This is a genomic window from Pontibacter coccineus, assembly GCF_030546575.1.
Lineage (GTDB): Bacteria > Bacteroidota > Bacteroidia > Cytophagales > Hymenobacteraceae > Pontibacter > Pontibacter coccineus.
In genome coordinates this window covers 173014-230684 of the sequence record NZ_JAUOTN010000005.1, presented here as the reverse complement: position 1 = coordinate 230684, position 57671 = coordinate 173014, and the positions used below count along the sequence as shown (strand labels likewise).

Genomic DNA, 57671 nt, shown 5'->3' with positions numbered 1-57671 from the left:
CCATTTTCAGCCCAAAACCATCTTTGACCTGGGCACTTCGCTGGGTATTACTTCCTCATACCTGGCCATGGCGAACAAGCAGGCCAGTGTCTATACCTTTGAAGGTTGTCCGTTTATTGCCGCAGAAGCGAAAGCAACTTTTAAGAAATTGGAACTGAAGCACGTACACCAGGTTATCGGCAACCTGGATGATACACTGGCACGGCAACTGCAGCAAGTAGAGCAGCTCGACTTTGTGTTCTTCGATGGGAACCACCGCTACGAACCCACCATGCGCTATTTCGAGTCCTGCCTCAGTAAGCACCACGAGCACAGTGTGTTTGTGGTGGACGATCTGTATTGGTCATATGAAATGAAGCGGGCCTGGCAGCACATCAAGCAGCACCCACAGGTATGCCAGACCGTTGACTTGTTTTACATCGGCTTGGTGTTCTTCCGAAAAACGCAGCCGAAAGAGCATTTTACACTGCTGTATTAATCGTTTTCTTTTACTACCTGCGCCTGCCAGCCGCCATACACACCCTTAAACTCTTCGGCTAACTGCCACAAACCCAGGGTAGTGGCATGGATCTCTTCTTCGGTAACGGCCTGCACTTTCGCTATCACGATGCTGAAGGGAACATCCGTCTCGTTTTGATTCTCACCTTCCTGCACCACGGTATAGCCGGTATCTTCTGCCTCACTTTTAAAGGCCGCGCGGTCGGTTTCCGATGCGAAACTCACAAAATGCGACACGGGGCGGGGAATGTGGTGTTCATCTCCCTGCTCGGCCATCATGCGCAGAATGCGATTGTTTTTGATACTTTGCATATCAACTGGCTCCGGAAAAAGGAAATCCAGGTATAGGCCCCAATCAGGGTCGTGGAGGGTGTTGGAGGCGAAGGTATAGTCCGGAAACTGTTGCATGATGTTAGTGGCAATCACTTCCGGCAGGGCCTCCTGGCCACTGTAGAAGTAAAAGCTGCGCTTGCCGTCGTGCAGCAGTTTGCCCACAAATGCTGCCTGCAGTGAGTTTTGAAACTCCTCCACCAGCGCTTCTTCTATCGCCTCCAGCTGCTCCCACTCCGCTTCATCGGCAGGAAAGCCGTCTGCATCGGGTTGCTGCAGGGCCACGACTAGCTCAAAAGCCCGGTGCTTCTCAGGTATAGGCGCCTCGTGTTCAAAAGCCAGATCGACGCTCACGCAAGCCGGGCGCTCGTTGATGTCGCAGAAATAAACTTCCCACTCTGGGGTATGGGCAGGTACGGTCATAGGTATAATCTGAAAGAAATAAGGAGAGCATCAACACCAGTCAATGCTCTCCTTTCATACGTGAATGAGTTACTTAGCGAATCGCCTGACGGATGCGGACCAGCTTCTGGAGCAGGCCTTCGAGCTGGTCGAGTGGCAGCATGTTGGCGCCGTCTGACTTGGCAACGGAGGGCTGCGGGTGTGTTTCGATGAAGAGTCCGTCGGCACCCACCGCAATGGCTGCTTTGGCAATCGTCTCGATCAGGGCAGGCTTACCACCTGTTACGCCTGAGCTCTGGTTCGGCTGTTGCAGCGAGTGCGTAACGTCCATTACCACTGGCGCTCCGGTTGTCTGCATTTCAGGCAGGTTACGGAAGTCCACGACCATATCCGAATAGCCGAAGCTGTTGCCACGATCCGTCAGGATCACCTTGTCGTTACCGGACTCGCGTACCTTGTCCACTGCAAAGCGCATGGCCTCACCGGAGAGGAATTGCCCTTTTTTGATGTTCACTACCTTGCCGGTGTTGGCGGCAGCTACCAGCAGGTCCGTTTGGCGGCAAAGGAAAGCCGGAATTTGAAGCACATCCACATATTCAGCCGCCATAGCCGCCTCAGGGCTTTCGTGGATGTCCGTTACGGTAGGGATATCGAATGTCTGGCTCACCTTCTGCAGGATGCGCAGTGCTTTCTCGTCGCCTATACCTGTAAAGGAATCCAGGCGGGAGCGGTTGGCTTTGCGGTAAGAGCCTTTAAAAATCAGCGGAATTTCCAGTTTATCAGTAATGGAAACGAGTCGCTCGGCTATCTGCAGGGCCATTTCCTCGCCCTCGATGGCACAAGGACCGGCCATCAGGAAGAAATTGCCGGAGCCGGTATGTTTTAATTTCGGTATTTCGAACATGATCAGTATCTAAGTTAAGCCTTCCGGCCTGCAAATTTAGTCAGATGCGGGGGGAAAAAGAAATGAGTGATTGCGTGAATTAGTGATTGAGTGAATTGTAGATTATTGGAAGGTTAAATTGTTGATAGTTGAATAGTGAAGGTCATTGTAGGGACAGGTCGTGTCCTGTCCGCGCGATGGCTGTGCTTTGAAAAAGGAATGGCTTAATCCATCCCTGCCTCTCAAAAGACCAAGAAATGATCATTCGAAAGGAATAAACTCCAAACCCAATGTCATTCTGTTAAGAAACTTGTTTAAAGGGAGGTTAAGCTTAAACTACTGGCAACCAAGATCCTTACAGGATGACAAATATTGTTGTATAAAGTGGATCTGCTCCTAAAATGAAATTTCGGTGCACGATTCGGGCAGGTCGCGACCTGTCCCTACAAATCCACTAACTCCTAAACTCCCCTCTTCCTCAATTCCACAAACAGCTCTTTCCCTTGCCGTGGCTGGATGGAATTGTTAGCTGTTTCGAAGTGCAAAAAATCAAAGTAAGGCTCGAAATAGGTGCTGTATTCTTCGCGACTGCCGCCAAAGGGTGGTCCAGTGTGCTCAAATGTAGTATCGAAGAGCAGGCCAACGAGTTTTCCTCCTGGTACGAGCAGTTCGGCACATTTGCGGGCGTAGTTGGTTCGGAGCTGCGGATCGATGGCACAGAAGAAGGTTTGCTCTATGATCATGTCGAATCTGTCGTTGAGCTCAAAGAAGTCCTGCAGTAGCAATTGGTCTTTGGGGAAGTCCGGCACCCGTTCGGAAAAGCGCTGTAGGGGCGCCTCAGCAACATCGGCTACATAGGTATGCACAAAGCCTTTCCGGAAAAGATACTCCGCTTCGTAGGCATTGCCGCAGCCCGGAACCAGTATGCGTTGGCCCTTGTTAGGCATCTGATCAAAATAATCGCGGAGGGGCGGCGTTATAGCCCCAACATCCCAACCCGTCTGGCCCAGTTGGTAGCGGTTTTGCCAGTAGTCGGCATTAAATTCTTGTTTCATCTTGTATGATAATACAGCAAAAGTCTTAAATTTGAAACTTGCATACGCACCATTCCAGACAATAAAAGCTTAAAAAATGAGTACGCTGGAAAAAAAAGACACCCAAAACGAACATCAGCCCATGAACCCTTCTGAAAAAAGAAGCAACCGCAAACTCCTCATTAGTGGTCTCCTTGTCATCCTGATCAGTATCAACGGCATTCTGCTATACATGAACTATCAGAAAAAAGAGAAAAATGAGGAGCAGGCCGAGGTGATCCGTGTGAAAGATAAGGAGCTGGAGAACCAGATAAAAGTTTACGAGGCCCTGAAAGCTGATTTTGAGCGCCAGAGCCAGGAGCTGCAGGCCATGGGTCTTGAGAATGACTCGCTGGAAGCACAGATCGCTTCTATTTCATCTGACCTGAACGAGCTGCGCGGCTTCCGCAAGAGCAGCTACAGCCTGGCCGACCAGCGTCGTTTCCGTGACCGTGCGCAGGCCTTTGAGCAGCAACTGAAGCAGAAGGACCAGGAGATCGCCACTTTGAAAGAGGACAACGAAGTGCTCTTTACGGAGAACACCTCGCTCAAAACAACCCAAAACCGCCTCAGCGACAGCCTGACCACCATGAAGTCGACAAACGATAACCTGGTGGAGAAGGTGAAAGTGGCCTCCAGACTCGAAGCCCAGCGTATGAATGTGCAGGTGGTTAATAAGCGTGGCAAAGAGCTGGATGACAAAGACAACGAGTTCAAAATCAGAAACGTGGAGAAGATTCGCGTGGCTTTCAACCTGGGCAAAAACGATGTGGCACCACGTGAGCCGAAGACGATCTACATGCGTTTGATCGAGCCGGATGGTGCAGCGCTGTACAACCTGTCTACCGGCTCAGGCTCTTTCGAGATTGATGGCCAGGACATGTACTACACGGCCAAGCGCGATATTGTATTCGACAACACGCAGCAGCAGGTGAGCTTTGTATACGCTAAAAACGCCGAGTACAAAAAAGGCCAGCATACTATTGAGCTGTATGCCGATGGCTTCCTGATCGGAACCACCAGCTTTGTGCTGAAATAGCAACATAAACCCTAAAGTCTGAAAGCCCCGGTCTGTATGGCCGGGGCTTTTTTGTGCTTGTTTATACCTACACAAGGTATAACCTGACTAATTGTTGTTGCAGGTATAGGTCTAGGTTAATTGCTTATACTTTGTTAGTATAATTGCTGCACTAGGTAGGTATAGCTGCCGGCATCAGCATACAGAAATGCCAAGACCACTTGTAGCATAGCTTTCAGGTATAAAGGATCGGTTTATCATTTCAACCGTCATCAATTTATCAGTACAACAAGTCAACCATCAAGAATAGGTATAGCCGAGTTAACAATTTAACAATACAGCCATCAACAATTTAAAAATCAACAAGTAAATCCATAAAAAAAACCCTTTCCTGGGGAAAGGGTTTTAGTCCATCGTTCACATGAAATTCTCTAATGCAGGCATTAGAATTTAATCAACAAGAAATCTTTATTCCACCAGCATACTACTGCGGTGCTGTATTACTTTAAAACTCTCCACCATCTTCACCGACTCGTGCACGTCTTCTGTGAAGATGGCTACAAAGGAGTCCGGCTCGGCGTTTTCCAGTGCATAAGCGATAGCACGCATTTCTTCCGGTATCACCTTCACCTGCTTGTGCGGCGCCACGTCCTCTATACCTTGCAACATTGGCAAAGTGATCTCCTCAGGAGTCTTGCCGCGCAGGTCGTTGTCGAGGCGGATGATGATCTCGTCGAAGATCTCCCCTGCCACACGCCCCATTTCGTAGAAATCCTGCGTTCTACGATCTCCAACGCCGGCAATGATGCCAACCTTGCGCGACACGTCCAGGTCCTCCATAAAGCCTCCTATGGCCTTCAAACCGCCCACGTTGTGCGCGTAGTCCACCAGCACCTCCAGGTTCGGGAACTTGAACAGGTTCATGCGACCCGGCGTTTTGTCCGGTGAAGGTATAAAGGTGCGCAGTGCACGCTTAATGTCTTCTATGTCAAAGTGCGATACATAGCCAGCCAACGCGGCGGCCAGTATGTTTTCAATGTTAAATTTCGCTCTTCCTCCAAAAGTCAGCGGTACATCCCCCACCCTGTCGATGCGGATCTTGTAACTGTTCTTGAAGATGGAGATATACCCGTTTTCAAAAACTGCCGCCAAACCGCCTTTGGCAATGTGCTTGAGTATGCGCGGATTGTTCTCGTCCATACTAAAGAAGGCAACCTTACACTTCAGCCCCTCCGCCATGGCGTATACCAGATCATCATCAGCATTCAGAATGGCGTATCCGTCCTTACTCACGCTTTTCGGGATCACCGACTTCACATTGGCCAGGTCCTCCAGGGTATGGATATCACGCAGACCCAAGTGATCGGAGCTCACGTTGGTCACAATGCCAATGTCGCACTGATCGAAGCCTAACCCCGAGCGCAGCAAACCGCCACGGGCGCATTCCAGCACCGCAAAGTTTACGGTTGGGTCTTTGAGCACAAATTGCGCACTGTAAGCCCCGGTTGTATCGCCTTTCTCGAGCAGTTTATCCTGTATGTAGATGCCCTCGGTGGTCGTAAACCCTACCTGATAGCCCTTGCTCTTGACCATGTGCGCGATCAGGCGCGTCGTGGTCGTCTTCCCGTTGGTGCCTGTCACGGCCACAATCGGGATGCGGGCCGGCTTAGTATGCGGAAATAGCATGTCAATAACCGGCTCAGCAACGTTGCGCGGCAGCCCGTACGTCGGCGAAATGTGCATCCGGAAACCAGGCGCCGCATTCACCTCCAAAACGGCTCCTCCGGCTTCATTCAATGGGATGGCAATGTCGGTTGTCATCACGTCGATGCCGCAGATATCCAGCCCCACCAGACCGGCAATTCGTTCGGCCATCAGGATGTTGTAAGGATCCACTAAGTCAGTAACGTCAGTTGCCGTGCCTCCAGTACTTATGTTCGCCGTACTTTTTAAGTATAGTACCTCCCCTTCGGACAGAACCGATTGAGTAGTAAGCTCTTTGGCCTTTAAAATATTTTTGGTGTGCTGATCAATATTAATGCGGGTCAGGGCCTTTTCGTGTCCCACACCCCTTCTCGGGTCTCTGTTAGCCTGATCAACCAATTGCTTAATTGTGGAAATACCGTCTCCTGTAACCATAGCCGGCGTGCGCATGGCAGCGGCCACAAACTTCTTGTTGATGACCAGTAGGCGGAAGTCGAAGCCCTGGATGTAACGCTCCACCATCACGGCCTCTGCATACTGCTTAGCGGCAGCCAGGCCTTTAAGTGCATCTTTCCAGTTGGTGATGTTGATGGTAGCGCCCTTGCCGTGGTTGCCGTCCAGCGGCTTGAGCACCAACGGGTAGCCGAGTCGGTCAACGGCGCGTTTCAGTTCTTCCTGGTCGTAGACGGTGGTGCCTTTCGGGACAGGTATACCTGCTTCGTCCAGCAGTTCCTTGGTGGCGTTCTTGTCGCCGGCTATCTCCACGGCGAAGCAGGCGGTGCCGCAGGTCATGGTGGCCTGAATGCGTTTCTGGTTCACTCCATAACCTAGTTGTATGAGCGAGTGCCGGTTGAGGCGGATGTAAGGTATACCGCGGCTCTGTGCCTCCGACACAATGGAGTAAGTGCTTGGACCGAAGTACTCATCTTCCCGAATCTGGTGAAGCCGGTCGATGTCTTCGTCGAGCTTATACTTCTCTCCTTTGATCAGCGCTTCGGTGATGCGGAGGGCAGCGTGTGCGGCATACTCGCCGGCGCGCTCCTCCTGGTACGAGAAGATGACGAAGTGCGTGCCCTGCTCGTGTGCCATGTAACAGCGGCCGTAGCCGCACTCCATACCTGCCAGTGTTTGCAGTTCCAGGGCGATGTGCTGCAGTACGTGCCCGAAGGTAGTGCCTTCTTCCACCGACTTAAAGAATCCGCCAGCCACGCCTTCGCTGGCGCGGTGATCGTACATATCGGGGAACATCCGTTTAAGTCGGGAAGCAAAGCCGGGAACTTCGTGGGTAAGGGTATCAGCCAGTTCTTCCAAATCCAGCTTGAGTACGATAATTTTGGGATGCTCAACAGACCAGTAGTTTGGTCCGCGCATGATGCGCAAGTCTGTAATCTTCATGGGAATGGGTAAGCAGCTTGTTTTGCCTGTCAGATATGTTGTAGGTATTGAGAGATACAGCAACCGTAAAATTGCCTGCTTGCAATACGTTTAACTCTGACAAAGGATATAGGCCGTTTTGAAAATTTACCGGGCTAAAGTGTGGGCAATTATGGATTAGCTACTTAGGTATAGGAAGACCTTCAGGAAGTGTTAAAAATACAGTCAGCGGATGGGGGTAGGTATAGCTTCGCCATTACTTTCAGTGACTATACCCATCACTGCTGCTCTCGAGAGGGGAGTTTCTACTGCCTTACAGGTATAGGTGTTGTAGGAAATTCACCCATCTCAACCTTTCCCTAAGAACAGGGGAAGAAGTTGTGCACGATTAAGTCATCCCCTGCCCCCTTCGAAGGGGGACTTTACCTACTCCATCTGTCATCCTGAAAGGATCTTGGTTGAAGGGAAAACAGGCAGTTGCTATGATACATCCCTGCCCCTCTCAAGAGAGGATTACTGTTATCGCCATTTCAAGGTATAAGCGCTGTATTTACTGTTTTGCTATACCGGGTCCAACCACCTCTAACCCCTCCTTATCCTTTAAGAGGGCCCCTACCCCCAGGCGGGGAATCTGTAAATACCAATCCAGAGGTATAAGTATTGTAGTAAATGAACATTGAAAGGTATAGCAAGACATACTTGCACTGAACCTACGAAGTAGAAAGCCTTGCCCGGTGCACTTTTACGATACTCCACTGTTCGAGCGTTCAGCGAGTTTGGAGGATCTTGACTTTTTTGCTTACTTTTTGTGTCAAGACAAAAAGTAAGTGCCCGCCGCACAGGCGAAGCTACAAAGCAAAATAGCTTGTGGTATAGAAAGACTGGAGCTACGCTAAGTATAGCCATACCGGCAGTTATACCTATACCTGGGCCAGAGGCCCCACCATAGTAGTCACGGGCGTGGACACTCGCGCCATAGCTTTTCAATCTAAGTAAGGTTGGGGATGAACCTGAAGGCAAAAAAAAAGCCCGGTCAGGTATACCGACCGGGCGATTAAGAAGAGGTAACGAGCGGATTCGAACCGCTGTAGCAGCTTTTGCAGAGCTGAGCCTAGCCACTCGGCCACGTTACCCTGATTGGAGTGCAAATATAAGCAGAGATGTATGCTTATCAAACTATAAGGCCATATTTTTTAAGCGCCAGCAGGTATAGCGCTAAGTATAAGCCCCTTATTTTTTAAATAGAATGCGCGAGATTATTTAGGAAGCGGTGCTCCTACCGGTACGGCGCAGTCGTGGCCCGGCTGACCGTGAGGCGGATTAGTGCCGGCTGCAACAGAACCAGATACCTGCGGCTGGAAAGCAGGCTGCGGTGCCGTCAGTCTAGGCTGCGCTGGCAGATTAAGTGGGGCACCCACTTCGATGTCGCAGCGGTGGCCCGGCTGGCCGTGCTCCGGATTCAGGGCCACCTGGCCTGCTGGCGCGGCCGTAGCAGCGTTACTGCTGGTTGGTGCAGTGGTGGACTGGCTGGCAGCTGTGCTGGTTGTCTTATTGTCTTCTGAGCAAGCGCTGAAACCGATCAGGGCAGCAGCCAGCAGTACGTTAACAGTTGTTTTCATGCAATGATTTAGAAAATTGTGCGACCTTCTGCTGCTGCCATCCATTTGGCAGATCAGGGCGCTTTTGTTACAACCGACAAGCTACCAAAAAGGTGCCGCAAAACCAAAGCCCTTCCGACATACGGTTACTTGTGCCTGTTCAAAAACTCTTTCGGCCTGCTATAACTTTATCGTCCGTTTCCGGGTATATTCAGAAAAACCATTATGCGCATCCGGCATGGTCCGAAACAGTTGCAGCCAAGCTGTCGTACCCAAGCTTGTTTAGACTGTTAGCCTTTACTATAACACATTATAAATCCTGGCCCTATCAGCCAGTCAGCGGTGCAGAAGGAACCAGGTCGCTGGCCCTATACCTTCGAGAGCCCGTAACGTTTACCTTTATGAACAGACTTCTATTCCTTGATGCATTAAGGGGCATTGCCGCACTCTCCGTGGCCCTTTTCCATTATACCTCCGTGTACCGCAGCCTGTACGGCCACAGCTTCTCCCCTGCTTTCGATTTTGACTATGGCTTGTTCGGAGTAGAGCTTTTCTTTATGATCTCCGGCTTCGTGATCTTCTTCAGTTTCGACAGGATCAAGAGCGGCGGCGAGTTCCTCTTTAACCGTGGCATTCGTCTATACCCGACCTACTGGTTCTGTATGATCACGACCTTTGTGGTGATACAGGCATTTGGCCTACCCGGCTTTGAGACCACCTTTGCAGATATGCTCGTGAACCTGACCATGTTCCAGAAGCTGGCCCGCGTGCCGGATGTGGACGGCGTATACTGGTCGCTGTTCTCTGAATGGATGTTCTATTTAATGATGCTCGGCCTGTTCATGACCAACAACCTGAAGCGCATTCTGTGGGTAGGGCCTGTTTGGGTCTTGCTGAGCCTGGTGCACAAATATGCCTTCAGCTTCGGACCGGTGGGTGCAATACTTAACTTATACCACGGCGTGTTCTTTTATGCCGGCATCCTCTTTTACCTGTTCATGAAGCAGCCTGAAAAGAAAAATGTCATCTTCGGGCACCTGCTGTTTAGCATCGCCTGCATTGTAGCCTTATACCTGCCGGAAGGACTGCCACACACGCTGGTCGTGATCTCTTTCTTCATCGTCATCTACCTTGGGCTGCTGGGCAAAATGGAGTTTCTGGTGAACAAGGTGCTGCTCTTCCTGGGGAGCATCTCCTATGCGCTCTACCTGATCCACCAGTTTATTGGCTACGTTATCATCAACGAGACCAGGCACCTGTTCGGCGACAGTCTGCTGGTAATCGTGCCGCCGCTGGCCATTACCCTCACGGCCGCCTGGCTGATCACAAAGTACATTGAAAAGCCGTCCGTGAGCCGCCTTAAAACCTGGTACAAGCAACGCTCCGGGCATGCCTTGCCACAAGAGAAGAAAGTGCCTGTCAGTGGTTTTGCCAAGCCGGAAACAGTCCCCACGAAGTAGGTATAGCGGGTCTGAAATCAGTACCCTGTCTGCGTATAGGCGACAGCCAACTCCGCTCCCAGCCGGGCATTGTGCTTGATCAGGGCAATGTTGGCGTCGAGGCTTTCGCCATGGCTGTGCTCTGCGATATACTTTAAGAGAAAAGGGGTAACGGCTTTGCCTTTGATATGCTGCTGCGCGGCGGCATGCAGGGCCTGGGTAATGTACCACTCCATTTCCGGTGCCGGCACTTCGAACTTTTCAGGTATGGGATTGGCGATCAGTACGGCCCCATCCAGACCCAGCTCCCACTTGGCGCGCAGGAGCCTGGCTATTTCCTGGGCAGAATCCAGGCGCAAGGGAGAGGCAAAGCCACTTTGGCGGGAGTAAAAACTCGGAAACGCATCCTGCCCGAAAGTAACAACCGGTATACCTTGCGTTTCCAGGTACTCCAGTGTCAGCCCGATATCCAAAATCGACTTGACACCTGCCGATACCACCGCGACGGAGGTTTTCCCCATTTCAGTCAGGTCCGCTGAAATATCCATCGTGGTTTCAGCGCCCCGGTGCACGCCACCGGTTCCGCCCGTTACGAACACCCGTACACCTGCCATGGCGGCAAGGCGCATGGTCGTGGCCACGGTCGTAGCACCGTCCAGTCGCTGGCTAATGACGTAGGGCATATCCACCAGACTCACTTTCCAGACATTCTTCGCCTGGCCCAGGTGCTCGATCTGCTGCTTCGCCAGGCCTACACAGCACTTGCCGTTCAGGATGGCGATGGTGGCAGGTATAGCGCCTGCTTCGCGCACCACGGCCTCTACCTCTAGGGCAGTCTGCACGTTCTGCGGATAGGGCATGCCATGCGCGATAATGGTTGATTCCAGTGCCACCACCGGCTTGCCTTCGGCCAATGCCTGCTGCACTTCGGGGTGAATTTCTAGGTAGGAGTTCATGGGGTTATGCTGGTTCTTTTGTTGAGGTTCTAAAAATGTCCGCCTAACTTAAGGAAGCCTATTACTATTATACCGGATTAAGTGATCAAGATGTTGGCAAACACGGCACGTGCATCCATCTAACGGTTCGGTATTTCGTCTTTACATTCGTAAATCAGCTGAACGACTCCGGACCTGAACCTGTTCACTTCGATCAGGTTAAGATTGATCCTCTCTTTCAGGTCTTGAAACAGCGGCTTGCCTGCTCCTAATACAGTTGGGTGTACGGAGATCCGGTAAATGTCTACCAGCCCGTGGTGGATGAAGGTGGTGATGAGTTTTGCTCCGCCATACATCCAAATGTCTTTGCCGTTCTGATTCTTCATTTCAGCAATTTTTTCAGGTATACCGGAGGTGACAAAAGTAGCCTTACTGTCCTGTCGCTGCTGGTTGGAGAAAACGATTTTCTCTTTAGCATGTACGGCCGCCCAAATGGCCTTTTCCGTTTCGCTTGCGTTGGCATCCGGCTCGTAATTGCCCCACATCTCGTAGCTCACCCGGCCATAGAGGATGGTGTCTATACTTGAAAGGAATCCCTGGAAGTCCATATCATCGTCCAGGATACACCAATCCACTTCGCCTTTCGGTCCTTCAATGAACCCGTCGAGGGTTACGGCCAGGTCTAAGATTACTTTTCTCATAGTTTGGGAGGGTTTTTCTATGTGGGGAGCTATTTAAATAAACGTTTGCGTTTAGCAGTTGCCCCTGAACCGTCATTTTTGGATAGATACTGTTTGTGGGCATCTTTTATTACACTCTGTTTTTTAACTAATATCGGTAAGCCTTATTATTTTATCCTTCCAGAATTCAAACACGGGTCTGCCATTGAGTTTTGCTTTATGTTTTTATTCCTTTAGTGCTTTCAGTATTATGTCATTTAAAGCGGATTCATTCAACTCTCCATGCGCTAGTACCTTTCCTTTCTTGTCCAGTACTACGATTGTCGGATAGAAACTAACACCGTATGCTTCGCCAATCCTCTGACCGTCGTAAACGGTCTTGTAAGCAGGTTTTGTTCTTTGGTTAAAGTTGTGAATCTCTTCCTTATTATCATGTAGATTCACCCCCAGCACCACCAATCCTTTCCCCTGAAATTTTTCGGACAGTGCATTGAGCCTGGGCACAGCTGCTATGCAATAGCCGCAGTTCTTGGTCCAAAACGCAAGTATCACTACTTTCCCCTTCAGCTGGCTGAGGCGCAATGACTGGCTGCTGTCAAACAAAGGCAGCTCCCACTCAGGTGCCGGCGTTTGCAACGCCGGCGGCTCAAGCGGTTTCCTGCGCTTTATTGCAAAGTCAGATGTGTAACTGGAGAAATACCAGGAAAGCTCTGCGGGTATGTCCGGACTTGTTTTAACATCACTGAACACGGACCTTGTAAAATCACTGTTTGCACTGTTACCCTGAATCATTTGAACAGGAATCAAACTGCTCTTGTCAACGATGATGTCATAGTTGATTTTTCTTTCAAGGCTCAAGTCTGAAAATCCGCCTAACCGGTCGATCACTCTCTTATTGAGTACCAGTTTTACCAGATAGAAATCCTGTTGCGCTATGCTTGTATCGGATACAGTTTTAATAATGTCTCGGTCTGCAAGAATAGCGGGTATCACCTTCCTGAGTGTGACCAATGAGTTGTGAAAAGGGGTGACACCAGAGAAATTCTCAAAGGTTGGCTTGGCATTCACAGTCAGGGACTTTTGTACCTTATCGAGCGTAAAGCTTTCTGTCCCGTTGTACACGAACTTGTTCTGCTCACTCTCGATTTGATAGGTAAACCCAATCACCGAATCAGGAGAAGAAAAATCCAGGAAAGCAATTCCTGAAATGCTTTGATGATAGCCCTCAGAAACATAATTAAGCTCCAAAGAATAATGATACTGTAGTGTTTTCAAGCTTTCCAGCTTTTTGTGCACATCCGTCAACAGCTGAATAGCCGTAGGTCGTTCCGAATTGCGATCGTTCAGCGCAAAGGCTGCTGTAACTCCGGTAAGGAAGAAGTTAAACACAATAGTGGCAATTAACCTGGTTGTGGACGAGACGTTCATGTTTGCTATCTTTAAACTAGTTCAAATAAACCTTCGGTCTGACAATACAGATACTCTATCTAGTAGTACCGATAAATACCCACAAGCAGGAGTACCTAATTCCACTAGCTGCACTATGTGTGGAGTTGGAATGCTTTAACTCGACGAATCTCCCCACCACCAGGTATAGCATTAAGCTAATATAACATTTATTTATGAACACTTTATCAGTACATGACATTTTTCAGGTATAGCTAAAAAACTGCCTCAAAAACAAAAAAGGCCCCGGATTGCTCCGGGGCCTTTCATTATAAGACAAGCTTACTACTAAGCGTTGTTCTCTTCTTCAGCAGACGTGTCGTCAGAATCTTTTGCCTTTTTAGCGGCAGCAGCTTCCAATTTCTTCACGCCAGCTTCTTTCTCGTTGTCCAGCATCTTCTCTTTCAGAGCAGAAAGGGCATCCAGGTCACCAAGAGTTGACTTGTTCTCTACTTCTTTCTGAACCTTAGGAGCTTTCTCTTTCTTCTCACCAGCAGCTGCAGGTGCAGCTTTCTTAGTGGCCTTCGCGATACGTGCGTTGTCAGCCTCAGAGTAAGTAGCCGTGTGCGAAAGGATGATCTTACGGTCGTCCTTAGAGAATTCAGTTACACGGAAGTCAAGCGTTTCGCCTGCCTCTACCTGAGAACCGTCTTCTTTAGCAAGACCTTTCGGGAAAGTGAAACCTTCGATGCCGTATGGCAACTCCAGTGTAGCGCCTCTGTCTGACTTCTCAAGTACAGTAGCTTTGTGTACTGAACCTACGTTGAATACAGACTCGAACGTATCCCAAGGGTTCTCCTCCAGCTGCTTGTGACCTAGAGCGAGTCTTCTGTTAGCTACATCCAGCTCCAGAACCACTACATCCAGGTTTTCGCCAACTTTCACGAACTCAGATGGGTGCTTGATCTTCTTAGTCCAAGACAGGTCAGATACGTGTACCAGACCGTCAACACCTTCTTCCAGCTCCAGGAACAGACCAAAGTTTGTCAAGTTACGAACTACGCCAGTGTGCTTCGTGCCAACTGCATACTTCGTGATAACATCTTCTTTCGTCCAAGGATCTTCAGTAAGCTGCTTAATGCCAAGTGACATTTTGCGCTCCTCGCGGTCAAGCGTCAACACAACTGCCTCTACTTCGTCGTTCTGCTTGATGAAGTCTTGTGGGTTGCGCAGGTGCTGAGACCATGACATTTCAGAAACGTGGATCAGACCTTCAACACCTGGCATTAATTCCAGGAATGCGCCGTAATCAGCTACGTTCACGATTCTACCTTTCACGCGTGAGCCAACTTCAATTTCAGCTGGCAATGCATCCCAAGGGTGAGGAGTAAGCTGCTTCATGCCAAGAGAGATACGCTTCTTGTCATCATCGAAGTCAAGCACTACCACGTTCACCTTCTGGTCAAGGTTCAATACTTCTTCTGGGTGATTAATACGTCCCCAAGAGATATCTGTGATGTGTAGCAGACCGTCTACGCCACCAAGGTCGATGAACACACCGAAGTTTGTCATGTTCTTGATAACACCTTCCAGAACCTGACCTTTCTCCAGGTTGTTCAGGATGGCTGCACGCTGCTGCTCGAGGTCTTTCTCGATCAATACTTTGTGAGATACTACCACGTTGTCGAAAGCGGCGTTGATTTTCACAACCTTCACTTCCATCTTCTTACCAACGAACACATCGAAGTCACGGATCGGCTTCACGTCGATCTGAGAACCTGGCAAGAAGGCCTCAACACCGTAGAGGTCCATGATCAGACCACCTTTGGTTCTTCTCTTCACTACACCTTCCAGAACGTTGTCGTTCTCAAGCGCGTCATAGATCTTAGCCCAAGCGCTAACGATCTTCGCTTTCTTGCGGGAAAGGATCAACTGGCCATTCGGATCTTCCTGGTCTTCGATGAACACCTCAACCTCGTCGCCCACTTTCAGCTCAGGCAGGTCTCTGAATTCAGAAACCGGCACTAGGCCGTCAGACTTGAAACCGATGTTCAGGATCACGTCACGATCAGTGATACCAACAACGACTCCTTTAACAACCTCCTGCTCCTGTACGGTAGTCAGGGTGTCGTCATACATTTTTTCCATTTCAGCGCGCTCGTCTTTGCTGTAGCCGCCACCGAAACCTTGGGTCTCAAACTTGTCCCAATCAAAATTGTCTGGAGAATTACTCATAATGTTTTACTGCTCTGAAGAAGCCACCGACTTAGAGCAATTGGCCGGTTTGGTTTGGTTTTACATTTCCCCGGGCATGTATCCAGGGCCATTCACTCGAATGAAGGGGCAAAAGTAAGAAATACTTTAAAATAAAGCTAGTATATAGAAGAGATTTCACAAAAGATCTACCAGGTATAAGTGCCTGATTTAGAAGGCATATACCTCTAATTAGCCCTAATACCCAACAAACGGAAACAACAGGTATAGCCTTACGGTCCCTCAGCAGTGGCGCCTCATTCTCTCCTGCATATTAAACAAAACTTAGGTGTACTCTTACTGGAACACAGGTATAGCCTACCTAATAATCTGCTTCTTTAGAGGGCTTGAGCATACCTTAAACACCCGATCGCTATACCTGATTTAAGGAAATGAGCACGTTAGGCGATCCAAGCTATCAACACAATTTAGTAAGTTAAACATATCATACAGTCACCAATCGTCTATACACTGAACCTTAAACACTTACCTCAGCACAACTAAATATATTAGCAACTATATATTCCTACTTTTTCTTCATATTCAGGTAGGCCTGCCAGTCTTCGTTGGAGTCATTCAGGTGTTGCTGCAGGAAGGTATAGAGGGATGGACGGGAGGGGTTGCGGTGTAGCTTCAGACCGGCTTCTTCAGGGGTTCGGTCGCCTTTGCGGGAATTGCACCTGGAGCAGGCCGTGACGATGTTGTACCAACTGTTCTCCCCTCCCCTGGAACGGGGCAGCAGATGGTCCAGGGTCAGGTTGCGGTTAGTGCCACAGTACTGACAGAGGAAGTTATCGCGCCGCAGCACATTGTGCCTGCTGAGGGCTATACCGTAGTAAGGCACTTTGACGTAACGCTGCAGCCGGATAACAGAGGGAACAGGATAAGAAGTGCTAACTGTGCGCAAAACAGCGCCATTAGCTTTGGAGATGAGTTCTGCTTTCTCGAGGTATACAAGCAAAAAAGCCCTGGTCACCGTGCAGACGGCGATCGCGCTGAAGTCCTGGTTCAGAATCAGTACTTTGTCTCTCATGGCCTTGCTTTGAACTAATGCTATAGCTTCTACGAGAATTAACCAACTCGTTATAGCCTATGTTCAAAGAAAAACGCTGAGAATCAGGAAAAAATACGCTTGATTATGCGGAGATTATGCGAATAGCGCTTGCGCTCGGCATTGTAAATGCCATTATGGTCGAGGGTGTCGATGCGGACCTCGCCATGGGCATGCATGATCTGCTGCCCCTCCAGCATGATGCCTACGTGGGTGATGCGGCCCTCATCGTTGGCAAAATAGGCCAGATCACCGGGCTGGGTTTGGGTCGCAAAATGCACCTCGTCCCCCACCGCCACCTGCTGACTCGCGTCGCGGGGCAATTGATAGCCGCAAAGGCCGTATACCTGCTGCGTAAAGCCCGAACAATCGATCCCGAACATGGACTTGCCACCCCACAGATAAGGCGCTTTCAGGAAACCCAGGGCCAATTTGGAGAGCTGCGCCGTGGTAACGGGCGCGGCAGGGTTGGTAGCACGGCCGCTGTACTGGTAACTCTGTCCGTCGATGCGCAAGCTCATACCGTCGAAAAAGGGCAGATAAGCCCCTATACCTACCGGTAGGCGCATGTCGGCATTGCTCACCACCTGCACGATGTCCAGCGCCCTCGGGTGCTGTGCCGCCTTCCACTCCTGGTAATAACTCACCGAGACAGGCACATACTGCTTGTAGTCGATCCAGCCGGTGTAGTCATCTGAGGCTAGCTTTACCTTTACCCAGTTCCCCTGCTTGGTAAGCACCTCCAGGCACTCCCCAAAGAGCACCTGCGTCACCATTTCCGCTTTATCCGAAGGCTCAGCGCGCATCGGCACCAGACTGAGCATGCATATTCCGTAGTCCACTTTTATGAATGATTAATGGTTAATGACTAATGAATAATCAAGGTAAGCTCCCTTATTGAGCTATTAATCGTTCATCATTATAAATTATTCATTACTAATATCCGCTTCTGTCCAGTTCGCGTTTTATATCCTTTGCTTTGATGTCTTCCCGCTTGTCGTGCAGCTTCTTACCGCGTGCCAGTGCAACCTCTACTTTAGCAAAGCCGCGCTCGCTGATGAACATCCGGGTAGGGATCATGGTGACTCCCTGCTCCTGTAAGCCCTTCTCCAGTTTCCGGAGCTCGCTCTTGTTAACCAGGAGCTTGCGAACCCGCGTTGGCTCGTGGTTGAAGTGCGTGCCTTCGGTGTAGGTAGAAATATGCACGTTGTGCAGGTATAGCTCGCCGTTATGCAGCACGCAGTAGCCGTCCTGCAGGTTCACCTGGCCCTCCCGGATCGATTTGATCTCTGTGCCTTTTAGCATGATGCCTGCCGTATACTTGTCCAGGAACTGGTATTCAAAAGAAGCCCTGCGGTTCTGGATGTTGACGTGCTTCTTGATTCTGTCTTTATCTTTTGCTTTCGTCATGCTATTTTGTTGGAGCCAGCACCCTGGCCAGTTTGTCTTTCTTTAAAATCTTCTGCCCGGTCTCCCCGTCTGCCACCAGCCTGTCTCCCACCCGGGCCTCAAAGCTACAAATTACATTATTACCTTCCTGAGATTTCAGGTATGCCATTATCTCAACTATATCACCCTCAAAAGCCGGGCTCTTATGATTAATAGTCAGAAAAGTACCTATCCCCTCTTCATCTTCCTCTTTCATCTCCAGCACAAACAACCTACCCCCCCACTCGGCTGCCTGCGCCAGCGAAAAGGTAGAGCAAACGGCATGCACCAGCCCATCATCAAAACGGGCAAAGTCCGCCGCTGTTACCGTTTTGCGGTATACCCTGGTGTCGCCGATCTGGAAGGGATGTTTCATGGAGTGAATGAGTGAGTTAGTGCTTGAGCGAATGGTTAAATTGTTAAATGATCGAAGTTGCTGTCAGAATCAGGATTTACAGGATTTTACAATTTCCAGGATAGGTTTTGCTTCAATCGATTTCCATAATCTTGTAAATCCTTTAATCCTGTAATTCCTGATTCTGACAAATCTTACCTGTGCACGATTCGACCAGGTAGCGACCTGTCCCTATACCTATACCCTATTAAATCACTTCATCACTCAACAAACTAAAACTTCATCCTCGGCTCCGGGCTTACGTACTGATCAGCAAAGTCGCCTTTAAGGTATTGGTAATGAGCCGTAATAGCGATCATACCTGCATTATCAGTACAATATTGAAAAGCAGGGATGTAAACGTTCCAGCCGTACTTCTCGGCGTAATCCTGCAGGGTCTGCCGAAGCCCTGAATTGGCGGATACACCGCCGGCAATGGCCACTTCTTTTATACCCAGGTCTTTGGCCGCCTGTACCACTTTCTTGAGCAGGGTCTTGATCAAGGTATACTGCACACTGGCGCAGATATCCGCCAGGTTCTCCTGTACGAAATTTGGGTTGTTTTTCGTTTTATCTTTCAGGAAGTAGAGCACTGAGGTTTTGATGCCGCTGAATGAAAAGTCGTAGCCGGGCATGTTGCCTACCGGGAAAGCAAACGCCTTCGGGTTGCCCTGTGCTGCTGTCTTATCGAGCATCGGTCCGCCCGGGTATGGCAGACCGAGCATTTTGGCCGTCTTGTCGAAGGCCTCCCCCACGGCATCGTCGGTCGTCTGCCCGATGATCTCCATGTCCAGGTGATCTTTTACGAGCACGATCTGGGTATGGCCACCGCTCACGGTCAGGCACAGAAACGGAAAGTTGGGTTTAGGATCGTCGATAAAGTGCGCCAGGATGTGCGCCTGCATGTGGTTGACGTCGATGAGCGGGATGTTGAGGCCCAGTGCAAACGACTTGGCAAAAGAGCTGCCAACCAGCAAAGCGCCCAGCAGGCCGGGGCCGCGGGTAAAAGCCACTGCATTTAAGTCAGATTTGTTTACATTTGCTACACTCAAAGCCTGTGTCACCACTGGAATGATGTTCTGTTGGTGTGCTCTGGAAGCAAGCTCCGGCACAACGCCGCCATATTTTTCATGAACGGCCTGAGTAGCAATAACATTCGACAAAACTTTGCCGCCACGTATAACTGCAGCAGACGTTTCGTCGCACGAAGATTCAATCGCTAATATTGTAGGTTCGGTCATCTTTTGGAAAAAGAACAGTCCATAAATCTCTTCAAAGTTATAGGAAAAGCCATTCTAAAAATAGTTTTGGCGGTAATCCTGTTGCTTTTGGTGCTATTTGCGGTTGTTTTTGTGGCCATTCGCTACCCGGGCGTGCAAACCAGGGTAGCCCAGAAAGCGGCCGAGTACATTTCCCGCACCATCGACCACGAGGTCACAATTGGCAGGGTTGACGTAGAGTTCTTCAGCAATGTGATCCTGGAGCAGGTTAAGGTGCTCGACTACCGGGGCGAAGAACTTTTTTATGTGGGCCGGGCCGAGGCGGATATCAGCCTCTTCTCGATCTTCCAGCCAAATACGCTAGGTATAGCGACACTCGAGCTACAGGAGCCCCGGGCGCACTTGATTCAGTACGAGGGAACCGACACCCTCAACATGTCGACCTTCATCCGGTCACTCAGCAACCTTATCACCAAAGACACTACCAAGGTGAGCCAGCCCTTCGAGTTTTCCATCGATGAGTTGGTGATAAAGAATGGTCACTTCAGCTACGACGATTTTAATCGCCCCCGCACCGACTACGGCATCGACTACTTTCACCTGGCCATCGACAGCATCTCGGCACGCTTCACGGAGTTTGAGCCCGGCGATACGCTCAAGGTTAGGGTAACAGACCTGACTGCCCATGAACGTCTGTCAGGTATACGCCTGCACAATCTTGACGTGCTGATGACCTATGCCTCCACCTTCTGGGAATGGGACGAGCTCGACCTGCGGGTGAACGACAGCAATGTGCAGGAGTACATCCGCTTCGACTATAACCGTTTCGGCAACTTCTCCAACTTCATGGACAGTGTGACCGTCACCGGCCGGATCAAAGACACGCAGCTTTACTCCCGCGATATAGCCCTGTTTGCCCCCCCACTAAAAGACTATGACGAGAATGCCTACATTGCCTCAGCCGAGGTAGAAGGCCGCGTAGCAGAGTTCATGGCCACCAACCTGGATATCAGGTATGGGAAGAACACGCATATTGTAGGCACCATGAACGTGGACGGCCTGCCTAACTGGGGTGAGACCTTTGCCAACATCCGCCTGCGGCCCTCCACTTTAAATGCGGAGGACATCAAACAGTTCCTGCCAGCCGAGGCCTATACCATCGCCTCCCGGCTGGGTACTGTGAAGATCGACGGGCGCTTCCTTGGGTTTTACAATGACTTCGTGGCCAACGGCAGTTTTGTCACCGCACTGGGCAATGTGCAATCGGACATCAACATGAAGATCAACCGGGCCAACAACACCTCTTCTTACCGCGGCCGTCTCAAAACCCAGAACTTCCACATTGGTCGCCTGATCGGTGAACCCGATGTCATTAAAACGATCACCATGGATGGCAGGGTCGTGGGTTCTGGTTTTACGCTAAAGGATGCCCGGCTTCAGATCAACGCCGACATTGCCCAGCTCCACCTGCTCGATTACAATTATCGCAACATTCGCACCGATGGCACCTTCAGGGGGCAACGCTACGAAGGCCGCTTTGCCATTGCCGACCCGAACCTGGCCTTTACGGCCAATGGCGAGGTGAACCTGGCAAACAACAACCAGGCCTTTAACCTGCGGGCCGATCTGGGCAAAGCCGACCTGAAAGCCCTGCGCATCACTGACAAGGCCATTACCGTGCAGGCCAATGCCGATCTCAACTTCCGTGGCCTTCGCCTGGATGACTTCGAGGGCACCGCCTTCTTTGACAGCGCCTCTGTTACGTACGAGGGCCAACGCATCGCGCTGGACACCATCCGGGTGCAGTCCTATATCGGCGACGGCATCCGCAGCCTCACCCTGCGCTCCACGCCACTGGCCCTTCGGGTGAGCGGCGACTTCCGGTATTCTGCCCTGATCAACGATCTGAAACAGTTGGTAGAGGAGTATAAGCTGAATTTTGAAAGTAACGAGACAGCCACAGCAGCCTATTATAGCCGGAAGCGTCCGTCTACCCGGCCCGAGTACAGCCTGGACTATGACCTATACCTGCGGCGGGTCAATCCCCTGATTCAGCTGTTCGTGCCCAAGCTTGCCATTTCTGACTTCTCTAAAATGGAGGGCACCTTTCGGCATGGCAACACGGTCATCCTGACTTCCTATGCGCGCGTGGACACTATATTATATGATGGCGCCACCCTTTTCCACAACGATATAGAGCTTAGCACCTCTAAGCTACAGAACAGTCCGGATGTACTGGCTAGTGCCCAGTTTACGTCAGAAAAGCAGCTTCTGCCCTCTGTGGGAGAAACAGAACGCCTGCTGCTGGAAGCAATCTGGAGCGAGCGCACCATCGGGTTTTACACCAACCTGCTGCAGCCAGCCTACAACAACCAGGCAACCGTGGTGGGTGATGTGAATTTCCTGCAAGACCGGCTGCAAGTTGTATTTGGCCGGTCGAACATCACCCTCCGCGAAACCCCCTGGGCTTTTCAGCCCGGCAGCATGGTCTACATCAGCGAAAGCGGAAAACGGCTGGACTTCGAGGAACTCATTCTCTCCAACCAGAATCAGACCATCCGGGTAGACGGTGCCATCGGGCAGGATCCGGGCAGTACGCTGGTAGCCAGCATCAAGAACTTCGACCTGCGCAACCTCAACCCGCTCATGCCGGAGCAGATCCGGGGAACCCTTAATGCCGAACTCACAGCGCAGGACATTTATAATAATGCCATCCTGAATGCGGGCATGCGTGTCGATTCTTTTTACCTGGACGATGTGCTGATTGGCGACATTCAGGGCAAAGGGGATTGGATAAACGCGCAGCAGCAAATGGTGGTGGATGTAGACATAGACCGCAACAATAAGAAAGTACTGACGCTGACTGGCAACTACTACCCCCGTGCCGAAGAAGAGCAGCTGGACATGCTGGCTGTGCTGGACGAGACCCAGCTTAAGATCGTGGAGCCAATCCTGAAACCGATCATGTCTGAGATGGAAGGCACTATGGAAGGGCGTATCCGGGTGCTGGGCAGGCTGTCGGCGCCGGTGCTGACCGGGTCGGTGATGGTGACCGGGGGGCAGTTTCGCTTCGATTACCTCGGCACCACCTACCGTTTCTCCGACCGCGTCTACTTTGGCGCTAACAGCATCAGCTTCCGCAATGCGCAGCTGCGTGATTTATATGGTAATGTCGGCTACGTGACCGGTGGCATCGCCCACGATGGCTTCCAGAACATGGTGCTCGACCTGAGCGCCCGCTTCCGGAACCTGATGATCCTGAACACGACCTACGAGCAGAACGAACTCTACTACGGCACCGCCTTTGCCACAGGCACCGCTACGGTGCTGGGCCCGGTGGACAACCTGAAGATAGACGTGAACGCCCGGAGCAACGCCAACACCCGCATTGTGGTGCCGCTCGACAACCAAACTGACCTGGCCCGCAAAGACTTTATCCGCTTCGTGAACCGCAACATAAGCGACTCAACCGGTGTGGCCGTAGCGGTGGAAGAGCAAAAAGTGGATCTATCGGGCATTAACATGAATTTTGACCTTGACGTGACCGACGATGCCTATTTCGAGATCATCATCGACCGGCAGACGGGCGACGTGATTCGGGGCTCGGGCAGCGGACAAATCCAAATGACCATCGATACCCGGGGTGAGTTTAACATGTTTGGCAATTTCGTGATCGCCAACGGGGCCTATAACCTCAACTTGCTCGAAGGCGTGGTATCGCGGGAGTTCCGGGTGACGCCGGGTGGCACGCTGTCCTGGAACGGTGACCCGCTCGACGGGGTCATGGACATCCGGGCCACCTACGTCCAGAACACCCGGGTGGATAACCTGTCGAATAATGGCAGTCAGACTAATGGCAGTCAGTTAGGTAGCGTGCAGGGGACCTACCCCGTAACGGCCATTGTGGACCTGAAGGGCCCTATTTTGACGCCGGACATACGGTTGGACCTGGATTTTGAGAACCTGCCAGCCAGCGTGAGGCTAGGTCTCGAGCCAATCCTGCTAGGTATACGAAACGATGAGAACGAGCTCAACCGGCAGGTATTCAGCTTGCTGGTGCTCCGCAGGCTGGCACCGCTCGGCACGTTCTTCGGCGATAACCCGGGCGCGGCTGCAGTAGGCGGCAGCCTGGGCAGCCTGCTTACCGGGCAGCTGAGCGGCTTCCTCAACTCCATCGACAGCAACCTGGAGATCGATATCGGACTGGGTGATATCAGTCAGGACGACCTCTCTGCCCTGCAGCTGCGGCTGAGCTACTCGTTTTTCCAGGGACGTCTGCGCGTCAGCAGCCAGACCGGTTTGGGGTCTAATACGAATCCGCAGACCGGGCAGGTGGGCGGTACCTACCACAATGCCTACCAGGGCAGCTGGTCTGTCGAGTATTATATTACCAAAAGCGGCGAATTGCGTGCGCGTCTGGAATACAATACTTTGCCGACCACCTATGGCCGTATAACCAACACCCAACGACTCAGTTTGCTGCACACCAAGCACTTCGATAATCTGCGGGAGCTCTTTGGCCGGGATCGGGAACGTCGCCGCGAACGCCGACGGGAGGAGCAGGAAGTCCCTATCATCCTCGACTCTGACCCACGCATGAATCTCTAAAGCCCGGAACACCAGCCGGGCTTTTTGCATTAGCTGGTCAGAAGCTCCTCATATTTAAATAATATTTCTATTTTTGCACGGAAGCGTATCGTATGGCAACAACTACAACCAGGACAGTTAAGAAGAAGAAGCTCGGTAATTACCCGCATGCCATGGTGGTGTTCTCCATCTCCCTGGCCTTGTTTGTGATCGGCCTGTTTGGCACACTGCTGATCCATGCCAGCAAACTGTCGGATATTGTGAAGGAAAGCATCGAGATGCAGGTATACCTGGATCGCAACCTGACACAGGTGCAGCTAGATCGTCTACAAAAGACACTCGCCGCAAAGGAATACGTGGGTTACAAAGGCGATACGGCCCAGGTACGGTTCCTCTCAAAAGAAGAAGGCGCCAAGGCATTTTTAGAGGAAACGGGTGAGGATTTTACCGCATTTCTGGGAGACAACCCGCTGCGTGACACGTATGTGCTTCGGATCAACGCCGAGAGTTCCAGTTCGGCGCAACTCAAAGGTATAAAAAACGACATCGAGGGAATTGAGGGCGTGTATGAGGTGCAGTATGTCGAAAGTCTGATCGAATCGATCAACAGCAACATCCAGAAGATCAGCATGTTGCTACTTGGCTTTGCAGGTATACTGGTGCTGGTGGTGATCATCCTGATCAACAATACCATCAAACTGGCGTTATACTCGCAGCGTTTCCTGATCCGTAGTATGCAATTGGTGGGCGCTACGTCGTTCTTTATACAGCGTCCTTTCCTTAACCGCGCCGCTTTTCAGGGCATCATCAGTGGTATAATTGCCTCTGTGCTACTGTTCGCGCTGATGCAGTACGCCTACCGCGAGATTACGGAGCTGAGCCTGCTCAAAGACGAAGAGCAGCTGTACATGCTCATGATCGCGCTCATCGTGCTGGGTGCCGTGATCGGTTTCCTGAGCTCTTACCGCGCTGTACGGAAGTATCTGCGCCTTTCACTTGACGAACTATACTAATATGGAAAATAAGAGCAAGCTTGCCTTTGGCAAAAAAAACTACATTCTGATGCTGGTTGGCATTGTTGTGCTGGCCGTTGGTTTTATCATCATGACGCTTGATAACGAAGAGTACGGCCTGGGCTTTCTGGGCATCACACTGGGACCCATTGTGGTGATGGCCGGCTTTGTGATCGAGCTGTTTGCGATCATGGTAAAAGATAGAACACACGAAAACACACAAGATTAGTTAGATGAGTGAATGGCAGGCTATTATTTTAGCCATAGTTGAAGGACTTACCGAATTTTTGCCTGTATCCTCTACAGGTCACATGATCATCGCTTCGGCCCTGATGGGCATCAACGAGCTACCGATCACCAAAATTTTTGCCGTGAACATACAGTTTGGGGCCATTCTGTCGGTGGTGGTGCTATACTGGAAGCGCTTTATCAACAGTTTTGAGTTTTACCAGAAGTTGTTTCTGGCGTTTATACCTGCGGCTGTCATTGGCTTTCTGCTCAACGATGTGATCGACGCCATGCTGGGCAGCGTGCTTATCACGGCCGTCATGCTGGTGGCGGGCGGTGTGGTGCTGCTCTTCGTGGACAAGTGGTTTGCCCATGCCCAGGAAAACAAGATCACCTACAAGAATGCGCTCGTGATCGGCTTCTTCCAGTGCATCGCCATGATTCCGGGGGTATCGCGTTCTGCGGCTTCCATCATCGGTGGCCTGACACAGGGCATCAACCGGAAGGCAGCTGCTGAGTTCTCCTTTTTCCTGGCAGTGCCCACCATGCTGGCGGCGGCTGGCTATAAGCTGGTGAAAGACCTGCTGAAGCTGGAGATCTCAGACATCCTTACCTTCGATCTCGTAAAAATCAGGAACAGCTTCGACGTGATCACGGGCGATGACCTCAGGCTATTGCTAATCGGCAATATAGTCGCGTTTATCGTGGCAATGATCGCCATCCGGTTCTTTATCAACTTCCTGACCAAGTATGGATTCAAGATGTTTGGGTATTACCGTATCGCACTAGGTATAGCCTTGCTGGCGCTGCTGGCCATGGGTGTTGACTTAAGAGTATAACATGAATTACAACTTTGAAGCAGGCGAGATCCTGCTCCTCAACAAACCGCTTACCTGGACCTCGTTTGACGTGGTGAAGAAAGTGCGCAATACCCTCCGCGTAAAAAAGATCGGCCACGCCGGCACACTCGACCCATTGGCTTCGGGCTTGCTGATCCTGTGCACCGGCAAATTCACCAAGCGCATTGACGAGATTCAGGCACAGGAAAAGGAGTATACCGGCACCATCACCCTGGGCCAGACAACGCCTTCTTACGACCTGGAAACGCCCGTAAGCGAAAGCAAAGACATCAGTCACCTGACCCCAGCCGACATACAGGCGGCTGCCGACAGCTTTGTAGGCACCATCGAGCAGATCCCTCCTATTTACTCAGCAGTGATGATCGACGGCAAGCGCGCCTATGACCTGGCCCGTAAAGGCAAGGAGGCTGAAATGAAACCACGCACTGTCACTATCAAGGTATTTGAGATCATAGGTATAGATGGTGCTGTCATCTCCTTTAAGGTGATCTGCAGCAAAGGCACCTACATCCGCAGCCTGGCCCATGACCTGGGTCAGAAGCTAGGTGTGGGCGCACACCTCTCGGCGCTCGTGCGTACCCGTATCGGGGAGTATAAGCTGGAGGATGCCCTCACCATAGAAGACATACAGCAGATCAGAAGAGCCCAACTCGAAGCAGATGGAAGTAATTCGTGATATAGCTGATTTTCCAAAACTGAGTTTCCCGGTGGTGACCAGCGGCACTTTCGATGGTGTGCATGTGGGTCATCAGAAGATCCTGCAGCGGGTGAAGGAGCGTGCCCGCCAGGCTGATGGCCAGAGCGTGGTCATCACCTACTGGCCCCATCCCCGCCTCGTGCTTTTCCCGGAGGACAACGACCTCAAACTGCTTTCCACTATTGAAGAGCGCATCGAGCAGCTGCGCAGTTTCGGCATCGATTACCTGCTGATCATTCCGTTCACCAAAGCCTTTTCCCGCTTGAGTTCCCGCACCTTTATAGAAGACGTGCTGGTGAAGGCGATTCATACAAAAGTGCTCGTTATTGGCTACGATCATCGTTTCGGCAAAAACCGCGAGGGCAGCTTTGAGCACCTGAAGGCCCGTTCCGCGCAGTATGGCTTTGAGGTGGAAGAGATTCCGCGTCAGGATGTGGACGATATCGGGGTGAGCTCCACCAAGATCCGCAAGGCGATCGAGTCAGGCGATATACCTACCGCCAACCGCTACCTGGGCCATACCTACAGCCTGACTTCAATTGTGGTAGAGGGCAATAAACTAGGCCGCACCATCGGTTTCCCGACGGCCAACCTCGCCCTGCCCACGCCACACAAGCTTATACCCGCCCATGGTGTGTATGCTGTTTGGGTCAGGTATGAAAGCCAGCGCCTGCCCGGCATGATGAACATTGGTGTACGCCCGACTGTGGACGGCTCCCACCTTACCCTGGAAGTGCACCTCATCAACTATGAGGGGAACCTTTACGGGCAAACCTTGACGGTTGAGTTTGTGGAAATGCTGCGCCAGGAACAGAAGTTCGACGGCTTGGATGCCCTGAAGGCACAATTGGCAAAAGATAGGGAAGCGACCCTGCGTACGTTAGCCTCGTAAGTCATTTCACCTTATCTTAATCCTATTTCACCTAAAAACGAAAAGCCATACGTTGTATATGGCTTTTTTTCTATCTAACTTACCTATTCTATAGAATCAATCGTTTAACCGCGACCATAGCAGGTATAGCTATACCTGCCATGGCGTAAGCACATCATAAACTATGATAAATAAAACTGTAAAGAACGTACAGGAGGCCCTACAGGGTGTACAGGATGGCATGACCTTCATGCTGGGCGGATTCGGGCTATGCGGTATACCTGAGAACGCCATACACGAGTTGCTGCGCCTGGGTGTGAAAGACCTGACCTGTATCTCTAATAACGCCGGTGTGGACGACTATGGCATTGGTCTGCTTTTGCAAAAGCGCCAGGTTAAAAAGATGATAGCCAGCTATGTGGGTGAGAATGCCGAGTTTGAGCGTCAGTTACTGAGCGGTGAACTGGAGGTAGAGCTGATTCCGCAAGGTACGCTGGCAGAGCGCATCCGTGCCGGTGGCGCCGGTATACCTGCTTTCTTCACTCCGGCCGGCTACGGCACCGAAGTGGGCGAAGGCAAAGAGAGCCGTGAGTTCAATGGCAAAATGTATTTGATGGAAGCTTGGCTAAAGGCCGACTTCTCGTTTGTGAAGGCCTGGAAAGGCGACACAGCTGGTAACCTGATTTTCAAAGGTACAGCCCGCAATTTCAACCCGATGATGGCTACAGCCGGTAAAATAACGGTGGCGGAGGTAGAGGAGTTGGTGCCGGCTGGCGAGCTGGACCCGAACATGATCCACACCCCCGGCATTTTCGTCCAGCGCATTTTCCAGGGCGAGAAGTACGAGAAGCGTATTGAACAGCGAACAGTGAGAACCTTATAATTTGGAAATTTGAAGATGTAAAAATTTGAAAATGATGGAAAATCAGAAAAACAACATCATACTCGACTGTACATTAGATTTTGCGGTTGATATAATTCTTTATGCTGAGGAACTGGAATCAAAGCGAAAATTTGTAATCGCAAACCAGGTTCTAAAAAGTGGGACTTCTATAGGCGCAAATGTAAGGGAGGCCCAGAATGCAGAGAGTAAGGCTGATTTTATTCATAAGTTCAAGATTGCTGCAAAAGAGGTCGAGGAAACAGAATATTGGCTGATACTTTGCCAACGTGTGCCTTCTTATCCTGACCCAATGCATCTTCAAGAAAAATTAAAGTCCATTAAGCGGATCATTTCCAAAATCATTATCAGTTCGAAAAGCGCAAAGTGAGAGATTGAATCATCTTCAAATCTCCAAATTTTCAAATCTTCAAATCACAAAAAAATGGGACTTGACAAAAATCAGATAGCGAAGAGAATCGCAAAAGAAGTAAAAAACGGAATGTACGTGAACCTGGGCATTGGTATACCTACGCTGGTGGCCAACTACCTTCCGGAGGGGGTGGAAGTGGTGCTGCAGTCAGAAAACGGTCTGCTGGGTATGGGCCCCTTCCCTACTGAAGACAAAGTAGATGCCGACCTGATCAACGCAGGCAAGCAAACCATCACGACCCTGCCGGGCTCCTCTATTTTCAGTTCTGCAGATAGTTTTGGCATGATCCGTGGCGAGCACGTGGATCTGACCATCCTGGGTGCCATGGAGGTGTCGGAACAGGGTGATATTGCCAACTGGAAGATACCGGGCAAGATGGTGAAAGGTATGGGCGGCGCCATGGACCTGGTGGCCTCTGCCAAAAACATCATTGTGGCGATGCAGCACACCGCCCGCGATGGTTCCTCCAAACTGCTAAAAGAATGCACCCTGCCGATTACGGGGGTGAAGTGCATCAAGAAGATCGTAACCGACCTGGCCGTGCTCGAAGTAACGGGGGATGGATTTAAGCTGCTGGAGCGCGCACCGGGCGTATCGGTAGAAGAAATTCAGCGGGCGACTGAAGGGCGTTTGATCGTGGAAGGCGACATTCCGGAAGTGCAGCTCTAAGGGAGCTATACCTATACAATCCAAAGCGCGGTGTCAAAGCTGCGCTTTTTCTTTTTAGATTTGCATGAAGGCAGGATTTACCGCTTTCAGCTAAAATATCATATCAAAACGATACTTGCTTCACGTATACCTGTAGCATGTAACCCCAAACCTGACCTATGAGTGAAAAAATAGAAGCGAATTCGGAGCACCGGCTGTTATTGCGCCAGTTGGAGCTCAAAGATTACAAAGAAGTAAAAGAGATCATGGACCTGGTGTACTCGAACATCGATGGCGCCTGGACCCGCAAGGAGTTTTCCAATCTCCTCAAAAAATTCCCGGAAGGACAGATCTGTATAGAAGACAAAGGCAAGGTGGTGGCCGTGGCCCTCAGCCTGATTGTGGACTATAGCGTGTATGGCGATAAGCATACCTACGACCAGATCATCGACAAGGGCACCTTCAAGTCGCATGACCCCGAGGGCGAGACCCTCTACGGCATCGACGTGTTTGTGCACCCGGACTACCGCAACCTTCGCTTGGGCCGCCGTCTCTACGACGCCCGCAAGGAAATCTGCGAGAACCTGAACCTGCGAGGCATCATTGCCGGCGGTCGTATACCTGGCTACAAGGATTACGCTGATAAACTGACGCCGGCCAAGTACATCGAGATGGTGCGCAACAAGGAGCTCTCAGACCCGGTGCTGTCCTTTCAGCTCAGCAACGACTTCCACGTGCGCAAGATCCTGAAAGGCTACCTGCCAGACGACACCGAGTCGAGGGCTTATGCCACCCTGCTGGAATGGATCAACGTGTACTACGAGGAAAAGGAAAAGCTGCTGGGGGGCAAGAAGAAGATAGTTCGTATCGGCATAGTTCAGTGGCAGATGCGCGCCATAAAGGACCTGGATGATTTTATGCAGCAGGTGGAGTTCTTTGTTGATACCGTCAGCTCCTATAAATCAGACATGGTGGTATTCCCCGAGTTCTTCAACGCTCCGCTGATGGCACTTACCAACGAGGAGTCTCCTTCGGAGGCAATTCGAAGTATGGCTGAGTATACCGAGGAGATCCGGGAGCGCATGATTCACCTGGCTCTCTCCTACAACATCAACATCATTGCGGGCAGCATGCCGGAGTACTACGACAACAAGCTCTACAACGTGAGCTACCTTTGCCGCCGCGACGGCACCTACGACAAGCAGTACAAGCTGCACGTGACGCCGGACGAGTCGCATTACTGGGGTATGCGCGGTGGCCACAAACTGAAGATTTTCGACACGGACATCGGCAAGATCGGCATCCTGATCTGCTACGACGTGGAGTTCCCAGAGTTGGCCCGCATGCTCTCCGACATGGACATGAAGATACTCTTCGTTCCTTTCTGGACGGATACGAAGAATGCTTACCTGCGGGTACGCCTCTGCGCCCAGGCCCGCGCCATAGAAAATGAGTGCTATGTGGCCATCACGGGTAGTGTGGGCAACCTACCGAAGGTAGAGAACATGGACATCCAGTATTCGCAGTCAGCCGTCTTCTCCCCTTCCGACTTCGCCTTCCCGCACGACGCTGTAGTAGCCGAAGCCACCCCAAACACGGAGATGACCCTTATCGCTGACCTGGACCTGGATCTGTTAAAGGACCTTAATACGGCCGGCAGCGTGCGTAATCTAAAAGACCGCAGGAAAGATTTATATAATCTGAGCTGGGTTTTGCGGCAGGAGGAGTAGGAGTTATTAATTAGCTAAGGTTTTAAAACAAAAGGATCGGGCTGCCAAAAATTGGCAGCCCGATCCTTTTGTAAACTCAGGTCAGACAAATGCTAGGCTAAACCTGTTTTTTTCCTTTTTTTATTTTCCAGGTTTATAGCTACAATTATTCCAAGAAGCAGCCCCACCAAACCACTGATTGCTAAATATCTTATTAAACTTGGTCCTGTGGGCCTCAATCTTGGCGTAAATCCTGTTACGATCTCTACGTTTGCAAGCTTTTCAAGATCTGATTCCAGTTCCACCTGCTCCTTGTACATAGTAATGCTTTCTCGGTACAGATTGGTAGGGTCTATTGGCTGTCCATAAACAAATCCACCAACAGGACCTTTCGGCTCACTTACATTCGTTTTCATGCTATCAATAGAAGATATCTCCTCTTTGAGCTTAGAGATCAAATTTTCTACCTGCTTTTGCTTAATACTCTTCTGACGGGCAAAATACCTGTTGTTCTCCAGGTAATTCGTAATTGCAGGCTCGAGACTTTCGAAAAGCAGGGGTTCGTAAATAGTTAACTCGATACGGAACGGAGAGCCTGTCAGTACGCTGTCTTCGTCAATTCTGTCCTGGTCAAGATTTATAAATTTCATTTCCTTGACCTGACGAGCAGCGTCTGCGGTAATATCCAGTCTATTGGCAACAGTTTCGAAGTTATCATCATCGATCATATCTGATAATTTATCTAGCTGATCCTCTATAAATTCATTTCTTATGTTTGCCAGCACTAATGTCATAGAGGAGGTATAGTAAGGCTTAGTTGTCTTGTATACAACGTAACTCACTGCTATACTTGCTCCTACTAATACTGATATCAGTAAAAAATAATTCTTAATAGCACTGGTAAGAAAACTTAAAGCATTGGAAATACCTCTTCCGATAGATTGTAAAATAGAAATCATATCGATGTCAATGTTATCTTCTCTTGCTACTTTCTCACCCCGATATTTAGTTGTTTCCTGTGGCATTTGTAGAAAAATATAGATCAGTTTGATTATACGATCAGGCGGCAAAATAACAAATAATAATCCAATCCGATGTTCAATATTATTATTTATCTTTGCAACTCTGCCATATTATTGAAGCATAAATCATTATTTTTAACTCATCAGTGGCCCAATTCATAAAGCCATACCTGCGCAGTAATGGAAGTATCTATAGTAATGCCTGCCTATAATGCTGCAAACACTATTGCAGAATCTATTGAAAGCGTTTTAAAACAAACTTATAAGAATTGGGAGCTGATCATTGTAAATGATTGCTCTACAGATCAGACTGCGAGTATAGCTAAGAATTACTGTGCAAACAACTCAAAAATAAGGTTGCTGACACACGATGTAAACAAAGGTTTGAGTGCTTCCCGAAATACTGCCATATCACATGCGCAAGGTAAATGGATATGCTTTCTAGATTCAGATGACGTTTGGCACCATGAAAAGCTTGAATTACAATGCGAATTTCACATGCAAAATGAAACTTTTCTAATAAGCCATACCAATTTGGAGTACTTTTGTGCTGATAGAGTTATAAAACGTCCATGGAAATCCTTTACAGAAATCACCTACCCCAAAACTGGCCATCTGCTACCAACGCTCTACTACAAGAACCCGATTGGAGTACTAACGGTCATGGTAGAAAAAGATTTGCTTTTAAAAGTTGGAGGTTTTGATATATCGCTTCCAACACTTGAGGATAATGACTTATGGATAAGAATAGCTGAAAAAGGAACTAGATTCGGCTATCTCTCTAAGGTCTTAGCATATTATCGCATAAGTAATGGGTCACTGTCAAATTCAATAAATAAGTATAAGAAGGCTTACAAAATATTCATTGCCAAGTATGCTGACAAAGTAACTGATCAACAAGGCTTGTTTGATAAAATTTGGGGAAATTATTACAGGCATTTCGGCACTATGTATTTCAAAAACAAAAAATATAGATTGGCTAACCTCTATTTTTGTAAAGCTATCTCACATCACGGAATTAGCTACGTTAGTTTAACTACTCTTTTTTACATTATACTTACCACTACAAAGCTTAAACTAAGAAAAGTGGTTTAACTCTTATGCAAAGAACATTAATTATCTGTGACCTTTTCACGACCAATTTTCTGAATAATAAACTGTTTGACAGAAGTTTTATAGTAAAATTTCCCGGTTCAGCTTTTTGGCCTGACGTTTATGATTTTTGCATACACCAAGGTTGGAGCATCATTACTTCGGATGTTTATTTAGCTGACGAAAAGCAGTATGAGCAGTATGATAAGTACCTTATATCTGAAATGTATACTCCTAATACAGATACTTTAATTCAAAAGGGTATAACACCGCTGATTACATTTTCTCAGGAATCGCCTAATGTTGCTTTAAAATATCATAAAAATCTTTTTTATTATACCGGAAAGTATCGGCACTCAATTCTTTTTAGTGGACTTGAGCAATATGCTAACCCATCAACTACCTACCACAAACTGTATTGGCCTAACAATATGTCTGATAAGTTAGACACTCGTGTTGCTTGGTCTGAAAAAAAACTCCTAGTGATGGTTGCCAGTAACAAGCGTAGGTTCGATGTAGCCATTAATCGGCCTCTATTATCGCTGCGTAGAATTTTAAAGAGGGGCTATGTCCAACTGGTAAAAGCAACCAATCCCTTCTTTAGATTTGAGGATCTTTACACCAAGCGAATTGAAGCTATACTCCATTTCTCAAATGTTGAAGGCTTTGCCTTATATGGTACTCTCTGGGATAAGCCTCATGGCTTGAACAGCAAGTACTACAATGCAGCCAAAAAATTAAACCCAACCAGAGTTGACAGCAAGCATGCCGTACTGGCACAGTATAAATTCAATCTCTGCTTCGAGAACTGCGTTTACCCAGGCTATGTTACTGAAAAAATCTTCGATTGCTTACTATCAGGAACTATTCCTGTTTATTTTGGAGCTCCTGATATAGCAAATTTTGTCCCGAAAGACTGTTACTTGGACTTCAGAGACTATGATAATTTTAAAGATTTACAACATGCTTTGGAAAGTATGACTGAGGAAGAAGCAACAAAACACTTATGTGCTGCTTCTGATTTTGTAAACAGTAATGACTTTAAGAAGTATACAATTCAAAATTTCTCTGAGCTTTTCGACAAAATCCTGATGAAGGAAATTGGCTCGCATGCCTAGTCTAAAGATTTTATATGCTGAAAGACAAAAGTAGCCTGACACAGAAGGTGCTGCAAGGATCGTTCATAAATATGGCTGCGGCAGTTGTAACAAACGTAACCAGATTCCTCCTCGTTTTCATGCTTGCTAGGTATTATATAAAAGAAGAGTTTGGAATCTGGGTTACGATAACATCTATCACAGCGATTCTAGCTACTGGTGACTTTGGAATAGGTAATGCATTACGTAACAAATTATCTGCATATATTCCTCAAGGAACCACTGGAGATAAAGAAGCAGAAAGGCACTATCTGATAGTTCTATATTTCTTCTTTACTTTAACATTAGTATTAAGTGTAGGATTATATGCCTTACAGGATATTCTTCCCTTAGAAGAGCTTTTTAAGACAGACAGCTTATCGCTGCAGTCAGTCGGCAAAAAAATTGTTGTTTGGGTTCAGATAATCTTACTTATAGGTATTCCCTTCGGAATAAGTAATGCCTGTTTTTACTCTTATCATGAATCATACATCGTCGCCTATTTAAATATTTTCCAGGCAGTTTTATCTTTCGCCGTTTTACTGCTGCTGGTATTCACTGATCAATCTATTGTAGTAATTTCCCTTGTAAATTTCACATGTATCCTGATAATGTATATTTCAGGGACTGTAATTTTTGTAAAAAGGCGAGGCTGGAGTCTTTTCAACATTAGCCATATAGGTTCTGGTCCAATTGTGTTAGAGATGCTCCGCAAGGGGTTCCCTTTTTTTATACTTCAAATTTCTAGTGCATTCCTATTTAATGCAGGAACTGTTATCATAAGTTCAAGTATAGGCTTATCTATAGCCACTGAATACAACCTTGTGCAGAAATTATACCTATTTATTTTAGGTGTATATCAGGCTGCATTTAATCCAATGTGGGCAGGCTACTCGCATGCTATAAATACCCAGGCTTGGGATTGGTGTAAGGCTGCACTCCGAAACTCTCTTCTAGTAACACTCGCAATTTTTAGTGCCGCGACTGCTGGAATAACATTTTTTGGCAATTTTGCGCTTAGTTTACTGGCCGGAGAAGAATACGTTACACAAACATCAATGTTTTTGCTGGTGGGTGCATGGGTTACTATGTATACGCTCTGGGCATGTGCACAGACATTCCAGAGCGCTATGGGAAAAATGAATACACTAGTCATAACGACACTTCTTGCAGCTATCAGTGTTACCCCCTTTTCAAAATTGATGTTAGGTTTGCTTGGCATTTACGGCTTACTTTGTGTACAAGTAGCTTTATATTTCATTTTAGCACTCATAGTTATTATCGAAGCATATTGCCTTCTTACTGCAAAGACTAAAGCGATGACAGTATCTAGTTAAAATCTTATCAATGTTTTTTTTAATAAAATCAGGAAGCTTTGCCTCACCTATAAATAGTTAATGATCGCTGACATTAACGGTTAAGAATCAAAGTAATGGATGGTTGAAATTTAGTTAATGTAATTAGAAGATTCTCTTTATCCAGTTGGTCCTATCATTACGATAATACGCATTTGGTATATTTTAGAATTGAAGTCAGTAATTCAATTAGCATACAAAAAAAATGGCCGTTGATTATTCTGAAAAGTCCTCAATAAAACAAATTTGTCTTCTAAAAGAGTTGCTCATTAGAAGTTAGATACAAGCATACCATGTTCTATACAATTCAATATTATTGACTGTAATGGCGATATAATATATCTATTAGAGAAAAGGATTGCGCTTATTCTTGTTTACTAAATTTTTGGAATAACAATGTTATGTAATTCACCGCTATTAGCTTGTTACTTAGAGTTGATATCTCAAAAGTTTAATGCACAATGATTAATAGTTAAAATCGTATTTAAATCTGTTTTGGAAAAGGGATACCAACATATTGAATACAAATCAGAGGATGGATACTCAATTAAAGTGCTAGATTGAGTAGAAAGTGAACGAGGTATCTCTCATTAGCTATAGTGATATAAATGACTTTAACCAGCCTTACTTATATAAGCGAAAGCAAACAAGTCTATTGGGTGCTCAAAATAGCAATCGTAATATTCTTTATTTCCGATATATTTAATAGGTTATTTATTTATGATAACATTAATTTCAGTGTATCTGTTTATGTCAGAGGCATCTTTGAGTTTGTCTTCCTTTTTTTCATAATCGTCTATAGTAATAGAACCCGCTTAAGTTTTATCCTCACTATTCTGATTCTGTTTTGCCTATTCTCAGTAGGCCTTATCCTTTTCAGGCATTCGTACATGCATTATTATAATGCGCTCTTTCACATTTCAGTTTTTAACAAGTATGTCTTTGTTTTCATTATCTACCAGGCAATCTATAAGTTGCAAGATCATAATTATCTGGTTGAGAGGCTTATTACGCTGCTAGAGAATATATTCGTAATTAACTCCGTCATTATCCTCTTGGGAGCGCTTTTCCAAATTGACCTGCTACGCTCTTACCCGGGTGAGGGTGGCTTTAGGTTCGGCTACATTGGTTTCATACCCGCAGTAAATGAGGCAACCTTATTTTATCTGATCGCCATATGCCTTTCCTATTACAGAAGGTATATATTAGGAATATCCTCTAAAAAATTCTATATTATCATTGCAGCCTCTTTACTATTAGGCACCAAGGCTATTTACCTTATCATCATTTCCCTGTTACTGCTGCATTTTCTAAGAACTTCAAGCTTTAAAATCAAAGTGATGGTTCTGTCTACGATCATTATTACCGTTATAGCTGTAAAAACCTATCTAAGTACTGAAGATGCTCAGATAAGATTTGAATATTTTTACCAGATCGCAAACAAACGTGGCCTTTTAACAATGCTTCTATCTGGGCGCGATCTCCTATTACAAGAACACTTTTATGCTAATATAGATCACTGGGGAATTATGAACTTTATCGTTGGCGGTCAGGACCAACTACGCTATCTAGTTGAAATGGACTTCGTTGATTTGTTTCTACTCTTCGGTGCTTTAGGCTCTATTATATATATATCTTTGTTTTTTAGCAGCTTGTTTACATTTAAAAAGAATAGATATTTTAATCTTTATTTTATTCTTATCTATTTTTTTATCGCAGGGTTAGGTGGACATTTCTTTGCCAGTGCTTTAAATGCCCTTTATCTTGCAATATTCTGCATTTATATAAAGGCTACCCAAAGAGTAAATACTACTTAATTTCCTTTGCATGAAAAACAGAATATTTCTGGTATCTAACATGTATCCTTCCAGGAAAGACCCAGGCTATGGCATCTTTGTAAAAAACTTTGAAAGGCATGCAGAGAAAAATGGTTTTGTTATCGTAGACAAAGCCGTAATTGAAGGCAAGGGCATTTCTATTTCACAAAAAGTATTCAAGTACATCTTTTTCTACTATGCTATAATAGCAAAAGGGTTAAGAGGTGACTATGATATGATTTATGCGCACTATATCACACATAGTGCCTTGCCTCTCCTCCTGCTACGGCTAGTGGTTAATAAACCCATTGTGCTCAATGCCCATGGAGACGATGTGATGACGACTTCCAGGGTGCAACATGCACTGCAAATAGTTGTAAAGCGCCTACTTAAGTACACAAACCTGCTCGTTGTTCCCTCCAACTTTTTCGCGCGTAAAGTACGTGAGCTTTACCAAATAGATGAAAGGAAAATTCAGGTATCTCCCTCCGGAGGAGTGGACACCAACCTTTTTAGCCCATTCAGAAAGGAAATTCAGGATAAGGTTGTGATAGGGTACGTAAGCCGGATTGAAGAAAGCAAAGGATGGAGGACTTTTATAAAAGCCATCAGCAAACTGCAACACGACCCGACCTACCAAAATAGGTTTAAAGCATTAGTAGTTGGAGATGGTAGCGATAAGTTAAAACTTCTAGATGAGTTAGAACTTTCTGGTTTACAGCTGTTCGTCTCTTATAAAGGGTTTATCGAACAACAAAAATTGCCTGATGTCTTGAATGAACTCGATGTCCTGGTATTCCCTACCCTGCTGTATGAGAGTCTGGGATTGGTTGGTTTAGAAGCGATGGCCTGCGGAGTACCTGTTATAGGATCCAGAAGAGGCGGTCTGACAGATTATATACGAGAATCAGTCAATGGGTTCTACATTGATCCTGATGATCAAGAGGAACTTTATAGGAAGCTGGTTGGTTTCCTGTCCCTCTCGCTAGCTGAAAGAAAAACACTACAGGCAAATGCCCGCTCTACTGCCCTTCAGTATAGCAGTGATACTGTTTCTCAAGCTCTAATGACAAGACTACAGACCATTTAGAAGCCCCATTATGCATACCATATTAAACAAAATAAAACTGGCTATATACTATATTTTGGTTAGCAAGTTGCCCCATTCCAGGTACTTATCTTTTTCTAATCGGGTCAGGGTATTTTATGTGTCGAAGATTCTTAAACTGATGATTTATGACAAGAGTTCTTATTTCGAGAATAATGTATATATCTCCAGTGGGCCTGATAAGGTAAACATAGGTAGACATTGCCAAATTAATGAGCATGTGTTTATCCAAGGGGCTGTCATAGGAGACTTTGTTATGATTGCACCTCATGTATCCATCCTTAACACATCTCATCAGTTTGCCAGTGTCGATGTACCTATGGTTTTACAGGGAGAAACAAGTTATAAGAATCCAGTTATTGAGGATGATGTCTGGCTTGGCAGGAGTGCTGTGATTATGCCCGGTGTCCGTATTTGTAAAGGCAGTATTGTAGGAGCTGGTGCAGTAGTGACTAGAGATGTACCGCCTTATTGTATTGTGGGTGGAGTTCCTGCAAAAGTGCTGAAAAGGAGACAAAACACAACCTGATGTTTGCTAAATTACTGCGAAAGTAAGCAGCTGAAATTTAGTTATTCAATAGCTAGTTTAGCTATTGGTAATATTTAATTTCAATAAGATAGAGTCAATATTCCTTATCTATGATGCCTTTTCATTTATTACTTGCTGTCATTCTGCTACTAACTTCCTGTTCTTGTGGCAATGATCCTAATAAGTCCCGTACTAATTCAGTAAAAATATTCTTGGTTGCAGGACAGAGTAATGCAAAAGGCTTAGGCAACCAAACTGAGTCTCCTGATAATACTTCATTACCTACCTTTGAATACTTTACAGAGGATAATTCAATAAGACCAATTAAAGATCCAGTAGGATATGCAGGCTGTTATTTTGAAGCCGCTGAATCAGGTAGTGCCTGGCCTGCGTTTTCTAAACGATATTATGAGCTTAGTGGCGATTCCATTGTAATTGTACAGGCCGCTAAGGGTGGTAGCGCCTGTCATAAGCTTGCTGAAACAAATAACTGGGGCAACTGGTCAAAAGATGGAAACCTTTTTAACTGCTCAATCAATAAAGCTCAAATGGCATCACAATACATGAAAACATCTATAAGTGGTGTCATTTGGAGTCAGGGAGAGAATGACGCCGATGCGATAAACAGCGGCATAATCACCAAGACAGAGTACAAGGATGCTTTGAAAGATGTTATTAAGCGCTACCGCGGACTACTGGGGGAAAATGTGAAATTTTATATCATACTTACAGGGTACAATACTACGACACCAACTAAGCACGGGTCAAATGCTGTACGGGCCGCACAGGATGAAATAGCCCAAGAGGACTCTTCTACCTTTATTGTGTATCGCAGAACCGATAAATTCCCTGAATTCGGGTGGATGCATGACGCTGTACACTATAACCAACAAGGTCTTAATGATATTGGAACTGTTTCTGCTGATATAATATTTAAGAGTAACAACTAAGAAATGATGCAATATTAACTTAATTTTACCTTGAAATTAGCTTAGTAATTGTAAACAAACTTAAACAGGTAAACAGCATACCTTATTATAATGTGTGGAATTTTAGGTTCAGTAAATATTGCATTTGATAACACAACTTTAGATACTATTAAACACAGGGGGCCAGATGACTTTGGTTTTGAAGAATTTAAAGTTAATCGCCATACTGTACTCCTTAGCCAACGACGCTTATCTATAATAGACCTTTCCCCCGCTGGTCACCAGCCCATGTTATCCGGCTGTAAAGACTATGCCTTGATTTTCAATGGTGAAATATACAATCATTTAGATCTACGAGAAAGATTACCTGACACTATACAGTATAGAGGTCATTCAGATACCGAAACAATTCTATACTACCTGATTGAGCATGGCATTGAGGGCGTCAGGGACCTGAATGGTATTTTTGCAATTGCTTTTCTGGATATAAAAAAGGGCAAGCTATACCTAGCCAGAGACCCTTTTGGCGTAAAGCCGCTCTACTATCATACCACTCAGAATAATAGTATTATCTTTTCTTCCGAGATCAGACCTATAAAGGCGATACTAGAGGAAACAACTATTAACAAGGAAGCTCTTGCCTCGCTCCTCAGATTAAGGTATAATCCTTCTCCGCATACGCTTCATCAACAGGTAGAGAAAATTCGACCAGGCCACTATCTGGAGATAACCCTGAGTGATCGGCATGCTGTATTAAAAGAACATCATTATATAGAACCCGTTCCTAAAACGAGGTCATATGGGTCAGAAGATGTAGTTAGAATATATGGACAGAAACTGGAAGAGGCTGTAAAGAGACAGCTCCTTTCTGATGTAGAGATCGGCGTATTACTAAGCGGAGGTATTGATTCTGCCATGGTGGCGGCTCTGGCTTCCAGGCATTACAAAGGAAAGCTAAAAGCCTATACTATTGGGTTTGAAGGCAATTTCGACGAAGACGAAATTGATGATGCAGCAGAAACGGCTCGCATTCTTGGCTTAGACCACTATTACAAAAAAATCTCATTCCCTGATTTTCTGGACACAATCGAAAAATGCTGCCATATTGTGGAAGAGCCGCTGGCTACCACTTCCATGATTCCAATGTATTTTCTGTCAGAACTCGCCTCCCAACAAGTGAAAGTGGTGCTTACAGGCCAGGGGGCAGATGAACCACTGGGAGGCTATACCCGCTATAAATCAGAGCTTATGTTTAGCCATACCCCGGCCTTGCTTAGAGGTTTGGCATTACCAGTGGCCAAGGCTATGAGGCTTGGCAACGAAAATGCAGTAAAGGGTGCTAAGTCGCTCAACATCAAAGATGATGTTAAACGTTTTCTCTCAGTTTATGAGGTGTTCGACGATCAGGAAATCATACAGTTAATTGGTACTGCAGATAGGCAAAGCATCAAAAGTATAGACTATTACTATCAACTACTGGACTGTAGGCGAAAGGAAAGTACAGTCGAGAGAATGATGGCGTTAGACACCCGTATGAACCTTGCAGATGACCTTTTGAACTATACGGATAAGATTACCATGCATTTTTCTATGGAGTGCAGGGTGCCGATGCTGGATCTGGAACTTGTCAGTTTTATCGAGTCTTTACCGCAACGATTCAAGGTGAATATGAAGGGTGGCAAGCTCATTCATAAAAGGTTTGCAGAAGAATTGCTGCCTGTTAGCATCATAAGCCGCAAGAAGAAAGGGTTTCTTTCTCCTACGAATAGATGGTTTAAAAATGAGGCTTCCGTTCTCAAAGAAATACTTCTATCACGTGGCACGACTTTTTCAGAAGTATTCAATCAGGTTTATGTTGCTCAACTAATAGAACAGCATGAACATGGATACAATCGTGAAAAGCATATTTTTCTTCTGTTAAATATTTATTTTTGGCTGAAATCTCTCAATCAGAAAGAAACAACCTCATCATTCTTACATGCACAATAGAATCACCTTACTGAACTGTCCTATTGATGCGCTCACTATGGAACAAACCCTTAGTAAAATAGACAGCGCCATTGTCAGGAAGAAAAGGATACATCATGTTGTTGTGAATGCGGCAAAGCTGGTGAACGCTCAAAAAGACGATCTTCTAAGACAGTCGATTATAAACTGTGATATTATTAATGCGGATGGTCAGGCAGTAGTATGGGCATCAAAAATACTGAATAGAGCATTGCCTGAACGTGTGGCCGGTATTGACTTGATGGAGGCTTTGGTCAAATTAGCAGCAGAGAAAGGCTATAAGATTTTCTTTTTGGGAGCGGCCGAGGAAGTTGTGACAAATGTAGTAGAGAAGTATACAAAAACATACGGTGGGGACATTATTGGGGGATACCGCAATGGCTATTTTGGAAAAGAGGAGGAAGCTGCAGTTGCCAAAGCGATAGCCGAATCTAAATCCGATATATTATTTGTGGCCATGAGTTCGCCCAAAAAAGAGGTGTTTTTGGACACCTATAAAGACATCATTCAGATGCCATTCATAATGGGTGTAGGCGGTAGCTTTGACGTAGTGGCCGGAAAAGTAAAAAGGGCTCCGGTGTGGATGCAAAAATCTGGGCTGGAATGGTTTTACAGAGTTATCCAGGAGCCAGGTCGTATGTGGAAACGCTACCTCTATACGAACACTAGCTTTATTTATCTTATTACAAGAGAGAAATTCAGATTACTCTCATTAAAAAAGTAAAGATTTTACCTTACTCTCTCAAATTTTTAGGAGTTAAGAAGTTATATGGACGTTACAATTATTGCTGGGGCTCGACCTAATTTTATGAAAATAGCTCCAATTATTGATGCTATTGAACAGAAATCTGCAGAAGGCTTTCCTATACGGTATCGACTGGTTCATACTGGGCAGCACTATGATAAAAAAATGAGTCATGACTTCTTTGAACAGCTAGGAATCCCGGAGCCACATGTTAATCTGGAAGCTGGAGGTGGCACACAGGCTGAACAGACTGCCAATATTATGGTTAGATTCGAAAAAGACTTGATGGAAAACCCTGCGGACCTCGTCTTAGTCGTCGGTGATGTTACCTCAACCATGGCATGTTCCATTGTAGCTAAGAAACTGCATACGAGAGTGGCACATGTGGAGGCTGGCATAAGGTCCGGTGATATCAAAATGCCTGAAGAAATAAACCGCATTGTAACTGATGCTATTACGGATTATTTCTTTACAACATCTGAGGTAGCCAATGAGAACCTGCGTAAGAATGGCATAAGTGATGATCGTATATTTTATGTCGGAAATACGATGATTGACACCCTATTGAAGCAAATGCCTAACTTCAAAAAACCTTCAATCTGGGAAAGTGCCGCATTAACTGCGGGCGAGTATCTGGTTCTTACCCTTCATAGGCCATCTAATGTGGATCAGGAGCAAGAGTTACTGGAACTGATCGATGAAATTGTAAAGCTAAGCGGAGAGTTACCCGTAATATTCCCTGTACATCCAAGAACTGCCTCGATATTGTCTAAAACGGCTGTTTCTGCTCCAAACCTCTACCTGATTGAACCGCTAAGTTATTTAGAGTTCAATTACCTTGTCAAATATGCAAAGGCAGTCATAACGGATTCCGGTGGTATAACAGAAGAGACAACAGTAATGGGTATACCCTGCATGACGCTGCGTGATAGTACAGAAAGACCTGAGACATGCACTATAGGCACCAATGAGCTGCTAGGCACCAAAAAAGAGGCGTTAGGGCCGGCGTTTGAGAAGCTGCACAATGGCAGCTGGAAAAAAGGCGCTATCCCCAACTTATGGGATGGGAAGACCTCAGAAAGGATCGTTCAACATTTGGTAGCACTTCCTGAATTGTCCTTCGATTAACGATTGCTGAACATTGATGAATATTAGACCATCTCAGAGCAATAGTTCTCTTAGCGAAAATTTATTCTATGCCGGCGTTCTCGCATTTGCAGCTACTCTACCGCTCGCCTTCTTTATACTTAATAATATAGCTGCAATAGTTATTGTTATAAGCTGGTTATGGCTTTTAGCGCAAGGTAAAGTAAGGATTCGCCCCGCTAAGTCAGCATATTTTTTTATTTTTATCTCTCTCTTCATAATATATGCGGTTGGTGTTGTTTATAGTACCAACATAAAAGAAGCATTTCGGCAGTTAGAGATTATGCTCCTCTTGCTTATTCTCCCGCTCGTTTTAGGTAGCGTCCCTCCGATTTCTAAACGAAAGATAATGTCTATCTTCTTAGTATTCGCAGTTACTAGCACCCTTATTGCGCTTCTTTGCATTGTAGAGACACTTTTGAGAAATTATAGGTTAGGCTTTGAGTTTGCAACGCATAATGCCTGGTATTACTCTTCGGAAGGCCTGGTACAGGGTTTTGGATTTCATCCAAACTATATGGCGATCTATTCCCTTTTTACCATACTAATACTGATACAATATATTCCATTTCTATATACGCCTAAAAGAAAGTACATTATTATATTGGTAGTAGTAACGATCTGTCTGCATATAGCTTTTATCGCTGCTTTGTCAGCCAGAACACAGATTTTCATTTTATTAATCCTTGTTCCACTTTGGATTTTATATTACACATTAAAATACCGAAGATTCAAGACTGGTATTTTATTATTGGTTCTATGCACTGGGCTCATCTCTACAAGTATAATGGTAAGCCCAATATTAAAAGAAAAGTTTAAGGGATTATTAAATATCGATGTCGACCAGGATAATGAAAAATTTAGTGCAAGTTTAAGAATTCAGAAGTGGAGATCAGCTTATAATATATTTAAAGAGAACCCTATTATAGGCGTCGGAACAGGTGACATGCAAGATCGATTACAGATAGAATATTATAATAATAACTACGAAATTCCATATACTTTACGTTATACTGCTCATAACCAGTACTTAGATACAGCTGCCAGACTTGGGATTATAGGACTTCTCTCATTAATAGCATGCCTTCTGTACCCTATGGTAAGGTCTGTCAAAACCAAGGATATATTATATTTTAGTTTTTTGCTGATTATTTTCATCAGCCTTATACCTGAAATGGTTCTTACTTTAAACAAAGGCGTAGCCTTTTATGCTTTTTTCAATTCAATTATGGCATTTCATTCCGATAACTTTTCAAATGATGCCCCACCAATACATTGAATCAATTTGATAAATAACATATTCAAATTTACCTTTGGTCTAGACAGAATCTATTTTAGGTAAAATGCCCGGCCTGTATTCCAGATATATTAAGCCCCTTCATGCATTAGGCGATGCTGTGGCTATTACAACTTCTGCAGCGACTGCTTATTGGCTGACGGAGGATACATTAGCTGGTTTTATTACAGGAACCTACGCCAATTTTCTGGTCTATGCCCTGATTGCTTGGTTCATGTGTACGAGTTTGCTCGGCATTTATAAGTTTTATAGAGTTACCAGGCTCCTCAAAATAGTAGTGAATGTCCTGAAAGTGACACTGCTCTATTTGATTTTGATTGAGGCGATCCTCAATATCCTGAATACCCAAGTTTTCTCCCGAAGCTTCTTACTTCACCACTACCTCATACTTGCTTGCTTGGTAATTCTCTGGCGCATCATCGTCATCACGTCGCTGCGGGTGTACAGAAAGAAGGGGTATAATTACCGGAAAGTAATAATCATCGGCTATACAGCTCCAGGCAAGGAACTGCGACGCTTCTTTAAGAATCACCCCGAACACGGCTACCGTTTTCTGGGTTTTTTTGATGATAAGCATGCGCAGGAACCCGGTGTAGTTGGCACTATTAATGAAATAGAGGATTTTGTGTCGCAAAACGAAGTAGATGAAATATATTGTAGTCCCTTTGAACTGCAAAAGCACCAGATCGTGCGTTTGCTCAGCTTTGTGGACAATAACCTGATTCGATTGAAATTTCTTCCTGAGCCAGGTGGCCTGCCTTACCAGAAGCTACAAGTAGATTTCTATGATATGTTACCTGTGCTTATTTTTCGCTCTATCCCGCTGGATGATTCGATCAATAAGTTTCTGAAGCGTGCCTTTGACATTGTCTTTTCATCATTTGTCATAATTTTTATCCTTTCCTGGCTGTTGCCTATCCTCGCAGTTTTGATTAGGCTCGATTCTAAGGGTCCTATTTTATTTAAGCAGGAACGCTCGGGCCTGGATAACCAGAAATTTAAATGCTGGAAACTCCGGACCATGTATGTGAACAGTGAGTCTAATTCCAAACAGGCACAACGGGGTGATTCCCGCATTACGCCTATAGGAGCCATTCTTCGTAAGACTAGTCTGGACGAGCTGCCGCAGTTTTTCAATGTATTAATGGGGCAAATGTCGATTGTAGGTCCAAGGCCTCATATGCTGAGCCATACCATGTATTACTCCACGCTCGTGGATAAGTTTATGGTGCGACACTTCATCAAACCAGGTATAACAGGCTTATCGCAGGTGCGTGGCTTCCGTGGCGACACGAGCGAGATACACCAGATGCGCGGCCGGGTGAAACTCGACATCTTTTACCTTGAGAACTGGTCTTTCTTTCTGGATCTTAAAATCGTCTTCTATACTGTGTATAATATGCTGCGCGGGGAAGACAACGCATTTTAAAAATCAGTCCGTGCATTTGCTCCTGTTTTAGTAACTTCGCCTTCAAAGTTGAAAACATGAGCAAGGAAAAACCCTCTATACCTAAAGGAACCCGCGACTTTGGCCCTGCCGTGGTGGTCAAGCGCAACTATATATTTGGCGTCATCAAGCGCACCTTCGAGAAATTCGGCTATCTGCCACTTGAGACTCCCGCCATGGAACAGCTGTCGGTGCTCACCGGCAAGTATGGCGACGAGGGCGACCAGCTGATCTTCAAGATTCTGAACTCAGGCGACTTCCTATCCAAAACCACTACCACTGATATTGAGCAGGGCTCGAAGCACATCACCCGCAAGATTTCGGAGAAAGCGCTTCGTTACGATCTAACGGTGCCTTTCGCCCGCTTTGTGGTGATGAACCGAAACGAGATCAGCTTTCCGTTCAAACGCTACCAGATTCAGCCCGTATGGCGTGCCGACCGTCCGCAACGTGGACGTTACCGCGAATTTTACCAGTGCGATGCCGATGTGGTGGGCACCAACTCCCTGCTGTGTGAGGCCGAGATCGTACAGATGATCGACGAAGTTCTGAGCACGCTGGGCATGACCGATTTTACTGTCAAGATCAATCACCGGGGTGTGCTGGCAGGTATAGCCGAGGCCATCGGGGAGAAAGGCCGTGAGGGCGATATTTGCGTGGCCATCGACAAGCTCGATAAGATCGGGGCGGAAGGTGTGCGCAAAGAGCTGCTGGAGCGAGGTATAGCCGAGGGCGCCATGGATAAATTGGAGCCGCTTTATGATCTAAAAGGCTCCAACCAGGAAATACTCGACCAACTACAAACGCTGCTGGGTAACACCGAAGAAGGTCAGCGCGGCCTGAAAGACCTGCAGGAGGTATGGGAGTATCTGGAGAATCTAGGCAGTGATGCGCTCACGACGCAGAACCCCTCTGGTCAGCCCCGCCTGCAGCTGGACGTGACACTGGCCCGTGGCCTCTCCTACTACACCGGCTGCATCTTCGAGGTGAAAGTGAACAATGCGAACATGGGCAGCATCAGCGGTGGTGGCCGTTACGACAACCTTACAGGGATGTTCGGTATGCCAGGCGTATCGGGTGTGGGCTTCTCCTTCGGCGTGGACCGTATCTACGATGTGCTGGAGGAACTACAGTTGTTCCCGGCCAGCAGCGAGGTAGGCACCAAAGTGCTGATCGTGCAGTTCGACAAGGAATCGGAGCGTTATGCCCTGCCTCTGCTTCAGAAACTGCGCAACGCAGGTATAGCTTCGGAGCTGTATCCGGAAAGTGCCAAGTTGAAAAAGCAGATGAGCTATGCGGATCAGAAAAAGATTCCCTTTGTGCTGCTGATCGGTTCCGAAGAGATGGCCTCTGGCAAACTGAAGCTGCGCGACATGCAGACCGGCGAGCAGGACGAGCTTTACATCGACGACATCATTGCCCAGTTGAAATCTGAAGCAAACTAATTCACATTATGAGCGACGTTCACCATATCTCCAGCCAGCACCTGAGCCTGGAGCGCATCGAGGAAACCATTAGCCGCAGGTATACCCTGGCCCTGTCACAAGAGGCAGAGGAGCGCATTTTGCACTGCTACAATTACCTGCACCGCAAGATTGCGAGCACCGACAAGAGTATTTACGGCATCAACACCGGCTTTGGCTCGCTTTACAAAAAGCAGATCTCGCATGATAACCTCGAACAGTTGCAGCGCAACCTGGTGATGTCGCATGCCTGTGGTATGGGCGACGAAGTGCCGGCTGAGGTAGTGAAACTGATGCTCCTGCTCAAGATACAATCGCTGGCCTACGGCAACAGCGGCGTTCAACTGCAGACGGTGAAGCGCTTGATTGACTTTTATAACCGCGATATCTACCCGATCGTGTACCAGCAGGGCTCGCTCGGGGCAAGCGGGGACCTGGCGCCTCTGGCGCACCTTTGCCTTCCGGTGATCGGTCTGGGGGAAGTATACTACCAGGGCTACCGTCTGGAGAGCCGTCACGTGCTGGAGATGTTCAGCTGGGAACCCATTGCCCTGCAGGCCAAAGAAGGACTCGCTTTACTCAACGGCACGCAGTTCATGAGTGCTTATGGAGTACACTGCCTGTTGCAGGGGCGCCGTCTGTCTTGCACAGCCGATGTAGTGGGAGCATTGTCGCTGGATGCTTTTGACGGACGTATTGAGCCGTTCAACCACCTGATCCACCAGGCACGTCCGCATCCTGGACAGGTAGAAACAGCGGCTACTTTCCGTCATCTGCTACAGGGCAGCGAACTAATCAGCCAGTTCAAACAGCACGTGCAGGACCCCTACTCCTTCCGCTGCATCCCGCAGGTACACGGTGCCTCCAAAGACGCCATCCGCTATGCGGAAGGAGTGATTCTGACCGAAATTAACTCCGTGACAGACAACCCGAACATTTTCCCGGATGAGGACGAGATCATTTCGGGCGGTAATTTCCATGGCCAGCCGCTGGCGCTGGCGCTGGACTTCCTGGCGATTGCGTTGGCGGAACTGGGGAGCATTTCCGAGCGTCGCACCTACCAGCTGATCTCTGGCAGCCGCGGTCTGCCAGACTTCCTGGTGGCGGAACCGGGCCTGAACTCCGGTTTTATGATCACGCAGTACACGGCTGCCTCCATCGTGAGCCAGACCAAACAGCTATGCACACCTGCCTCTATTGATACCATCCCATCGTCCAACGGACAGGAGGACCACGTGAGCATGGGTTCGAATGCGGCCACGAAACTGTATAAGGTGGTGCAGAATGTGGAGCGTGTGCTGGCCATCGAGCTGATGAACGCTGCGCAGGCGCTCGAGTTCAGACGACCGCTACGCAGCTCACCACCGCTGGAGCAGCTGTTTGCTGATTTCCGGGAGCAAATTCCTTTTGTGAGCACCGACCGCGTGATGCATCCGGATATGGAACGTAGCGTGGACTTTATCAGGCATTACGGTATGCCTGTCTCTAAGAATTAAGCTATTTACTATGCAGACATAAAACCGCGACAGTTTTAAAGAGCTGTTGCGGTTTCCTGTCTAAGACCATCCCGGTAACTTACCTCCCCCCTCAAATACCGTTAATCACTGCTAAGACCCAACAGAATTATCCATTTTAAAGAAAGCTGTACGTAATGTCCACTTGCTCTGGCAAGACCAAGTGCGGCAACCCGCCACAGATTAGGCCAAGTGATTCTGCCTTCTCTCAATCTCCTCGAGTTGTCCCCCTCTTCTCTACCTGAAATTTAGGTAGAAGCTTTTCTCCTAGCCCTTGCTTAACTATATTCGTAGCTCACCCTATACCTATCGTTTGAGACTGCTGCTGTTCATATTGCTTCTTTTGGCTGCTATACCTGTCCTGGGACAAAATGGCTGTTTCCGGGCTATACAGAATGATGTAGAGGTTTCTGTTATCTGTGTGGGTACGCCGGTTTATTTTGTAGACTGTACCCCCGATCCTGATGAGCGGGATATCATCTTTTATGATCCCGGTCCTAAAGCTTTCGACAAAACCAACTATGATGAAAGCAAATTAGTCCGCCGTGGCAATGACGGACGTTACCAACATACTTATACTCAGCCTGGTGAATACATCATCACCCAGATAATTAACCGGGAGGGTGGCGGAGGCACAAGTCTGCCTTTTCCGCGCACATTTAAAGTGGTGGCCACACCTGTTCCTAGTTTCACGGTGAAGCCCTGCGCCAGCCGTTCGGTTCAGGTGACCATTGCCGACATCGGGTACGACCTGTACGACATTGATTACGGTGACAACACACAGGTACGAGATGTGAAAGCCGGGGAACAGCCACGCTATGCCTACCAGGGTACCGCTTCTTCCTATACCATCAGCGTGCGTGGGAAGTATACGGGCAGCTCCTGCCAGACAAGTAGTTCGAACACGGTGACACTTCTGCCAACTCCTCCCACACCACTTATTGCACAGCTAGAGGTACTGCGGGAAGCGGCTGACGGGGAGATCCTGTTCACACTCGAGAATTTACAGCCGGGATACCGCTACGTGCTGGAGCGACGCACCACAGCAAGCGGCAATTTTGAAGCCATCTATACAAGCGCGCCGCTCACGCAAACCAGGTGGGCGGACTTCAGAGTAGGCAATGTGGATACCAGCCAGCCCATCCAGTTCCGGATACGCCCCGCCGATAACTGCGGCAATCAGCTGCCTATTTATTCAGCACCTGTCAGCACCCTGGTATTGGGTGTGCAGGCGGGCAATGAACTGGCCAACCTCAGCTGGTCAGGTATAGCAGGTGGTATACAGCGTTACCTCGTTTACCGCGACGGCAGCCAGATCGCGGAGCATAACAGCAGCACGACCACGTACACCGACCCCAACCTGACTTGCGGACAAAGCTACTGCTATCAGGTGAACAGCATCCTCAATAATGGACAGAGCCGCTCTATTTCCGCTTCCCGCTGTATACAGGCTACTTCCACTGCTACGCCGCCTGCTGGCTACTTGTACAGCACCTACGACGAGAACAACCAGGTACAGCTCAACCTAACCGTACCGCAAGGTCAAGTAGCACAACAGGTTCGCTACCTTCGCAGCATTGACGGGGTGCCGTTTGCTGACCTGGCCACCACCGGGCAGGCAGCCTATACAGATCCTTTGCAGCCTCTGAGTCCGGTATGCTACCGTGCCAGCTATACCAATCCCTGCGAGCGCAGCTCGACTCTCAGCAACACCACGTGCCCGGTATACCTGATCGCATTGCCGCAGGAAAACTCCCCGACCATCTCATTGGGCTGGACGGGCTATGTGGGTTTTCCGGATGGGGTGGGCAGCTATACCCTGGAGCTGCTGGACGCCGGGAACCGCGTTGTCAGTAGTATACCTGTTACTGGCAACACTTACCTGGAGCGAAGCCCGAGCGACGAGCTGCAGGAGTTGCGCTACCGTATTCGGGTAACTTCCGGAAATGGCAGTGCTACCTCTTTTTCCAATACAGTAACCATCCGGCAGCCTGTGCAGGTGCACATCCCAAACGCTTTTACGCCTAACGGCGATGGGCTGAATGATGTGCTGGAAGTGAAAGGCCGCTTCATTAAATCCTTTAGCATCAAGGTATACAGCAACATGGGGCAGGTCGTTTTCGCCTCTGACGATCGCAACACCAATTGGGACGGAACCTACCAAGGCAAGCCAATGCCAGCCGGGGCGTATGCTTACGAAGTGAATATTGTGAGTAACTCAGGGGAGCCAAAGCAACGCATCGGCATTGTTACATTACTGCGCTAATCTGTAATCAGCATATGACCAGGAAAGAAATCATCGAAAACTACATCAGGGCTTATAACAGCTTCGATGTGCAGGGTATGCTGCTTTACCTACATGAGGAGGTAGAGTTTAGAAACATTTCCAATGGCGAAGTCAACCTATTGCTGCAAGGTATAGAGGCCTTTCAGAAACAGGCCGAGCAAGCTGCAAAACTGTTCAGTGAGCGTGAGCAAGTGGTGCTCCAGTATCAGGAGCAGGAGAATGCGGCAGCAGTCACGATTGCTTACAGGGCGATACTGGCAACGGACTTTTCGAAAGAATTGAAAGCAGGCGATACTCTCACGCTCAAGGGGAAGACGATCTTCGGCTTTCAGCAGGACAAGATCATTTCCATTGAAGACCACAGCTGATAGCGCATAAAAAGGGCAACTGGCATATTGCGATGCTGCGTTCATCAAACATGCTGGCAGTGTGCTTCCAATTACCTTCTTACCAATAGCAGTTTGTCCTTCTTCTACCTGAGCCGCTATACCTTGAACACTACTCCTGCCTCAGGTAATCGCTCAGCTTTGAGTTGAATATTTGCCATACCTGGAAGGTATAGCTTCAGCCTGATTCTCCTCAGGTACAAGACTATCGGCAAGACCTTCTCTTCCCTTTATTTCCCGATTAAAAGATATGCTTGTATATTTGTATACCCCCAGCGGCCGGGGGACGTTTATACCTGAACAGTACACCAAAAAGAAGATAGACTATGTTTGATATGATGGGCATGATGGGCAAGATGAAAGAAGTCCAGGCCAAAATGAAAGAAGCGCAGGATAACCTGCAGCACATTACCGTAACCGCTGAGTCGGGCGCCGGCCTGGTGAAAGCCACTGTGAACGGGCAGCGCAAACTCCTCAAGATTGAGATTGACGACTCCATTCTGAACACCAATGACCGCGACATGGTCAACGACCTGGTGGTAGCCGCCGTGAACAATGCCATGCTGACTGCCGCCGAGCGCGCAGCTGAAGAAATGAAGAAGAGCACCGAAGGCCTTATTCCTAACATCCCCGGTTTAGATTTAGGAAACTTTGGTCTCTAATCCCAGCCTAACGGCTATTGTTATACTTAACTGGAACGGGCTCCGCTTTCTGCAGGAGTTCCTGCCATCGGTCGTGGCCAACAGCTCGGGCTGCGAAGTCATCGTGGCCGACAATGCCTCTACCGATGGCTCCCTTCCTTTCTTACAGGAGCACTTTCCGCAGGTGCGCATCATCCAAAACGACGACAACTACGGTTTCTGCGAAGGGTATAACATCGCCCTGCGCCAGGTAGATGCCAAATACTATGTGCTGCTTAACTCCGATGTGGGCGTACCCCCGGGCTGGACGGAGCCGATCATCCAGTTGATGGAATCCGACGAGAACATTGCCGTTTGCCAGCCCAAGATCGTTTCGCAGCAGCATCCTGACTTTTTTGAGTACGCAGGTGCGGGAGGCGGCATGCTGGATGCACTCGGCTACCCTTATTGCCGTGGTCGTATGTTTGAGACGCTGGAAGAAGACGGCGGGCAGTACAATGATGTAGCTGAAGTGTTCTGGGCAACGGGCGCCTGCATGTTCGTGCGGGCCAATGTGTTTCACGGACTGGGCGGGCTCGAGCCTGCCTTTTTTGCGCACATGGAGGAGATCGACTTCTGCTGGCGCGCTAAGAACGTGGGCTACAAGGTGATGTACGACGGCCACAGCCAGGTATACCATGTAGGAGGCGGTACGCTGCACAAGTCAAACCCGCGCAAAACCTATCTGAACTTCCGAAACGGCATGGCACTGCTGTACAAGAACCTGCCGGCCGGCGAGCTTTTTTCAACCGTTGTTATACGCATTCTGCTGGACTGGCTTGCGGCTCTGCGCATGCTGGTTGCGGGCCAGGGGGCCGACGCCAAAGCAGTGCTTAACGCGCACACCGATCTGCTGCGCAACAGCAAATATTGGCGCAAGCGCAGAAAAGAACAGCAACTGAAAGGTACTTTTCCGGCTATGTCAGGCGTTTACAGAGGAAGTATTGTGTGGCAGTACTTTGTGCGCCAGCGACGCACAGTGCGGGAGCTATAGGTCCCAGACGGTGCTGCGTTCGCGGCGCAGGTGTTTGCTAACGTTCATCCAAAAGGCCATTATGAAATACAGGATGACAGGCGAGCCCAGTGTGAAAAACGAAATGTAGATGAATGACAGGCGAATGCTGCTAGAGGCTATTCCAAGCTTCTCTCCCAACATGGCGCAGACACCAAAAGCCTGAGATTCGATAAAGTATTGTAGCCTTTTCACTTTCGTTTGATTTAAATTTAAAAGTAGGAAATTTATAGAATTTCGTCAAAAAATATCGACGAAAATCATGGTACAGCAGCTAAATAACGCATGCATCCAGCTATATCTTACGTTGGTTACCCAAATCTGATATGAAACACAACAAAAAAAACGCCGCTTTGTTTCTGCCACTTGCCGTGGTGATGCTCTCGGCCAACACAGGCTGCACCCTGCAACGCATGGTGAAGCAGGCCGAAAAACAGGAAATTAAAGTGACGCCTAACCCCTTGGTAGCCAACGGTGAAGAGGTGGTATTTGAGCTAAAAGCCACCCTGCCCGAGAAAATGCTCAAGAAGAACGAGGACTACCGCTACAAGATCGATGTGGTATACGAAGCCGCCGGTCAGCAGCGCGAACACCTGGGCGCCCTTAACTTCGACGTAGGCAACTACCTTTACGAAAATAGTCGCCCGACCATTACCCAGGAGTTCCGGTTCCCCTACACACCGCAAAAAAACAAAGGCCGATTGCTCGTGCAAGGCACCGCCATCGATAAACGCAAGCGTGACCGGGTCGTCTATACCCCGGAAGAGCAGGTGGCCACGGGACTGAATACCACCGCCCTGCTGATGGTGCGCAGCAACGAATACACCTACATGCCCGATAATTACAAGACCATCGCCGAGGGCCCGGCCAGCATCCAATTTTACTTCGACGAGAACCAGTTTACCACCAAGAGCTACTTAGGTGAGAACCTGCCCGTGCTGGACCAGTACGCCATGGATACCGTGAAACGGCAGACCATCAAAATCATTGGCAGTCAGGCACCCAACGAAAAGGGCACTGACCTGGCCCGGAAACGCGCCAAAGCCCTGGCTGACTACTACCGCAGTAAGGCAAGTCTGCTTGACTATTCCAGAAAAAAAGTAGAGATCAGCACAGAAACAGAGCCCACCAACTGGGAAACACTATTGGAGCGGGTGAACAAATCGGCCCTGCCGAAAGCGCAGAAGCAGGAGGTCGCTAAGATCCTGCAAGGCACAGGCACTGATAAGCAGAAAGCGGACGCCCTTCAGCAGAGTGCGGCCTTTGACTACATCCGTCGTTACGTGTACCCGACCATGCGTTTTGCGCGCGTGGAGGTGGATTACAACCGTGCCCGCAAACCGGACTACGAGCTATACCTGCTGGCCCGCCGCATCGCCGACGATTCCGCCAGCGCCGATGTGCTCACTGCCGACGAATTGCAGTATGCCGCTACCCTCACTCCCCTGCTGGCCGAGCGCCGCAAGCTGTACGAAGCGGCCGTGAAGACCACCGACAAATGGCCTGCCTACTATAACCTGGGCGTGGTGTATACCGAAATGGCCCGAAAGGAATACCGACCGAAGGCAAAAGAGGCGCTGCTCGACAAAGCCATTCACAACCTCAACTTTGCCGGTTTCCGCAACCCGACCGCAGAAGTAAACTACGCCCTGGCCAGTGCCTACCACTTGCGGGGTGAACGCGAAAAAGCCCTGCAGATCTACGACTACGCCATCAAACTGGGTGGAGAGCAGGAACTCCTGCACCGTATCTTTACTGACAAAGCCGCCCTGGAAATGGAAATGGGCCTGTATGACGAGGCCATCCGCAGCCTGACCTACTCCGGCGACGACTACCAGACCAACATGAACCTGGGCCTGAGCTACCTGCTGAAGGAGAACTACGAAGGTGCCCGGCAGTACTATGAAAAAGCGCTGGAACTGAAGCAGGAAGATCCGCTGGCACACTACTCGCTGGCCGTGCTGGGTGCGCGTATGCAGAACGAGGGCATGGTGCGCATTCACCTGCGCAGGGCTATTCAGCGCGACCGCAGCTACATGGAGCGTGCCTTCGACGACCCGGAGTTTGCCGCTTACCACGGGAAACAGGCCTTCCGGGAGGCGATGATACGATAAGTTACCGCTTATACATTGCAAATTGAAAGACTTATCTTAATTTTACCAGCTGAACAGAGATTTTAACATTACTATGCGAAGTATACAGTTTAGAGAAGCCCTTCGTGAAGCCATGTCTGAGGAGATGCGCCGCGACAAGAGCGTTTTCCTGATGGGTGAAGAAGTAGCCGAATACAATGGCGCCTACAAAGTGAGCCAGGGCATGCTGGACGAATTTGGTCCGGAACGTGTAATTGATACTCCTATTGCCGAACTTGGCTTTGCCGGTATTGGTGTGGGTGCCTCGATGAACGGCCTGCGTCCGATCATTGAGTTCATGACCTTCAACTTCTCGTTGGTGGCCATTGACCAGGTGATCAACTCTGCCGCCAAAATGATGTCCATGTCAGGTGGTCAGTACTCCTGCCCGATCGTGTTCCGCGGACCAACTGGCAGCGCCGGTATGCTCTCTTCGCAGCACTCTCAGAACTTCGAGAACTGGTATGCCAACACGCCAGGTCTGAAAGTAGTAGTTCCGTCAAACCCATACGATGCCAAGGGTCTAATGAAGTCCGCTATCCGCGACAACGACCCGGTTATTTTCATGGAGTCGGAGCAGATGTACGGCGACAAAGGCGAGGTGCCGGAAGAAGAATACCTGATTCCGATCGGTGTGGCTGACATCAAGCGCGAAGGTACTGATGTGACCATCGTGTCATTTGGCAAGATGATGAAAGTGGCCCTGGCGGCTGCCGAGGAACTGGCCAAAGACGGGATCAGTGCCGAGGTGATCGACCTGCGCACTGTTCGTCCGATCGACTACAAAACGCTGATCGAGTCAGTGAAGAAAACCAACCGCATGGTGGTGGTGGAAGAAGCGTGGCCACTTGCCTCTATCTCCGCTGAACTGGCCTACCATATCCAGAGCAACGCTTTCGACTACATGGACGCTCCAGTGAAGCGTGTAACCTGCCGCGACGTGCCGCTTCCGTATGCCCCGACCCTGATCGAGGC

Annotated in this window: 49 protein-coding genes and 1 tRNA gene (2 of these 50 only partly in view); 33 read left to right on the top strand and 17 right to left on the bottom strand. The window is 48.1% G+C overall.

Translation table 11 applies throughout. The features are described from left to right. Positions 1–478, top strand: the 3' portion of a protein-coding gene (locus Q4E40_RS13690) for an O-methyltransferase (RefSeq protein ID WP_303412917.1). It extends 308 nt beyond the left edge of the window; 478 of the gene's 786 nt are visible here — the last part of the coding sequence; its start codon lies off the left edge, out of view; the stop codon is at positions 476–478. Here the strand turns inward: Q4E40_RS13690 and Q4E40_RS13685 are convergent. From Q4E40_RS13685 to Q4E40_RS13675, 3 genes are all read right to left on the bottom strand, one after another. Further along, positions 475–1251: a DUF695 domain-containing protein gene (locus Q4E40_RS13685; protein ID WP_303412916.1), complete on the bottom strand. Its 777-nt coding sequence runs from the start codon at positions 1249–1251 to the stop codon at positions 475–477. The genes Q4E40_RS13690 and Q4E40_RS13685 overlap by 4 nt on opposite strands. Positions 1252–1324: 73 nt before the next feature. Beyond that, on the bottom strand, positions 1325–2134 hold the full coding sequence (kdsA, locus tag Q4E40_RS13680) for a 3-deoxy-8-phosphooctulonate synthase (RefSeq protein ID WP_303412915.1): 810 nt from the start codon (positions 2132–2134) through the stop codon (positions 1325–1327). Between the two features lie 440 nt (positions 2135–2574). After that, positions 2575–3168: a methyltransferase domain-containing protein gene (locus Q4E40_RS13675; protein WP_303412913.1), complete on the bottom strand. Its 594-nt coding sequence runs from the start codon at positions 3166–3168 to the stop codon at positions 2575–2577. A gap of 76 nt (positions 3169–3244) precedes the next feature. Between Q4E40_RS13675 and Q4E40_RS13670 the strand changes: the two genes are divergently transcribed. Then, positions 3245–4225 (top strand): hypothetical protein, encoded by a 981-nt coding sequence (locus Q4E40_RS13670; protein WP_303412912.1) that lies wholly within the window; start codon positions 3245–3247, stop codon positions 4223–4225. A 447-nt stretch (positions 4226–4672) separates the two neighbouring features. On the opposite strand, the gene cphA is transcribed toward Q4E40_RS13670, so the two are convergent. The 3 genes from cphA to Q4E40_RS13655 form a co-directional block, all read right to left on the bottom strand. Continuing rightward, complete coding sequence (gene cphA / locus Q4E40_RS13665; protein ID WP_303412910.1) at positions 4673–7303, bottom strand: cyanophycin synthetase; 2631 nt, start codon at positions 7301–7303, stop codon at positions 4673–4675. 1041 nt (positions 7304–8344) lie between these two features. Further along, positions 8345–8415: transfer RNA gene (locus Q4E40_RS13660), tRNA-Cys, on the bottom strand. A gap of 123 nt (positions 8416–8538) precedes the next feature. Next, positions 8539–8901, bottom strand: coding sequence for a hypothetical protein (locus Q4E40_RS13655; RefSeq protein ID WP_303412909.1), 363 nt, complete (start codon positions 8899–8901; stop codon positions 8539–8541). Between the two features lie 380 nt (positions 8902–9281). Between Q4E40_RS13655 and Q4E40_RS13650 the strand changes: the two genes are divergently transcribed. After that, positions 9282–10340: an acyltransferase family protein gene (locus Q4E40_RS13650; protein WP_303412908.1), complete on the top strand. Its 1059-nt coding sequence runs from the start codon at positions 9282–9284 to the stop codon at positions 10338–10340. A gap of 17 nt (positions 10341–10357) precedes the next feature. On the opposite strand, the gene Q4E40_RS13645 is transcribed toward Q4E40_RS13650, so the two are convergent. The 9 genes from Q4E40_RS13645 to tsaD form a co-directional block, all read right to left on the bottom strand. Then, on the bottom strand, positions 10358–11275 hold the full coding sequence (locus Q4E40_RS13645; RefSeq protein WP_303412907.1) for a pseudouridine-5'-phosphate glycosidase: 918 nt from the start codon (positions 11273–11275) through the stop codon (positions 10358–10360). Positions 11276–11394: 119 nt separating this feature from the next. Next, positions 11395–11955 (bottom strand): dihydrofolate reductase family protein, encoded by a 561-nt coding sequence (locus Q4E40_RS13640; protein WP_303412905.1) that lies wholly within the window; start codon positions 11953–11955, stop codon positions 11395–11397. A 204-nt stretch (positions 11956–12159) separates the two neighbouring features. Continuing rightward, positions 12160–13362 carry a TlpA family protein disulfide reductase gene (locus tag Q4E40_RS13635; RefSeq protein WP_303412904.1) on the bottom strand — a complete coding sequence of 401 codons (1203 nt, stop codon included), beginning with the start codon at positions 13360–13362 and terminating at the stop codon, positions 12160–12162. 306 nt (positions 13363–13668) lie between these two features. After that, positions 13669–15555: a 30S ribosomal protein S1 gene (gene rpsA / locus Q4E40_RS13630; RefSeq protein ID WP_303412902.1), complete on the bottom strand. Its 1887-nt coding sequence runs from the start codon at positions 15553–15555 to the stop codon at positions 13669–13671. Between the two features lie 544 nt (positions 15556–16099). Next, on the bottom strand, positions 16100–16606 hold the full coding sequence (locus tag Q4E40_RS13625; RefSeq protein WP_303412901.1) for an HNH endonuclease: 507 nt from the start codon (positions 16604–16606) through the stop codon (positions 16100–16102). A gap of 83 nt (positions 16607–16689) precedes the next feature. Further along, positions 16690–17466: a C40 family peptidase gene (locus Q4E40_RS13620; RefSeq protein WP_303412899.1), complete on the bottom strand. Its 777-nt coding sequence runs from the start codon at positions 17464–17466 to the stop codon at positions 16690–16692. 94 nt (positions 17467–17560) lie between these two features. Next, positions 17561–18034, bottom strand: a complete 474-nt coding sequence (gene smpB / locus Q4E40_RS13615; protein WP_303412898.1) for an SsrA-binding protein SmpB — start codon at positions 18032–18034, stop codon at positions 17561–17563. Between the two features lies 1 nt (position 18035). Continuing rightward, on the bottom strand, positions 18036–18428 hold the full coding sequence (locus Q4E40_RS13610) for a thioesterase family protein (protein WP_303412897.1): 393 nt from the start codon (positions 18426–18428) through the stop codon (positions 18036–18038). A 251-nt stretch (positions 18429–18679) separates the two neighbouring features. Continuing rightward, positions 18680–19687 (bottom strand): tRNA (adenosine(37)-N6)-threonylcarbamoyltransferase complex transferase subunit TsaD, encoded by a 1008-nt coding sequence (gene tsaD, locus Q4E40_RS13605; protein ID WP_303412895.1) that lies wholly within the window; start codon positions 19685–19687, stop codon positions 18680–18682. 66 nt (positions 19688–19753) lie between these two features. Here tsaD and Q4E40_RS13600 point away from each other — a divergent pair, with 66 nt between their 5' ends. The 10 genes from Q4E40_RS13600 (at position 19754) to Q4E40_RS13555 (ending at position 31613) form a co-directional block, all read left to right on the top strand. After that, the gene (locus tag Q4E40_RS13600; RefSeq protein ID WP_484573334.1) at positions 19754–24274 is read left to right on the top strand and encodes a translocation/assembly module TamB domain-containing protein; all 4521 of its coding nucleotides are present in this window, start codon (positions 19754–19756) and stop codon (positions 24272–24274) included. A gap of 92 nt (positions 24275–24366) precedes the next feature. Further along, complete coding sequence (locus tag Q4E40_RS13595) at positions 24367–25266, top strand: cell division protein FtsX (RefSeq protein WP_303412893.1); 900 nt, start codon at positions 24367–24369, stop codon at positions 25264–25266. Between the two features lies 1 nt (position 25267). Further along, entirely contained in the window at positions 25268–25495 is a 228-nt protein-coding gene (locus Q4E40_RS13590) for a DUF3098 domain-containing protein (RefSeq protein ID WP_303412892.1), read from the top strand. Positions 25496–25499: 4 nt separating this feature from the next. Continuing rightward, positions 25500–26333: an undecaprenyl-diphosphate phosphatase gene (locus Q4E40_RS13585; RefSeq protein WP_303412891.1), complete on the top strand. Its 834-nt coding sequence runs from the start codon at positions 25500–25502 to the stop codon at positions 26331–26333. A gap of 1 nt (position 26334) precedes the next feature. Next, on the top strand, positions 26335–27030 hold the full coding sequence (gene truB, locus Q4E40_RS13580; RefSeq protein WP_303412890.1) for a tRNA pseudouridine(55) synthase TruB: 696 nt from the start codon (positions 26335–26337) through the stop codon (positions 27028–27030). Beyond that, positions 27014–27943 (top strand): bifunctional riboflavin kinase/FAD synthetase, encoded by a 930-nt coding sequence (locus tag Q4E40_RS13575; RefSeq protein ID WP_303412889.1) that lies wholly within the window; start codon positions 27014–27016, stop codon positions 27941–27943. The genes truB and Q4E40_RS13575 overlap by 17 nt, the downstream gene beginning before the upstream one ends. A 163-nt stretch (positions 27944–28106) precedes the next feature. Next, positions 28107–28805, top strand: coding sequence for a CoA transferase subunit A (locus Q4E40_RS13570; protein ID WP_303412887.1), 699 nt, complete (start codon positions 28107–28109; stop codon positions 28803–28805). 31 nt (positions 28806–28836) lie between these two features. Then, on the top strand, positions 28837–29193 hold the full coding sequence (locus Q4E40_RS13565) for a four helix bundle protein (RefSeq protein ID WP_303412885.1): 357 nt from the start codon (positions 28837–28839) through the stop codon (positions 29191–29193). A gap of 54 nt (positions 29194–29247) precedes the next feature. Further along, positions 29248–29904: a CoA transferase subunit B gene (locus Q4E40_RS13560; protein ID WP_303412883.1), complete on the top strand. Its 657-nt coding sequence runs from the start codon at positions 29248–29250 to the stop codon at positions 29902–29904. 158 nt (positions 29905–30062) lie between these two features. Next, complete coding sequence (locus Q4E40_RS13555; RefSeq protein ID WP_303412882.1) at positions 30063–31613, top strand: carbon-nitrogen hydrolase family protein; 1551 nt, start codon at positions 30063–30065, stop codon at positions 31611–31613. A gap of 92 nt (positions 31614–31705) precedes the next feature. Here Q4E40_RS13555 and Q4E40_RS13550 read toward each other — a convergent pair whose 3' ends face one another. Then, positions 31706–32617: a chain length determinant protein gene (locus Q4E40_RS13550; RefSeq protein ID WP_303412880.1), complete on the bottom strand. Its 912-nt coding sequence runs from the start codon at positions 32615–32617 to the stop codon at positions 31706–31708. A gap of 177 nt (positions 32618–32794) precedes the next feature. Between Q4E40_RS13550 and Q4E40_RS13545 the strand changes: the two genes are divergently transcribed. The 18 genes from Q4E40_RS13545 to Q4E40_RS13460 all read left to right on the top strand — a co-directional run bounded on the left by Q4E40_RS13545 (position 32795) and on the right by Q4E40_RS13460 (position 54546). Beyond that, the gene (locus Q4E40_RS13545; RefSeq protein ID WP_303412879.1) at positions 32795–33709 is read left to right on the top strand and encodes a glycosyltransferase family 2 protein; all 915 of its coding nucleotides are present in this window, start codon (positions 32795–32797) and stop codon (positions 33707–33709) included. 5 nt (positions 33710–33714) lie between these two features. Continuing rightward, positions 33715–34824, top strand: a complete 1110-nt coding sequence (locus Q4E40_RS13540; protein ID WP_303412878.1) for a glycosyltransferase family 10 domain-containing protein — start codon at positions 33715–33717, stop codon at positions 34822–34824. Between the two features lie 14 nt (positions 34825–34838). Then, entirely contained in the window at positions 34839–36179 is a 1341-nt protein-coding gene (locus tag Q4E40_RS13535; protein ID WP_303412876.1) for a lipopolysaccharide biosynthesis protein, read from the top strand. A 1073-nt stretch (positions 36180–37252) separates the two neighbouring features. Beyond that, the gene (locus Q4E40_RS13530) at positions 37253–38014 is read left to right on the top strand and encodes a hypothetical protein (RefSeq protein ID WP_303412874.1); all 762 of its coding nucleotides are present in this window, start codon (positions 37253–37255) and stop codon (positions 38012–38014) included. Between the two features lie 10 nt (positions 38015–38024). Further along, positions 38025–39104 (top strand): glycosyltransferase family 4 protein, encoded by a 1080-nt coding sequence (locus Q4E40_RS13525; protein WP_303412873.1) that lies wholly within the window; start codon positions 38025–38027, stop codon positions 39102–39104. A gap of 10 nt (positions 39105–39114) precedes the next feature. Next, a complete protein-coding gene (locus tag Q4E40_RS13520) occupies positions 39115–39651 on the top strand; it encodes an acyltransferase (RefSeq protein ID WP_303412871.1) in 537 nt (178 codons plus the stop codon). Between the two features lie 110 nt (positions 39652–39761). After that, positions 39762–40601: a sialate O-acetylesterase gene (locus tag Q4E40_RS13515; RefSeq protein ID WP_303412869.1), complete on the top strand. Its 840-nt coding sequence runs from the start codon at positions 39762–39764 to the stop codon at positions 40599–40601. Positions 40602–40691: 90 nt separating this feature from the next. Next, the gene (asnB, locus tag Q4E40_RS13510; protein WP_303412867.1) at positions 40692–42569 is read left to right on the top strand and encodes an asparagine synthase (glutamine-hydrolyzing); all 1878 of its coding nucleotides are present in this window, start codon (positions 40692–40694) and stop codon (positions 42567–42569) included. After that, positions 42559–43311 (top strand): WecB/TagA/CpsF family glycosyltransferase, encoded by a 753-nt coding sequence (locus tag Q4E40_RS13505; RefSeq protein ID WP_303412866.1) that lies wholly within the window; start codon positions 42559–42561, stop codon positions 43309–43311. The genes asnB and Q4E40_RS13505 overlap by 11 nt, the downstream gene beginning before the upstream one ends. Positions 43312–43356: 45 nt before the next feature. After that, positions 43357–44460 (top strand): non-hydrolyzing UDP-N-acetylglucosamine 2-epimerase, encoded by a 1104-nt coding sequence (gene wecB / locus Q4E40_RS13500; RefSeq protein ID WP_303412864.1) that lies wholly within the window; start codon positions 43357–43359, stop codon positions 44458–44460. 16 nt (positions 44461–44476) lie between these two features. Next, positions 44477–45757, top strand: coding sequence for an O-antigen ligase family protein (locus Q4E40_RS13495; protein WP_303412863.1), 1281 nt, complete (start codon positions 44477–44479; stop codon positions 45755–45757). Positions 45758–45821: 64 nt separating this feature from the next. After that, entirely contained in the window at positions 45822–47204 is a 1383-nt protein-coding gene (locus Q4E40_RS13490) for an undecaprenyl-phosphate glucose phosphotransferase (RefSeq protein ID WP_303412862.1), read from the top strand. Between the two features lie 56 nt (positions 47205–47260). Further along, a complete protein-coding gene (gene hisS / locus Q4E40_RS13485) occupies positions 47261–48667 on the top strand; it encodes a histidine--tRNA ligase (protein ID WP_303412861.1) in 1407 nt (468 codons plus the stop codon). A gap of 8 nt (positions 48668–48675) precedes the next feature. After that, positions 48676–50181, top strand: a complete 1506-nt coding sequence (hutH, locus tag Q4E40_RS13480; RefSeq protein WP_303412860.1) for a histidine ammonia-lyase — start codon at positions 48676–48678, stop codon at positions 50179–50181. A 292-nt stretch (positions 50182–50473) separates the two neighbouring features. Further along, on the top strand, positions 50474–52465 hold the full coding sequence (locus Q4E40_RS13475; protein WP_303412859.1) for a T9SS type B sorting domain-containing protein: 1992 nt from the start codon (positions 50474–50476) through the stop codon (positions 52463–52465). A 14-nt stretch (positions 52466–52479) separates the two neighbouring features. Further along, positions 52480–52854 (top strand): nuclear transport factor 2 family protein, encoded by a 375-nt coding sequence (locus tag Q4E40_RS13470; protein ID WP_303412858.1) that lies wholly within the window; start codon positions 52480–52482, stop codon positions 52852–52854. Positions 52855–53198: 344 nt separating this feature from the next. Continuing rightward, complete coding sequence (locus tag Q4E40_RS13465; protein WP_303412857.1) at positions 53199–53534, top strand: YbaB/EbfC family nucleoid-associated protein; 336 nt, start codon at positions 53199–53201, stop codon at positions 53532–53534. Next, positions 53524–54546 (top strand): glycosyltransferase family 2 protein, encoded by a 1023-nt coding sequence (locus tag Q4E40_RS13460; protein WP_303412856.1) that lies wholly within the window; start codon positions 53524–53526, stop codon positions 54544–54546. The genes Q4E40_RS13465 and Q4E40_RS13460 overlap by 11 nt, the downstream gene beginning before the upstream one ends. Here the strand turns inward: Q4E40_RS13460 and Q4E40_RS13455 are convergent. Next, positions 54541–54759 (bottom strand): PspC domain-containing protein, encoded by a 219-nt coding sequence (locus Q4E40_RS13455; protein WP_303412854.1) that lies wholly within the window; start codon positions 54757–54759, stop codon positions 54541–54543. The two genes, Q4E40_RS13460 and Q4E40_RS13455, sit on opposite strands and share 6 nt — an antisense overlap. Before the next feature lie 131 nt (positions 54760–54890). Between Q4E40_RS13455 and Q4E40_RS13450 the strand changes: the two genes are divergently transcribed. Next, positions 54891–56678 (top strand): tetratricopeptide repeat protein, encoded by a 1788-nt coding sequence (locus Q4E40_RS13450; protein ID WP_303412853.1) that lies wholly within the window; start codon positions 54891–54893, stop codon positions 56676–56678. Between the two features lie 73 nt (positions 56679–56751). Further along, positions 56752–57671, top strand: the 5' portion of a protein-coding gene (locus Q4E40_RS13445; protein WP_303412852.1) for a pyruvate dehydrogenase complex E1 component subunit beta. Its footprint extends 64 nt past the window's final position; 920 of the gene's 984 nt are visible here — the first part of the coding sequence; the start codon lies at positions 56752–56754; its stop codon lies beyond the right edge, outside the window.

What these genes read in the sequence shown, in the direction of transcription:
- smpB (WP_303412898.1), bottom strand. Translation starts at nt 18,034, where the DNA reads ATGACGAAAGCAAAAGATAAAGACAGAATCAAGAAGCACGTCAACATC.
- Q4E40_RS13640 (WP_303412905.1), bottom strand. Translation starts at nt 11,955, where the DNA reads ATGAGAAAAGTAATCTTAGACCTGGCCGTAACCCTCGACGGGTTCATT.
- Q4E40_RS13470 (WP_303412858.1), top strand. Translation starts at nt 52,480, where the DNA reads ATGACCAGGAAAGAAATCATCGAAAACTACATCAGGGCTTATAACAGC.
- Q4E40_RS13465 (WP_303412857.1), top strand. Translation starts at nt 53,199, where the DNA reads ATGTTTGATATGATGGGCATGATGGGCAAGATGAAAGAAGTCCAGGCC.
- Q4E40_RS13655 (WP_303412909.1), bottom strand. Translation starts at nt 8,901, where the DNA reads ATGAAAACAACTGTTAACGTACTGCTGGCTGCTGCCCTGATCGGTTTC.
- Q4E40_RS13490 (WP_303412862.1), top strand. Translation starts at nt 45,822, where the DNA reads ATGCCCGGCCTGTATTCCAGATATATTAAGCCCCTTCATGCATTAGGC.
- Q4E40_RS13635 (WP_303412904.1), bottom strand. Translation starts at nt 13,362, where the DNA reads ATGAACGTCTCGTCCACAACCAGGTTAATTGCCACTATTGTGTTTAAC.
- Q4E40_RS13560 (WP_303412883.1), top strand. Translation starts at nt 29,248, where the DNA reads ATGGGACTTGACAAAAATCAGATAGCGAAGAGAATCGCAAAAGAAGTA.
- Q4E40_RS13515 (WP_303412869.1), top strand. Translation starts at nt 39,762, where the DNA reads ATGATGCCTTTTCATTTATTACTTGCTGTCATTCTGCTACTAACTTCC.
- Q4E40_RS13520 (WP_303412871.1), top strand. Translation starts at nt 39,115, where the DNA reads ATGCATACCATATTAAACAAAATAAAACTGGCTATATACTATATTTTG.
- Q4E40_RS13555 (WP_303412882.1), top strand. Translation starts at nt 30,063, where the DNA reads ATGAGTGAAAAAATAGAAGCGAATTCGGAGCACCGGCTGTTATTGCGC.
- kdsA (WP_303412915.1), bottom strand. Translation starts at nt 2,134, where the DNA reads ATGTTCGAAATACCGAAATTAAAACATACCGGCTCCGGCAATTTCTTC.
- tsaD (WP_303412895.1), bottom strand. Translation starts at nt 19,687, where the DNA reads ATGACCGAACCTACAATATTAGCGATTGAATCTTCGTGCGACGAAACG.
- Q4E40_RS13545 (WP_303412879.1), top strand. Translation starts at nt 32,795, where the DNA reads ATGGAAGTATCTATAGTAATGCCTGCCTATAATGCTGCAAACACTATT.
- Q4E40_RS13650 (WP_303412908.1), top strand. Translation starts at nt 9,282, where the DNA reads ATGAACAGACTTCTATTCCTTGATGCATTAAGGGGCATTGCCGCACTC.
- Q4E40_RS13565 (WP_303412885.1), top strand. Translation starts at nt 28,837, where the DNA reads ATGATGGAAAATCAGAAAAACAACATCATACTCGACTGTACATTAGAT.
- Q4E40_RS13570 (WP_303412887.1), top strand. Translation starts at nt 28,107, where the DNA reads ATGATAAATAAAACTGTAAAGAACGTACAGGAGGCCCTACAGGGTGTA.
- hisS (WP_303412861.1), top strand. Translation starts at nt 47,261, where the DNA reads ATGAGCAAGGAAAAACCCTCTATACCTAAAGGAACCCGCGACTTTGGC.
- Q4E40_RS13540 (WP_303412878.1), top strand. Translation starts at nt 33,715, where the DNA reads ATGCAAAGAACATTAATTATCTGTGACCTTTTCACGACCAATTTTCTG.
- Q4E40_RS13575 (WP_303412889.1), top strand. Translation starts at nt 27,014, where the DNA reads ATGGAAGTAATTCGTGATATAGCTGATTTTCCAAAACTGAGTTTCCCG.
- Q4E40_RS13550 (WP_303412880.1), bottom strand. Translation starts at nt 32,617, where the DNA reads ATGCCACAGGAAACAACTAAATATCGGGGTGAGAAAGTAGCAAGAGAA.
- Q4E40_RS13610 (WP_303412897.1), bottom strand. Translation starts at nt 18,428, where the DNA reads ATGAAACATCCCTTCCAGATCGGCGACACCAGGGTATACCGCAAAACG.
- Q4E40_RS13450 (WP_303412853.1), top strand. Translation starts at nt 54,891, where the DNA reads ATGAAACACAACAAAAAAAACGCCGCTTTGTTTCTGCCACTTGCCGTG.
- Q4E40_RS13675 (WP_303412913.1), bottom strand. Translation starts at nt 3,168, where the DNA reads ATGAAACAAGAATTTAATGCCGACTACTGGCAAAACCGCTACCAACTG.
- truB (WP_303412890.1), top strand. Translation starts at nt 26,335, where the DNA reads ATGAATTACAACTTTGAAGCAGGCGAGATCCTGCTCCTCAACAAACCG.
- Q4E40_RS13645 (WP_303412907.1), bottom strand. Translation starts at nt 11,275, where the DNA reads ATGAACTCCTACCTAGAAATTCACCCCGAAGTGCAGCAGGCATTGGCC.
- rpsA (WP_303412902.1), bottom strand. Translation starts at nt 15,555, where the DNA reads ATGAGTAATTCTCCAGACAATTTTGATTGGGACAAGTTTGAGACCCAA.
- Q4E40_RS13595 (WP_303412893.1), top strand. Translation starts at nt 24,367, where the DNA reads ATGGCAACAACTACAACCAGGACAGTTAAGAAGAAGAAGCTCGGTAAT.
- Q4E40_RS13590 (WP_303412892.1), top strand. Translation starts at nt 25,268, where the DNA reads ATGGAAAATAAGAGCAAGCTTGCCTTTGGCAAAAAAAACTACATTCTG.
- wecB (WP_303412864.1), top strand. Translation starts at nt 43,357, where the DNA reads ATGGACGTTACAATTATTGCTGGGGCTCGACCTAATTTTATGAAAATA.
- cphA (WP_303412910.1), bottom strand. Translation starts at nt 7,303, where the DNA reads ATGAAGATTACAGACTTGCGCATCATGCGCGGACCAAACTACTGGTCT.
- Q4E40_RS13505 (WP_303412866.1), top strand. Translation starts at nt 42,559, where the DNA reads ATGCACAATAGAATCACCTTACTGAACTGTCCTATTGATGCGCTCACT.
- Q4E40_RS13535 (WP_303412876.1), top strand. Translation starts at nt 34,839, where the DNA reads ATGCTGAAAGACAAAAGTAGCCTGACACAGAAGGTGCTGCAAGGATCG.
- Q4E40_RS13625 (WP_303412901.1), bottom strand. Translation starts at nt 16,606, where the DNA reads ATGAGAGACAAAGTACTGATTCTGAACCAGGACTTCAGCGCGATCGCC.
- Q4E40_RS13685 (WP_303412916.1), bottom strand. Translation starts at nt 1,251, where the DNA reads ATGACCGTACCTGCCCATACCCCAGAGTGGGAAGTTTATTTCTGCGAC.
- asnB (WP_303412867.1), top strand. Translation starts at nt 40,692, where the DNA reads ATGTGTGGAATTTTAGGTTCAGTAAATATTGCATTTGATAACACAACT.
- Q4E40_RS13525 (WP_303412873.1), top strand. Translation starts at nt 38,025, where the DNA reads ATGAAAAACAGAATATTTCTGGTATCTAACATGTATCCTTCCAGGAAA.
- Q4E40_RS13670 (WP_303412912.1), top strand. Translation starts at nt 3,245, where the DNA reads ATGAGTACGCTGGAAAAAAAAGACACCCAAAACGAACATCAGCCCATG.
- Q4E40_RS13585 (WP_303412891.1), top strand. Translation starts at nt 25,500, where the DNA reads ATGAGTGAATGGCAGGCTATTATTTTAGCCATAGTTGAAGGACTTACC.
- Q4E40_RS13495 (WP_303412863.1), top strand. Translation starts at nt 44,477, where the DNA reads ATGAATATTAGACCATCTCAGAGCAATAGTTCTCTTAGCGAAAATTTA.
- hutH (WP_303412860.1), top strand. Translation starts at nt 48,676, where the DNA reads ATGAGCGACGTTCACCATATCTCCAGCCAGCACCTGAGCCTGGAGCGC.